Here is a 40,891-nt window from a genome sequence, read left to right on the forward strand (position 1 = left end):
CGCAACCCCGACGCGGTCGCGCTGGAGTTCGACGGCCAGTCGCTGAGCTACGGCGAGTTGAATGCCCAGGCCAACCAGTTGGCCCATCATTTGATCGCCCTCGGCGTGCAGCCTGACGACCGTGTGGCCATCGCCCTGGAGCGCGGTACCCGGATGATCGTGGCCCTGCTCGCGAGCCTGAAGGCCGGCGCCGCGTATGTACCGCTCGACCCGGCGTACCCACCGCAGCGCCTGGCGTTCATGCTGGCCGACAGCGCACCGCGGGTGTTGCTCAGCGAGTACGCCGTGCTGCCGTTGCTCGGTGCACTGCCGCAGGCCTTGCAGGTGGTGACCTTGAACAGCGCGCTGCAACCGTGGCGTGAGTTGGGCGAGCACAACCCGCTCGCGGCTGAGCTGGGGCTTGGCAGCGACCACCTGGCCTACGTGCTTTACACCTCCGGCTCCACGGGCACGCCCAAAGGCGTGATGATCGAGCATGCGGGCTTGTGCAACGAGATCCGCGCAATCAGCGGCTTGACCGGCCTGACGGCGGGGGACCGCGCGCTGCAATTTGCGACCATCAACTTTGACGCGTCCATCGAGGAGATCTTCGGCGCGCTGACCTGTGGCGCGACCCTGGTCGTGCGCAGTGCCGCGTGGTTGACCGATGCCGCCCGGTTCTGGGCACTGGCGGCGCAGGCGCGTTTGTCGGTGATCAGCCTGCCCACGCGCTTCTGGCAGGGCCTGGCGGACGATCAGGCGAGTGTCATTCCGACCTCGGTGCGGGTGATCGTGGTCGGTGGCGAAGAGCTGAGTCCGGAAGCGGTGCAGCACTGGTTCCTGCGCAGCGGGCACACGCCACGTTTGCTCAATACCTATGGCCCGACCGAAGCGACGATTATCGCGACCGCCAATGAAGTGTTCGCGGCCAACCCGCATCCTCGCGCAATCGGGCGCCCGATCGCCAACACCCGGGTGTATGTGTTGGATGCCCATGGGCATCCGACCGGGTTGGGGGTGCCCGGCGAGATCCATATTGCCGGTGCCGGTATCGCCCGGGGTTATCTCAACCAGCCGCAACTGAGCAGTGAGCGCTTCCTGGCCGACCCGTTCAGCGAAGTGCCGGGCCGCCTGTATAAAACCGGTGACCTGGGGCGCTGGCTGCCGGACGGCACCCTGGAGTACCTGGGCCGTAACGATGACCAGGTGAAAATCCGTGGCTTCCGCATCGAGCTGGGTGAAGTCGAGAGCGCGCTGCTGGCCTGCGAAGGTGTACGGGCGGCGGTGGTCATGGCACGCGACGACAGCGAAGGGCAGGTCAGCGGCAAACAGTTGGTCGCCTACCTGTGCGGTACGCCGGGTTCGGTCGAGCAACTGCGTGAAGAACTGCTGACCCACCTGCCGCAGTACATGCTGCCCAGTGCCTATGTACAGCTGGACAGCCTGCCGGTGACGCCAAACGGCAAGCTGGACCGCAAGGCCCTGCCTGCACCTGAGCAGGTGATGCTCAGCCGCGACTATGAGGCACCGGCGGATGCGCTGGAAGAACGCCTGGCGACCCAATGGGCCCTGGCGTTGAAACTGCCACGGGTCGGGCGTCACGACAGCTTCTTTGAAATGGGCGGGCACTCCCTGCTGGCGATCCGTCTGGTGAGCCTGTTGACCCAGGTCGATGTGCAGGTGACGTTGGCGGAGCTGTTCCAGCATGCCAGCGTCGCGTCGATGGCTGCGCTGTTACGGTTGCGCACCGACGCGCCGATGCCGGAGCAGTGCCTCGTCACCGTGCGTGCCGGTGGCACGCAGGCGCCGTTGTTCCTGGTGCATGAGTTCAGTGGCTTGAATGTGTATTTCCCGGCGCTGGGCCAGCATCTGGATGCCGATGTCCCGGTGTACGGGCTGGAAGGCGTGGCCTGGGGCGAGCCGCAACTGCAAACCATGGAGTGCCTGGCGGCGCGGCATATCGACCTGATGCGCAAGGTCCAGCCACACGGGCCGTACCGCCTGGCCGGCTGGTCGTTCGGCGGGATCCTGGCCTACGAAATCGCCGCGCAGTTGATCGGTATGGACGAGGAGGTCGCGTTCCTCGGCCTGCTCGATACCCACGTGCCGCGCCTGGTGGATCAGGGCACGGCGCGCTGGTCGACGGCCCATGCCCACGGTTTGCACCTGCTGGAACAATGCCGCGCGTTCTGTCAGGCCCAGGTGCCGGTGGACAGCCAGGCACTGGCGACAGTCGCGCAACTGGAGTCCGAAGCCGAGCACTTGGATTTTGATGACCTGTGGCAGCGTGTCCGCGCGGCGGGTGTGCTGCAACCGCAGCTGGCGGCGCTGTCACGTGATGCGTTGTGGGCGTACCTGGACCGTGAGGTTGCCCATGGCCATGCGCAGGCCCATTACAGCCTGTTCCCGTTGAACCTCCCGGTGCATCTGTTTACCGCTGAACAGCGCACGGACGAGAGCTCGCGTAGCAGTCAGACCCTGGGCTGGGACCAGATCGTGCCGGCCTCGTTGCTGCACCGCATCAATGTACCGGGCGATCACCAGAGCATGATGCAGGCGCCGCATATCGCGGCGTTGGGCAAGGCCATCGGCGTGGCGCTGAGCACCCCTGTGCCGGCGCCGACCAAGGCGCCGTATCAGCCGGTGCTGACGATCCAGAGCGGGCAGGTGGGGCATGCACCGATCTTCTGCATTCCGGGAGCCGGCGACAGCGTTACCGGGTTTATCGGCCTGACCGATGCGTTCGGACCGGCCTGGCCGATCCATGGCCTGCAGCCGCGTGGGCTGGACGCCAAGGCGGTGCCCCATAGCCGCGTGGAATCGGCGGCGCAGGCTTACCTGGTGGCGCTTGAGCAGCAATGCCCGAGCGGACCTGTGCACCTGCTGGGGCATTCCTTCGGTGGCTGGGTGGCGTTCGAGATGGCTCTGCGCCTGCAGGCCCAGGGGCGTGAAGTGCTGTCCCTGAGCCTGATCGACAGTGAGGCGCCCGGGGGCACCGGCGTGGCGGGCAAGCCCTACACGGCGACCGGTGTATTGCAGCGCTTGATCGAAACCATGCAACTGGCGGCCGGCAAGCCTTTCGGGATTGATCCGCAGGCATTTGCCGGTCTGGACGAAGCGGCTCAGTGGGTGGCGTTGCACCGCGCCATGGTGCAGGTCGGCATGCTCTCCGCACGCTCGACCCCTGACGTGATGTACGGGCCGGCGCGTGCTTTCGGTGCCGCGCTGCGTACCGTTTACCAGCCACGCCAGCGTTACCACGGCCAGGTCCGCCTGGTGCTGGCCGACGATCCGACCCTGGATGCACAGGGTAATCAGCGCGAGCAGGCCGGCATGATCGAGGGTTGGAGCCGGCTTACCGATCACCTGGAAACCTGGTACGGCCCAGGCAACCATTTCACCCTGCTCAAGGCGCCGCATGTTTACAGCCTGGCGTCCTGGTGGCACGACGGGCTGGTCGTACCGGTCGGCAAGGTGACCTCATGAAGTGTGGCAGAGGGGGAGTCGGCACGGGCGCTTGCGCCCTTACCTGAAGCGAACATTCACGCAACTTAATGCGAACCCGGCCACAGGTCGGGTCTACCTTTCAACGTATTAGTGGTCATCTATGGAAAAGTCGAAGTTTCGCAAGGTTTTCTGGGGCGTGGGTCTGGCTGTCGTGGCCGGGATGATTGTCTATTCGGTGCAATCACCTGCCGAGCCACCCGAATATTTGACCGCCAAGGTCGAGCGCGGCGAAATCGAGAACTCAGTGCTGGCCACCGGGATTTTGCAGGGGGTCAAGCAGGTGGACGTTGGTGCGCAAGTCTCCGGCCAATTGAAGTCACTGAAGGTCAAGCTCGGCGACAAGGTCAAGAAGGGCCAGTGGCTGGCCGAGATCGACCCGCTGGTGTTGCAGAACACCCTGCGCCAGGCCCAGGTCAATGAGGAAAATCTGGACGCCCAACGCAAGGCTACGGCGGCGCAGGTCGCCCAGACCAAAGCAGTATGGGAGCGTTACAACAAGCTGCAATCGGATGCGGCAATTTCCCGGCAGGATTTCGAGACCGCCGAATCCAACTACCTGGTGCAGAGCGCCAATCTGGTGGCCCTGGATGCCCAACTGAAAAATGCACGTATCCAGATCGACACCGCCAAGGTCAATCTGGGCTACACCCGTATCGTCGCGCCAATTGACGGGGATGTGGTCGGCATCGTCACCCAGGAAGGCCAGACCGTGATCGCCGAACAACTGGCGCCCGTGCTGCTGAAACTGGCGGACCTGGACACCATGACCATCAAGGCCCAGGTGTCGGAAGCGGATGTGATCCATATCCAGCCGGGCCAGGAGGTGTACTTCACCATCCTGGGTGAAGCCAACAAGCGCTACTACGCCAAGCTGCGCGGCACCGAACCGGCACCGCAAAACTACCTGGACACCCAGGCCGCGGGTACCGCCAAGCAGAACACGGCGGTGTTCTACAACGCCTTGTTCGATGTGCCCAACCCGGAGCACCGCCTGCGTATTTCGATGACCGCCCAGGTGCGGATTGTGCGTGACACCGCCAAAGATGTGCTGATGGTCCCGGTGGCGGCGCTGGGCAAGCGCAATGCCGACGGCTCCTACGTGGTGCGCGTGATTGACGAGACCGGCCACGCCCAGGAGCGCAACGTGCAGGTGGGGATCAATAACAACGTCAAGGCGCAGATCAAGGATGGCCTCGCGGAGGGCGACAAAGTTGTCATCGGCGATCCGGCGCCTGCCGTGGCGGGGGCCTGACAATGACTCAAGCCTTGTTGGAACTCAAAGGCATCAGCCGCAGCTTTGTGGCGGGAGAGAAGGCCTTCATGGCCCTCAAGAATGTCAGCCTGACCATCAACGCCGGAGAAATGGTGGCGATCACCGGCGCCTCGGGGTCGGGTAAGTCGACGCTGATGAATATCCTCGGTTGCCTGGACTACGCCACGGAGGGCAGTTACACCATCAACGGCCGTGAAACCCGCGACCTGGCGGACCACGAGCTGGCGGAACTGCGTCGTGACCATTTTGGTTTCATCTTCCAGCGCTATCACTTGCTGCCGCACTTGAGCGCCATGCACAACGTCGAGATGCCGTCGATCTACGCCGGTGTGACGGAAGCTCAGCGCCACAGCCGCGCGAAGGAACTGCTGGTGCGGCTCGGCCTGGCCAATCACCTGGTCAACCGTCCCAGCCAGTTGTCCGGGGGCCAGCAGCAACGGGTGAGTATCGCGCGGGCCTTGATGAACGGTGGCGAGGTGATTCTCGCCGACGAACCGACCGGTGCCCTCGACACCGCCAGCGGCAAGGAGGTGATGAATATCTTGCTGGAGCTGCACGCGGCGGGGCACACGGTGATCATCGTGACCCACGACGCCAAGGTTGCGGCGAATGCCGAACGGATCATCGAGATGCGCGACGGCGAGGTACTCAGTGACCGCGTTAACGAGCGCGTCGGCGTCGAGGTGGCGCCGCCCGCTGCTACCCAGCTCAAGGCCAACCCGGGGCGGCGTCTGGTGGCGAGCCTGGGGCTGTTCAAGGAAGCCTTTGTGATGGCCTGGATCGCGTTGATTTCGCACCGCATGCGCACATTGTTGACCATGCTCGGCATTGTGATCGGCATCACCTCGGTGGTGTCGATCGTGGCCATCGGCGAAGGCGCCAAGCGTTATGTCCTCAGTGATATCCAGGCGATCGGCAGCAACACCATCGATATCTATCCGGGCAACGACTTTGGCGACAGCCATGCCTCGGCCATCGAAACCCTGGTGTTGTCCGACGTGACCGCCCTCAGCCAGTTGCATTACATCGACAGCGCTACGCCCAATGCGGGGCGCAATCTGTTGCTGCGCTTTGGCAATATCGACGTGGATGCCACGGTCAACGGCGTGAGTGCAAGCTCGTTCCAGGTCCGCGGGATCAAGATCGCCGAGGGCATCGCCTTCAGCCAGGACGATGACACGCGCCAGGCCCAGGTCGTGGTGATTGACCACAATACCCGCAACCGCTTGTTCGGGCCGAATGTCGAGGCGCTGGGCCAGATCATCCTGGTGGGGAACCTGCCGTGCACGGTGATCGGCGTGGCGGCGGAGAATAAAAACATTTTCAACACCAGCAAGGCATTGAATGTCTGGGTGCCTTACGAAACGGCCGCCGGGCGCCTGCTGGGCCAGCGTTACCTGGATAGCATTACGGTGCGGATCAAGGATGGGCAGCCGAGCAAGGTGGTGGAGGCCAACGTGGTCAAACTGATGGAGCAGCGCCACGGTACCAAGGACTTCTTCACCTACAACCTCGACAGCATCATGCAGACGGTACAGAAGACCAGCCAGTCGCTGGCGTTGCTGCTGTCGCTGATCGCCTTGATTTCCTTGGTGGTGGGTGGCATCGGTGTGATGAACATCATGCTGGTGTCGGTGACCGAGCGGACGCGGGAAATCGGCATTCGCATGGCGGTGGGCGCGCGTCAGTCGGACATTCGGCAACAGTTCCTGGTGGAAGCGGTGATGGTCTGCCTGATCGGCGGGGTGATCGGTATCTCATTGTCGTTCGGTATCGGCTTTGTATTTTCCCTGGTGATCAAGGAATGGCAGATGGTGTTTTCCCTGGAGTCGATTGTCACCGCGTTCGTGTGTTCAAGCCTGATTGGCATCATCTTCGGCTTCGTACCTGCCCGCAACGCGGCGCGGCTGGATCCGATCGAAGCCCTCGCGCGGGACTGAGGTATTAAAAAGCCCGCCACCGGTGACGGTTGGCGGGCTTTTTTGCGGCCGGTGGTCAGGCGGACTGACCGACCCTCTGCAAGCGGTGCGCGGTGGCAGTGCTGACCGCGTCTTCAAAGCGATCGAGTACGTTGCCCACCTGGGCTTCGGTGATCGTCAGGGCGGGCAGGAAGCGCAGGACCGACCCGTGGCGACCGCCGGTTTCGATAATCAGGCCATTATCGAAGCAATTGAGCTTGATCGCCCGCGCCAGCGTGCCATCGCCCAGGCCCACCCGGCCGTCCGTTCGCGACTTGGTGACCTCGACGCCGATCATCAGACCGCGCCCCCGCACATCGGCGATCGGCTCATGACGCCCGGCGATCTGCTGCAGGCCAGCCAGCAGTTGCGCGCCACGTGCGGCCGCATTTTCAACCAGATTGGCCTGTTGGATGTGACGCATGGTGGCGCGCCCGGCGACCATGGCGATCTGATTACCGCGGAACGTGCCGGCATGCATGCCGGGGCCCCAGGTGTCGAGGTGTTCGGCATAGACAATTACCGACAGCGGGTAGCCGCCGCCGATTGCCTTGGACAGCACCAGGATGTCGGGGACGATACCGGCATGTTCGATGGCAAAGGTGCTGCCGGTACGGCCCAGGCCGGTCTGCACTTCATCGATGATCAGCACAATGCCCAGCTCGCGAGTGATCTCGCGCAATCCGCGCAGCCACTGAGCCGAGGCGGGAATGCAGCCACCTTCACCTTGCACCACTTCGACGAGCACGGCGGCGGGGCGGGTAACGCCACCTTCCGGGTCAGAGAGTACGGTGCGGATATAGTCGATTGACAGTTGATCCGTCTGCTCGCCGTCGGTGCCGAACGGGCAACGGAAGCGGTACGGGTAGGGCAGGAAGTGGGTGTTTTGTGCGGTGACGCTGGGGATGCTTTTCGGATTGAGATTGCCCATGGCCGACAGCGCGCCGGCCGTCATGCCGTGATAGCCGCCGTGAAAGGCCATCAGCGCCGAGCGCTTGGTGTAATGACGCGCCAGTTTGATCGCTGCTTCCACTGCGTCCGAGCCGCTGGGGCCGCAGAACAGAATCTTGCTGGTGTCGCGCATGGCGGCCGGCAACTGGGAAAACAGTTCCTGCACAAAGGCGTGCTTGGCCGGTGTGGCGAGGTCCAGGGCTTGTTGCAGTTGGTCGGTGCCGAGGAAGTCCAGCACCGCTTCTTTGACGACGGGCGGATTGTGACCCAGGGCCAGGGTGCCGGCATTGGCCAGACAGTCGAGGTACTCCTTGCCTTGGGCATCCTTGACCCATACGCCGTTGCCGCTGACGAACAGGCGCTGAAAAGTGGCTGCATAAGTGCGTGCATTCGACTCGACTTTCTTCAGATAACTCAGCTCTTCCATAATCATGTACTCATCGGCTGCGGCAAAGCGCAGCGCTGGATAGTTGATGGAACAAGAGACGGCGTGTCGTTGATAACGACAGTTCTTCAGGGCAGTAATCGGTGGGTCGGTTATATGACCGTATGACTGTCGGCCTGGCAAAGAAACTCAGCCGCAAAGTTAGCTGAACAGCCTGTTGAATGAGCACTGTAAAGTTAACTTATGACCCTGATTAGTTTGAAGGAAGGCAGCAGCGGCCGCTATCGGTTCAGGCGGGGGATGTCCCTGAAATCTATGTCAACCAAGTGCAAGTAAAAGCATAATTCTGCGTGTGTGCTTGAACTGTGAAAGTTGTACGTGAACGGCGCGCTCAGAACAAAATAATTCTGCTGGAATGACGCTCTTGAATAATTAAACAAGACAGTTTTATTGCAGGCGTGTAACGGCTGGACTGCCTGGGTTGGCATGCATCCAACGGATCAGCGAATGGCGCCCGCTGATGCCCATTTTGATCACCGCGCGTTTCAAATAGCTTTCCACCGTGTTGACTTTGAGTTCCAGCGCTTCAGCCAGCTCAGGCGCGGTACGTCCCGCCAGGAGGCCGGCGCAGATTTCCTTTTCGCGATTGGACAGCTTCAAGCCGGACTGCAGCAGGCGGGCCTCAAAACGCTGACGGAGGGAATCCATGTCCCGGTTTTGCGGGACAAGCCCTTCAGTGGCGATATTTTTGTCGGGAATGCCTTGAGAATTTATCGCGTTAATGTGCTTCTCTACCAACGCCAGCAACAGCAAGGAGAAGTCCTTGAGGATTATTTGCTCTTGCATCGAGAAGTTATCGGCCTGTGCGCGATAGAACGAAATTATATAAAAGTATTCTTTTTTACGGGATTTCAGATGCAACTGGGAGCTGAACGAGATGGGCGCCAGGTCGTGTTTTGCACCCGTGTCGGCCGACGCTGAAAAACCGGCCATGGGTTGAGCAATCAGCGGCTCTTGCACCAGAGGGGCGGTCGGTGACGCAGGTGTTGTTTGTTGATCGGCTTCAATCAGTGAGGACATGCGCTCCGGGCTCAGGATCTCTGCACCGTTACCGTTGGGTTCTGCACGTGTTCCATCGGCGCCCTTTATGCGGATGTGCGTAATGTGCGTGGCATCCACGGGCACCTTGGTCAGTACCAGGTCATGCAAAAACCGCGAGAAATGGCGGCTGCCAGTACTGGCGATGACTTTACCGATGAGAGGGAACAAGGTTTGAGAGTTCATTATTTCACCGTCATGTTTCGGTTGAGGATTGTCGCAGCGGTTGCGTCGGTTGAAGAGCAAGCCTCACGGGGGTAGAGCGGTATGAAAGCCCAAGCTTTGGTTGCATGTTTCTAAACGGTGCCCTAGCATGAATCTCAATGGTGGCACAGTGATATTGTCTACTTGCCCGGCCGTCCTATCGAACGTCACTGCCGGCTGTGTGCACATGTTTTATCCCTGCATCAGTCGCTGTGTGCCCATGACTCCGGACAACAGGCCGATGCCCAGCAGAAATACACTGGGCGCCTTGGCCATGATTTTCTGGGCCGCCGCGAAGGACAACAGCTGGCGTGAGATGGCGCCATAGATCAGCAGGATCGTGACGTCGATCACACCCCAGATCAGTGCGAGGATCAGGCCCTGTTTAATGAAGTCGCCATTGGGGTCAATGAACCCAGGTAGGAAAGCGAGGAAGAACAGGATGTCTTTCGGGTTGGACAAGCCCACTTTGAGGGCGCGCCAGAAAAAGTGACGCTGACCTTTTTGCACCGTCGCAACGCTGTCCGAGCTGGCCAGGAGGCTGGACACCCCCAACCAGGCCAAATAAAGTCCGCCGATCAGTTGACCCCAGTTCAGCAGCACCGGGCTGACATCCAGCGCGGTATAGATGAGCGCCAGGGTGATCAGTAGCAAGAGTTGGGCGGACAACACGCCGCCCGTGATCGTAGCGGCAGGCCAGGCTTGCCTGGCATCGGAGATGACCAGGGCCACCACCGGACCGGGCGAGGCGATCAGGAAAAACACAGCCAGGGCAAAGGTCAGGTGCAGCATGCTCATAGGGTGGTTACCAGGTCCAGTACGCGGTTGTTGTTGCCCAGGCGTTGCGCGTAGTAGCGATAGCCGGCCACCGCGAACGTGCGTTGGATCCAGCGATCACGGCCATCCAGGCCGGCTGAAAAAGCACTACGGGCATGCGCGGTTTTACGGTTGTCGATGATCAACAGGTCGCCGGCCTTGAGGTGTACCGGATGGGCGACTTCCCAGGCGGCCTTGCGCAAGTATTCAAGTTTGAGTTGCGCGTGTTTGCTGTGTGCGACCATGAATTGAGGATCGAATCGGAAATAGGGCGATTCGGGGTCACCGTATAGAACCGTCTGTTTTTGATTTATATCAATACGGCAGTTTTTTTCCGTCTCGCAGTAGTCCGACAGAAAGTTGTACTTTTCTTCATGGAAATAATTCAGGTCTTCCGGTGTAATGATGTCGCGAATGCCATCGATGGAACTAATGAAGGTTGCGGCTTGGGCGCCGGGGTCCTGGCGCAGGCAAAAGAGCACCAGGTAATCCGGAGACACAGCATGGAAGGCATTTTCGGTATGCAGTTCCAACTCGCAATCGTAGCTGTCGGAGTTGGCACCCTTGGAGTATTTTTTATGCGGGAAGAAGTTGTTGATGATAGCGCCGTTGGATTCCTGGATATAACCGATCGGGTCGCCCAGCATGGCCGTCGCTTTCAGGATGATCTGTTCACTGATAGTGCATTCTTTGTTCAGGCTGGCGCGATCGCTGGGTGTCGGCGGAACCCTGCCGATGGGCAGGTTTTTTAAATGCAGGAAGCCTTTTTTATTACCAAATAAACGAAAATTCAATATGTCGGATTCGGTCGTCTGGTCGAGCTTTGCTTGCTGGATACTGGAAGACAGGAGTTGATTGAAATTAGGCATGGTGAAGGATCTGCTGTGTGTTTAAAAAATATTAAAGGCCGCAGAGGTTAGGCGCATGCCAAGCATGATTGATTTTTTAGTTGGGTTCGGTTGCGCTTGAAATGACTAATAAGTCTGTCGCTTATTTGTACGGTTGATTATTCGTCAACCGCACTGTCTTTAAAAACGGAAAAAAATGATGGGTAAGGATGAGTATGAATCATGATGCGCTTGATCAAGGGACGCGCCGACTGCCACCGCTCTACGCATTGCGTGCCTTCGAATTGGCCGCGCGTTTCAGTTCTTTCACCCAGGCTGCCGACAACCTCTTCATTACCCAAAGTGCCGTGAGCCGGCACGTCAAGGCCTTGGAAGAGCATTTTGGCTGCGCGTTGTTCGAGCGCAAAGGGCCGAAAATTTTCCTCACCCAGGCCGGCCGATTGTTGGCTCAAGAGCTGAGAGTAGGCTTTCGCCTGATCGAGAATGCCTGCACCGTCACCCGCCGCAAGGAGAAAACCTTACGGGTCAAGGCGCCCTCGACCTTGACAATGCGCTGGTTGCTGCATGTGCTTGATGAGTTCAATGCAGGCAATGATATAGAGCAGGCGCAATTGTCCAGTGAGTGGATGGACGTCGATTTCGTCAACTTCGATGTCGAGCCGTTCGACTGCGCAGTGTTGTTGGGCAACGGGCGGTTCTCCAACGACCTTGAATTTATCAAGCTGTTTGACGAATGGCTGATACCGGTCTGCTCGCCAAGCCTGTTGGAGCAGCACAACCTGAGTGGTGAAGGGGTGTTCTCCGCGGAGTTGATCCACCCGTCCCGTGACCGGCGCGATTGGCAACGCTGGCTGGAACGAGTGGGCTTGATGTCGGCGGTGTCCTGGCAGAAAGGCAAAATTTTCGACACCCTGGAACTGGGCATCTCCGCAGCCATCCAGGGCCGCGGTATTTCCATCGGCGACCTGGCCCTGGTGGGCGACGAACTGGTCAAGGGGTCACTGGTACTGCCCTACAACAAGGCGGTCAGCACCGGCGACAGCTACTACCTGGTCTGGCCCGCGCGCAGCAATAACAACGCGGCGCTGGAGAGCTTCAAGCGTTATCTGCTGGAAACCGTTCCAGTGATCGACGAGCGCGGGTTGGAGTTCCTGAGTTGACGCCGCCAGCCCAGGCAACGCTGCAAAATCCGGCATGCGCTAAACGCTGAAGCACTCGTCGAGTCGGCACCCGTCCAGCACTGGTTTGGGAGCACAAAGCACCAGGCTGGAGCCATCCGGCGTCAGTGCTGGCACCTACGGATGGACGGGATAATCGGTGTAGCCGCGCTGATCGCCACCAAAGAAGGTGCTGGGGTCCGACGCATTGAGCGCCAGCCCGTCACGGATCCGCCGCGGCAAGTCAGGGTTGGCCAGGAACGGCCTTCCAAAGGCAATGATGTCGGCACGGTTGGCGGCCAATGCGCGTTCTGCCGTTTTCGGATCGTAACCACCGGCAATCATCAGCACGCCTTTCCATTGCGTACGAAGTTGACTGATGATTGCGTCCCAGCGGGGATCGAAATTCTCGTCCTTGACGGTGCCCACCACGGCAGGTTCCACCAAGTGAAGATAGGCCAGGGGCAAGCGGTTCAGCGCGCCCACGATGTGGCCGAACGTGGCTTCGGGGGTCGCATCGCCCATTCCCATGAACCGGCCCATGGGCGTAAGTCGTACACCTGTTCGCTCGGCTCCCACCTCATCGGCGACAGCCTCTACGACTTCCAACAGCAGGCGAGCGCGATTTTCCACACTGCCGCCGTAGTTGTCCTCACGCTGGTTGCTGTTGCTATTGATGAATTGGTCGAGCAGATAACCGTTGCCCGCGTGGATTTCAACGCCGTCCATGCCGGCTCTCAAGGCGTTGCGCGCGGCGCGACGATAGTCATCGATGATTTGCGCAATCTCCGAGGTTTCCAGGGCTCGCGGGACGGGGACATCACCCCAGACACCCTTGCCATCTTCATCGATGATAAACGTCTTGCCTGGCACCGGCAGTGCGCTGGGGGCAACCGGCAGGGCGTTATCGGGTTGGAAGCTGGGGTGCGAGACACGCCCCACATGCCACAGCTGCATGAAGATCAGCCCTCCGGCTTCGTGGACGTGTGTACTCACCTGGCGCCAGGCTTGCACCTGTTCCTCGCTGTAAATTCCCGGGGTCCAGGCATAGCCCTGACCTTGGCGGGAGATCTGCGTGGCTTCGGTGATGATCAAGGCCGCACTGGCGCGTTGTCGGTAATACTCGGCGTTCAGGGCGGTTGGAAGGTCGCCCGGCTGTCCGGCTCTGGACCGGGTCAAAGGGGCCATGGCCACGCGATGGGCCAGTGTGTAGGGGCCAACCGTAATGGGTTGAAACAGGTGCTGAGTCATGAACAGTTCCTTGGGAGGGCATCGAGCGGGATGCCGTGAGTGCTCAGGCGGACGGGGCCTGGTTGAAAAGCAGGTGATTGCCGATTTCCGTACCCTGGATCCGCAGTCGCCGCCCCAGCGCCACTTGAGCGTGCTCCCAGTTGCGCAGCGCCCGATCAATATCGTTGGGGAAAGCACGCAGGGCGGAGCCGAGAGCTAACGCATTGGTTGCAGCCTTCGAGGTACTCGCTGCGGTGTGTGGCCGTGGTATGGCGGCGGCATCACCGAGCAGCAATACCCGGCGGTCAACCATATGGTCGACGGCAAGGTCCCGGATTGCCTGGACAAAAGGATGCCGGGTCGCTTGTACGATGGCGCGGAACTGGGGAGGCAGCAGGGCGTCGGCCTGTTCGAACAAGTCATCGCGCCAGGCCGGGGCCAACCGGCCTTCCGGCACCGAAAAGCCACGTTCGTGGCCGTCCGCATCGGTCATGATGCGCGGGAGGATGTCGAGGGGCGCGACCCGATACCAGACCCAGTTGTAGAGTCGGTGGCCCGGCCGTAAATCGTTATCGGCACCTGGTACCAGATAACCGAGAATGTGTGAGCCCTGGTGGTTGGCAAAGCTGAAGGTGCCGAACATTTCTTCGCGCACTCCGGCGGGTACGGCGTGCTCGGGGACGAGACCTCGCCATGCCACGTAGCCTGCATAGGTTGGCTGGCTGTCCGGCCACAGCAGTCGACGTACCGTCGAGCTTCCGCCGTCGGCGCCAATCAATAGCTGCGCCTGTGCTGCATGCCCGCTATCGAAGACGGCACTGACAAGCCCGGGTTTGGTTTGATCGATGTTTGCCAGGGTCTGGCCCCGGTGATAGTGCTCAGGTCCGAAGGCATCGCGCAGTGTTGTGTAGATCAATGACCAGGACGTCTGGACCTGGGGCATGTGCGAATGACTGCGTATCGAGCCGTCCGGACGAAACACGGTTCGGTACTCTGATCGCACGCCCAGTTCGCTGAGAGAAAGCTCGCAACCGCTTTGGCGTAGAGCCTCGACCACCTCGGGCTGCAATACGATGCCGCCACCTCGGCTGTCGAGGTCCTGTGCCGAGCGTTCATACACGTCTACGTCCCACCCCGCGGTGCGCAGCAGATTGCCGGCGAACAAGCCGCCGAGTGAGCCGCCTATGACAAGGGCGCGGCGTTGATGATGCGATGGTGATGCAGTGCCGGACATGGGATTTTCCTCCTGTTGGGCACTAACTTAATCCGGTGGGCCGTGCGTGATAATCCAGACATGGCCCTATGCTGCATTGCGTGAAACGCAACGCTTCGACCGGGTGCCGACTTCAGGTCATGCCTGCTGCACCGAGCGCGTCAGGGGCAGGTTCAGCCAGCGCCGGCCGGTGGCGTTCGCTATGGCATTGCCGATGGCGGCGGCCATGGGGCCCTGGACGATCTCGGCTGCCCCGAGAAACGGTTGTCCGGGCTGATCGAGTAAATGTACGTCGACCTGCCTGGGCAACTGTGTGAAGCGCAGGATCGGATAACCGCTCCAGTCGTAGCTGCGCACACCGCCCGGGTCGTAGCCGACTTTTTCATACAAGGTCCAACTGGCGGACTGCACGATGCCGCCTTCCACCTGGTTGCGCAGGCCATCGGGGTTGACGATCTGGCCCACGTCCACGGCTGTTATCACGTGATCGAGCCGAATCTCGCCGGTTTGCGGATGTACCTGCAAACGTACGGCAATTGCGCAGTACCCCATGATGTTCTTGTAGCGGGCGAACGCGAAGCCAATGCCGGCGCCCGGCTCATTGCCTTTATGCGGCCAGCCGCTGGCGTCCCGGACGCGTTCGACCACCGCACGGGCTCGCGGGTCTGCCAGATGGGCGAGGCGTAAGGCAACCGGATCGGTGCCGGCCTGGATGGCCAGTTCATCGATGCAGGCTTCGATGGCGAAGATATTGATGTGCGCCCCCAGTGAACGCATGGCCGATGTGCGAAACGGCATGCTGGTCACGAAGTTCATGTCGATGCGGTTGGATGCCAGGGTGTACAGCGGCACCGCATTGCGATCGCCGTCCCCTTCGGGCTGCGCGATTGGAACCGACGGCGCGGAGACGAATGGCCGAGCCAACAGCCGTGCGGGAATCAGTCTGCCGGCATTCACGATGCGTTCGTTGTGCGGCGTCGTCCACAATTCATAGGCCCAGTCCTGCAATTTGCCCTGCGCATCGAGGTTGGCCCGGACCTCGGTGAGCATGGCACTGCTGTAGGGTTCCCAGAGGTTTTCCTGCTCGCGCATCCATTGCACACGCACCGGCGTGCCTGCAACACGCATCGCAATCAGCGCGGCATCGGCTGCCGCGTCGTCCGCTCCGTTGTGGCCGTAACACCCGGACCCCTCGATATGGATGCAGCGCACCTGCGCCGGGGCCAGCCCCACCATCTCGGCGATCCCTGTGCGCAAAGGGTAGACGCCTTGCGTGTGGGTCCACACGGTGAGCGTGCCATCCTTGAACCAGGCCACGGCACAGGACGGACCAATGGAACCGTGCATGAGGTACTGCTTGGTGACGCGCGCGTGATAACTCACGCCGGCTCCGGCCGCCGGGCTGCCTGCATGGCTGATCGGATAGCGGCGCGCCGGCAGGCGTGTCAACAGTGAGTGGATGTCATCCGGTTCGGGGATCGCCGCTGCGCCGCTCCAGCGGGCCAGCTCGTACCCGCTGCGCATCGCTTTAATGGCCTGCCATTCATCTCGCGCCACCACGGCCAGGTAGTTGCCGTCGCGCACCACCTGCACCACCCCGGGCAGCCCCTTTATCGACTCGCTATCGAACTCTTCAAGGACGCAACCAGGCCGTGGTGGGCGGATGACGCGGGCATGCAGCATGCCGGGCAGGCGCAGATCCTGGACGAACGCCGCGCCGCCACTGACTTTGGCCGGGATATCCAGGCGCGCAACGGAATGACCGATCAGCTTGAAAGCGGATGCCGGCATCGAGGGTGATCGCGCCTTCGCATAATGGTGCAGGTCGACGCCCTTGACGGCCTGGGCATATGTCATCCGTTGTCCGGCCAGGCCCTGGATGACGCCCTCATGGGTGGTCAGCAGGGCGGCTTCGACTCCCCAACTGCGCGCCGCCGACTCCAGCAGCAACTCGCGAACCTGAGCCGCCGCATTGAACAAGGCCGTGCCACTGTCGAAAATACTATGGCTGCCGGCCGTATAACCTTCGTCGGGTGTCAGGGCAGTATCCGCGGTGAGCAGATGGATCGCGCTCGGTGGGACATCCAGGCGTTCGGCGGCAATCTGCAGGAGGGCCGTTTTCACCCCCGTACCCAATTCGACCTTGCCGGTGTAGACGGTGATGCCTTCGGCGTCGACGCGGATCCAGGCATCGAGGTAGGGGTTGGTGCGCAGGCTGCCTGGGAGATCGGGTGCCAGCACGACAGTGCCGAGCGTATCGACTTCGCTGTCGGCCAGCGCATGGCGCGCTGCCGGCACCAGTGTGAATGTCAGCACCAACGCGCCAGCGCGCAGGAAAGCGCGGCGGCCCTGATCAACTTCATGCTGAAGAGTCATGGGGCGCTCCTGTCTTGCCTGGCGACACGGCTGATGGCGTCGATGATCCGCAAGTGGGTGCCGCAGCGGCACAGGTTGCTCGCCATATGCTCGCGAATGGTGTGTTCGTCCGGATGAGGCGTGCGCTCAAGCAACGCCTGGGCGCGCATCAGCATGCCGGCGATGCAGTATCCGCATTGAGCGGCCTGTGCCTCGATAAAGGCTTTTTGCAACGGGCCGGGACGCTCCGCCGTGCCCAGGCTCTCGACCGTACGGATGGCCTTGCCTTCCAGCCCTGTGCAGGGTGTCAGGCAGGAAAATACGGGCTGGTCGTCCACCAGCACGGTGCAGGCACCGCACTGTCCCAAACCGCAGCCATACTTGGCGCCGTTAAGCCCCAGATGATTGCGCAGCGCATACAGCAATGGCATGTCGGGCGCGAGCTCCAGCGAATGGGGCGAGCCGTTGACGTTGAGGGTCATTTGGGTCATTGCGCCTCCTGACGTAACTCGAGAAGAGTGGAAGAAAGGTCTGTCCAAGGCTGGCCTGGCTTGGCCTGCTCGCGAAGAAATGCAGCCAGCGCCGCGAGCTGGTCGTTGTCCAGGCTGGCAACGAAAGGCGGCATGACCGGCCCGGGTCGCCCAGGTGTGGCAGGCACGCCGTCGAGCACCGTCTTGAGAAAGTTGCGCGCACTGGCTGCCTGCAGGGCCGATGTGCGGTCCAGAGCGGGGCGCCCATCAATCTCTCGCATCGGCGCGGCGGGGCCATGGCAGCCCGCGCAGGCACCTTCGAACAACAGGGCGCCAGGCGTCTGCTCGGCTACCTCGGTGGGGCGTGTGGCCGCCGAGGCGGGTAGGGGCGGTGCGGGGTCAGTGAGGCTCAGCAGGTATTCGGCAACGGCTTGGGCATCGCTGGCGGGCAGGTTGGCCAGGCTGAGGCTGACCGGTCGCATCGGCCCGGCGGCGGTGCCATGGCCCTCCACAACTTCAGCACGCAGGTACCGTACCAACTGTTCGCTGCTCCAGGGCCGGGCACGGTTGGCCATACCCAGCAGAGAAGGCGCCTCCCATCCGTCGACCAGCCCTCCCGCCAGGTGCTGAGCGGTTTTCTCGGCGCCCAGCAGGTTAAGCGCAGAATGGCAGCCTGCGCAGTGGCCAGGGCCTTCGACCAGATAGCGTCCGCGGTTCCAGGTCGCAGATTGCTGCGCCACGGGCGTCAAGGGGTCTGTATGCAGGAACAGCAGATTCCAGAACGCCACCAATGGCCGGATGTTCATCGGGAATTTCATCTGGTTCGGCATGGCTGGCGAGTGCACGGCGGGGCCGCTCATCAAATAGGCATAGACGTCGCTGATATCCCCTTCCGTCAGGCGACGGTAGTGCACGTAAGGGAAGGCGGGGTACAGCAAGTGCCCGTCGCGCGAGACGCCGTCGCGCATTGCCCGTTCAAAGGCCGGCAATGACCATTGGCCAATGCCGGTCTCGGCGTCCGGTGTGATATTCGTGCTGTAGAGCGTGCCGAACGGGGTCACCAGCGCCAATCCACCGGCCAGGTGCTGGCCGCCGGGACGTGTATGGCAGACCGCGCAGTCGCCGGCTTCGGCTACCCGCGCACCCTGTGCTACCTGTGCGGAATCGAAACGCTGCGGCGGTTCGGCCGGTGCGATCGCCGGGCGCCACATCAGCAACACAGCGCCTATCCCGCCTGCCGCAGCGAGCACTGCAGCGCCTATCCATAGCTGCCTGGCTTTCATCACGTCACCCTTCATTCGTCCATGGAACCCGCGAGGGACTTGTATCGCCGAGGGTAGAGAAGAGAAGCGCGGGGCGGTATTGCCAAACCGCGCAATGGCGCTTTGCGCCATCGGCAACACTGAGATCGTTGCGTCATACGCATCGCTCAATTGCCCCGGCGCCGGATTCTCCTCGGCGAACGTCGCGCCTAGCCTTGCCGAAACTGTCCCAATCAAACGAGGTTCATCATGCCTATCGGCAACGTTGCAGCAACGGCAAGCACGACGGTGAAGGGGGAACACCCCGCGTCAATCTCAGGTGCCCTGGTGGTTTTGTTGGCCTTCTGTTGTGGTGCCGTCGTCGCCAATCTTTACTATGCCCAGCCGATAGTCGAGCTGATCGCGCCTCAAATTGGTCTATCCAACGCTCACGCCAGCCTGATTGTTTCGCTGACCCAGTTCGGTTATGCCGCGGGTTTGCTGTTGTTGGTGCCGCTGGCCGACCTGATGGAGAACCGCCGTCTGGTGGTGGGGTTCACGCTGGCTGTGAGCCTTTGCCTGGTTGGCGCCGGCTTTACTCAGTCGCCTTCGCTGTTCCTGGTGCTCTCATTGCTCATCGGCCTGACGTCCGTGGCCGTACAGATTCTTGTGCCGTTGGCTGCGCACATGGCACCTGAAGCAACCCGCGGGCGGGTGGTGGGCAATATCATGAGCGGCCTGCTGCTGGGCATTCTGTTGTCGCGCCCGCTGTCGAGCCTGTTGTCGGAGTCTCTCGGTTGGCGCGGCGTGTTCTTCAGCGCTGCGGGCCTGATGGCATTGATCGCCTGCATCATGGCCGTTGCCTTGCCACGGCGCATGCCGACACATCAGTCCTCTTATGGCGCGTTGATCCGCTCTGTATTTGCGCTCGCACGGCGCCATCCGAGCCTGCGTGAGCGTTCCTTGTATCAAGGGTTATTGTTCGCCAGCTTCAGCCTGTTCTGGACCATCGTGCCAATAGAGTTGATTCGCCAGCATGGCTTCAGCCAGGCACAGGTTGCCGTGTTTGCCCTGGTGGGCGCCGTTGGTGCGATTGCCGCCCCGATTGCCGGCCGGCTGGCTGATGCGGGGCATGGGCAGCGCGGCACGCTCGTTGCGTTGGTGTTGGCGCCTGTTTCCTTGCTGATAGGCGCCCTGCCGGGCAGTGGCTATGTTTGGCTGGTAGCGTGCGCGGTGCTGCTGGATTTTGCGGTGCAACTCAACATGGTGCTCGGGCAGCGTGAGGTCTACGCCATTGATCCGCATAGCCGGGCACGCCTGAATGCCGTGTACATGACCAGCATCTTCGTCGGCGGAGCCTTGGGTTCGCTGGTGGCCAGCCCCCTTTATGAGTGGGGTGGTTGGAGCCTGTCAGCCGTCTCGATTGCGACGGTGCCTGGTCTGGCACTGGTGTTGTTTCTCATGCGTCAGTACCGCCAGGCGTAAGCCCCGGCGCGAGCTGTTGAGGCCTATCGAAGAGCAAGCAGCCACGCCCGTGCCTGAGCACAGGCGTGCAAGACACCCCATGCGCGGTCAGGCATAGTAATCAGCTTGATTTTTCGCTTGGGATGGCCTGATGGACAAGCTGCTGGCGCTGAAGATGTTTGTTGAAACCGTACGCTGTGGCGGCTATTCATCAGCGGCGCGCAAGCTCGGTCTGTCTACGTCTTCGGTGACGCGGCAGGTGGCGGGCCTGGAAAGTGAATTGGGCGCCAGCCTGCTGAACCGCACCACGCGCAACACCAGTGTCACGGCGGCAGGGCAGGCTTATTTCGAGAAGGCCGTGCTGATTCTCGAGGCCGTCGACGAAGCCGATGCCACCGTCGCCGACCGTGGCACCGAGGTCCAGGGGCACCTGCGTGCCAGCGTTCCGGTGGAGTTCGGGCGGCGCATCATCGCGCCTCACCTGGGGCGCCTGTTGGAGCGCCATCCGGGCCTGGAGATCAGCCTGTCGTTGAGCGATCGGGTCAGTGACCTGATCAGCGAGCGAATCGATGTGTCTGTGCGCCTCGGCTCTTCGATCGTCAACGATGACATCGTCAGCAAGAAGGTCGGTGAGTTTCAGCGTTGGGTCTTGGCCAGTCCCGAGTACCTGGCACGGGCCGGTCTGCCGCGTCACCCGAGTGATCTGGTGGAGCATCAATGCCTGCGTTTCGACTATGGCGCGGTGCACCACGACTGGACCTTCCAGAACGATGAGGACACTTTGCGCCTGAGTGTCCAGGGGCGCTTGCAAAGCAACAACGCCGACATCCTGCGCGAAGCGGCACTGGCGGGTGGCGGAGTGGCACTGCTGGCCGACTGGCTGGTGCGTGACGATGTCGCCCGGGGCGGCCTGACCCGCGTGCTGGAACAGTATGAAGTCAATCCCGGCACCGCCAGCACCTGCATCAACGCGCTGTACCTGCCCAACCACCGTGGCTCCAGTCGCATCAATGTGTTTATTGCGTTCCTTGAGGAAATCCTCGCTTCCTGAAGACCCTTCAGGTCTTCGACAACGCGGCGCTGGGCACTGTGTGGCTCTTCCCGGTGGCCATACCAAACAGGGCGGGGGCGCCAGGCGCCGGGTTTGCGTTTGGCCTTCGATCGAAAGGCTGGAATCGACGTATTGTCCGACTAAGATTGACGGCAGTGTGCGCGGGTTCATATTTCCTTGTTGTTACAATTGGCCATAATGGTCGGCACTGACGCGCGTCTCCTATTTCTTTGATTTCAGTGACTTACAAACCATGAAAACCGTGGCAATGGTGCTGTTTCCAGACTTCCTCCTGCTTGATATGGCCGGGCCCATGGAAGTGTTTTCCATCGCCAATCGTTATCTGGCGCCGGGCGACCGTTATCAGCTGTCGACGATCGGCACCGGGCATGGCGCGCTGCGCGCATCCAACGGCATCAACGTTCAGGCCGATGTGCATATAGACCAGGCCCGCGACAGCTATGACCTGTTGCTGGTGCCGGGCGGTCCGGGGGCCTACGACGGTAAACATCAACCGTTGCTCGACTGGCTGCAAAGCGCCGTCAGTCGGTCGGCCAGGTATGGCTCGATCTGCACGGGGGCATTCATATTGGGGCATGCCGGTTTGCTGGACGGTTACCAGGTGACGACTCACTGGCATTACACCGAGCGGTTGATCCGGGCCTTCCCTAACGCTCTGGTGAAGACCGATCAGATTTACGTCCAGGATCGCAACCTGAACAGTTCCGGTGGGGTCACCGCCGGCATCGACCTGGCACTGGCGCTGGTCGCTCAGGATCACGGCAAGAAAATCGCCCAGGACGTGGCCAAGGTGCTGCTGGTGGTGATGAAGCGCCAGGGCGGACAAGCGCAGTTCAGCCCGTTGATGCCCGCAGTCGCCCCTCCGGAAACGCCGGTGGCCCGGGTGCAGAACTATGTGCTCGCTCACCTTGATGAAAGCTTCAGCGTCGAACGCATGGCCAGCCTGGCGAACATGAGTGCGCGGCATTTCGCCCGGTTGTTTGCCCGGGAAGTGACCATGACACCCATGGAGTTTTTGCAAAGCGCACGTATCGATTTTGCCAGGAGCCTGCTGGAAACCAGTGACCTGCCGCTCAAGACCGTTGCCTACAAGAGCGGCTTCGGCAGCGTGCGGCACATGCGGTTTCTGTTCAGTGAAAAACTGGGTTTGACCCCCGCGCAGTACCGCGAACTGTTCAGCTGAAACGTTATTGTCCGTACTGCGCACCGCTATGTCCGTGACGCTCCCTCCATGGCCGTTGTTCGGTCACCCCTGTCTGCCAAGATGTTTGTGAACTTTTGGCAATGGAGAGGCGGGAGCCTGGGCGAACGCGTGCAAGGGATGATGCAGTACCTTGAGTCGGGCCCGGTTTTCGGCACGTGAATGTGCATGAACAGACTCAGCGATTTAAATAGCAGTGCGGTGCTGCGGTTTGGCCCGTACGTGTTTCACACTCGTCAACGCCTGATTCTGGAGGGTGATCGGCCGCTGCGTATGGGCGGACGGGCACTGGATATTCTCCAGGTACTGGTCGAGCAAGCGGGTGATGTGGTCAGCAAGGAGGCATTGATTGCCCGCGTCTGGCCGACTTCGGTGGTCGAGGAAATCAACTTGCGCGTGCACATCGCCGCGCTGCGCCGGGCACTGCGCGATGGTCAGGACGGGTGTTGCTATATCGTCAATGTTCCCCAGCGCGGTTATTGCTTTGTCGCCCCGGTGCAATGCGAGCCGGAGGGGATGCCGGTTTCGATCGAGACCGTTGAGCAACCCCGCCACAACCTGCCTGTACGGATCACACCAGTGATCGGCCGGGATTCGATCGTGGGCAGTGTGGTCCGGCAGTTGCCGGTTTTCCGTTTCATGACGCTGGTCGGCCCTGCCGGCATTGGCAAGACCACGGTGGCCTTGCGCGTGGCCGAACTGCTGTTGCAGCACTATCGCGATGGCGTCTGGTTCGTTGATCTGGCGGCAATCGACGACCCCAAGCGGCTTGACGATTATCTGAGCCAGACGCTTTGGCTGGACGTTGGCGTGGAGACACTGGCGCAACGGCATGCATTGCTGGTGCTCGACAACTGTGAGCACCTGCTCGAATGTTGCCGAACGCGCGTGGAGAGCCTGTTGGCTTCGGCGCCACGGTTGTCGATCCTGGTCACCAGCCGCGAGCCGTTGCGGGCGACGCGGGAAACGGTGCAGTGCTTGGCGGCCCTGGCGGTGCCGCCGATGTCGGCGCTGCACAGTGTCGCCGAGGCTATGAGCTATTCGGCGGTGCAGCTGTTTGTCAGCCGTGCGCGTACCCGCCAGCAAGGGTTTGCGCTGCGTGAACAGGACCTCGAGGGCGTGCGGGAAATCTGTCGGCGTCTCGACGGGCTGCCCCTGGCCATCGAACTGGCAGCGGCGCAGATCGACGCGCTGGCGCTGGTTGGGCTGCGGGCACAACTGAATAATTGTTTTCAACTGCTGACCCAAGGCCGGCGCACTGCCGTGCCACGGCACCAGACGCTCAAGGCCGCCCTGGACTGGAGCTATCAGCGGCTGAGCCCGCTGGAGCAGACCGTCCTGCAAGGGCTGGCGGTGTTCAAAATAGCCTTTACGCTGGAAGCCGCCATCGGCGTCATCAGCTGTGCGGTACTGCGGCCCGCCAGCCTGGTCGAGGCGATAGAACGGCTGGTGCTGAAATCACTGTTGTCAGTTGAACCAAGCGAGGGCATGACCCGCTATCGCTTCCTCAACACCACCCGCACTTATGTACTGGAAAAGCTTGAACTGAGCGGGCTGCAGCGCATGTTTGAAGTGCGTTATGCCGGCTACATCAGTCGGGCACGCTGGGTTTCAGGAAGACCGGTGTTGTTGCAGCTCGTCAAGCAGACGGCGGACGTTGCTTAGGTCGGGTGTGGCAAAGCCTTCGGTGAAGCCGTTGTAGATGGGCGCCAGCAGATCATGGGCTTGTTGGAAACGACCCTGACGCTGCCAAAGCTCGGCCAGTGATGTAGCCGTGCGCAGCTCCCACGCCCGAGCACCCTGGGCCTGCGCCACGCCCAGCGCTTTGAGCAGCACCGTCTCAGCCGCAGGCTGGCGGTTTTGTGCAAGCAGAGCATTTGCGCTGGCCCGAAGGATTTCCGCGGTGCTCCAACCCGCCGCGCCGCTTTCGGCGCGTGCCAGCAATGCGTCGTCGACGAAACGGCCATCCAGCGTAACCATGATTTCATTGATCAGCCCGGCGCCGACTGGCGGGGTCGGATGCGTACTCTCGTCATCGATCACCTGCGCATAGTGCCGGGCCCAGTTGTAAAACAGCAGCACCGAATGTTTTTGGGCTTGTTCGAGCAGCAGGCGCAAGAGGTCGCGGGCCGTTTGAGTGTCGCCGTTGTAGTGGGCGATCAGGCAACCGGAGAGTGCCAGCGTGTAGCAGATGGACGTGCCGTGGTCGATCTCGAGCGCAATGTCCAACGCCTGGCGGGCGGCGCGCCAGGCCTTTTCGGGGTGGCCCTGCAACCAGAGGATCCGCGCCAGAATCGTCAGCGAGGCGACGCACTGATCGTACTGGACGCCAAAGCCATGGGTGAAGCGATTGAGGTGTCCACTCTGGGCCATGTGCTGGATGACCTGTTCAGCACGCTTGCGCGCCTGTGGCTGGTCCCCGGCAAAGTGCAGGGCCAGTACCTGCAAACGCTGGGTACTCAGGGACACGGCGGCATGACCTTGCACACCCAGTCGATCAAATTGCAGGCTCTGTTCCAGGGCCGTCTGATAGTTGCCGCAACTGAGGTTGACCGCCATGTGCCCGGACACGGCTCTGAGCTGGCCGGCGACATCGTTGCAGCGTTCGGCGAGGGTTCTGGCGCTCACAAAGGCTTCGACGGTTTCGGCGCTGCCGCCCTGGGTGTGGTAGCAGGAGCTGCCGAGGGCAAGCTTGAGGGCCATTTTCAGGCGAGGGCAGGGCTCGGGCGTCAATTCAAGCAGGGCCAGGGCCTTGCGCACGTACACGCCGTGCTCCTTGAGCAGCGACAGTTCCTGCCAGAGTGATGTCGACACCGAAGCCAGGCGGATCGCAATGGTCTGTGGCCCTTGAGCGTTCAGCCCCCAGTCCAGGGCCGAGCGGATGTCTTCGAGGCTGCGCGCGTAACGCTCGATCCATACATCGGTCTGGGTGTGCTCCCAGTCGTCCTGGGCTTGATGCATCAAGGCCAGGCAGCATTGGGCATGGCGCTCCAGGGTGTCCGGCAAATCATTTGCCTGGTCGAGTTTTTCCAGGGCATAGCTGCGGGTGGTGTCGAGCAGACGGTAGAACACCTGCTCGTCACCGACCTCCACGTTCAGCAGGGACTTGGCCACCAGTTGCGTAATCGCGCCAAGCACCGCACAGCTTTCGACGTGTTCGCCGACAATCACGGCCGCCGCCGATTCCAGCGTGAAACCACCCCTGAACACGCTCAGTCGGCGCAGGCAGATCTGTTCGCAGGCCGTCAGCAGCTCAAAGCTGCAGTCGAGGGTTGCACGCAGGGTCTGATGCCGCCCCAGCGTCGTCTGGGAGCCCTGTGCGAGCAAACGGAAACTGCCTTGCAGTTGCGTCAGCAAGCCACTCAGGCCGAGGCTGTTCACTTGCGCTGCGGCCAGTTCGATCGCTAGAGGAATACCGTCCAGGCGGCGGCAAATCTCGATCACCAGGGGCAGTTCGGCGTCGGTCAGTTCGAAACTGTCATGGCTGGCCATTGCCCGTTCGACAAACAATTGCACCGCCGAAAAGCCCAGGGCCTGGGCGCGCTCCAGCGCGGCGACGGGCGGTGGGCAGTCCAGTGACTCCAGGCGCTGCACGAATTCGCCGTCGGCCCGCAGGCTCTCGCGGCTGGTGGCCAGGATATGCACATCGGGCGCCCCGCACAGGATGCTTTCGCTGAGCACCGCGATGGCGTCGATCAGGTGCTCGCAGTTGTCGATGACCAGCAGCATTTGCCGCTCGCGCAGGAAGGTGGTGAGACAGCTCACCGGCTCTGCGTCGTGCAACGACAGGTCCAGCAGCATCGCCAGGTGGGTGGTGATCATCGCTGGCTCGCTGATCAAGGCAAGGTCCAGCAGGCGAATGCCGTCCCGGTAGCGACCGATCAGTTGCTCCGCGACGCGCAGTGCCACGGTGGTCTTGCCGATACCGCCAGGGCCGACCAGAGTGATGAACCGCTGGCGTGGCAATTGCGTCACAAGGCGGTCCACCAGGACCTGGCGACCAATCATGCGCGTGCGACGAATCGGCAGGTTATGACCGTTGTGCCCATGGCCGCTGCTCGGTGGACGTTGCTCGATGGGCTCCAGCGAGTACGGCGCGACAAAGCTGTAGCCACGCTGGGCCACGGTGACGATATAGCGCTGGCCGGCTTGACCGTCGCCAAGGGCTTTGCGCAGCGCCGCGATGTGCACTCGCACATTGATGTCTTCGACGACGCTGTTGGGCCAGACCCGTGCGATCAACTGCTGCTTGCTGACCAGATTTCCGGCGTGCTCCAGCAGGATCAACAGAATGTCCATGGCGCGCCGACTCAGGCGCAGGGGCTGATCGGCCTCCAGCACCAGGCGTTGTCCGGGATAGACCCGGTAAGGGCCGAAATGCACCGCCTGTTCGGGGGAAAGGGTCAACGGGTCACTCCTGCCTGCCTGCGTCTATCACGCGATATCCGAGCATGTTCCTCAGTTTTTTGCGCCAGCGCAACGCGGCATTCGGGCAACTCGCCCGCGTGTGCATTGACGGCCGTGTTGCGGCACCGTTCGCGAGCTGTGTATCGACTGGGCTGGCACTGACAAAAGGACGTGTCGTGGCTTTTGGCGCACCACTGAGAATTAACAACGTTTAACTCGTCCTGCGCCTGTCTTACACCCAAAAATCCAATGCCTGCAGTCTATCAACCGAAGGCACCGGTTTTTGTGCTCCGTGCAGTAAAAGGGATGAACACTTCAGGAGAAGGCTGGAATGAGTGATGTGGTGGTGGTCTATCACAGCGGTTATGGTCATACGCGGGTCATCGCCGAAGCTGTGGCCCAGGGTGTGGAGCGACACTTGGGCAGCACGTGCCAACTGATTCCGGTCGAGGAAGTGGACGCGCGCTGGGACTGCTTGCACCGCGCCGACGCGATCATCTTCGGCGCCCCGACTTACATGGGCAGTGCCTCGGGGTCCTTCAAGGCGTTCATGGAGGCCACCGCGTCGTTCTACCTGGCGCAGCCCTGGCGCGACAAGTTGGCTGCCGGGTTCACCAACTCCGGTTGCTTGTGTGGCGACAAGCTCAATACCTTGTTGCAGATGGCCGTATTTGCCGCTCAGCACTCGATGATCTGGGTCGGCCTCGACCTGCTGCCGGCGCGCTCCAGCGTCGGCCTGTTCGATGGGCAATTGAATCGCCTGGGCAGCTCCCTGGGGGTCATGGCCCAATCGAACGTCGAGCAATCCCCGGAGCATGCGCCACCTCCCGAAGATCGCTGCACCGCCGCTCACCTGGGGGAGCGGGTCGCGCGCCTGGCCGAACGTATGGGCCATTCAGCGGTTTGATGCACGGTTCCTCTACTCATCAGGCTCGGCTCAACGCCGAGCCGCCGGCGCAGCCGTGATCTTGAGAGAAGGCAGCGCATGTACTGCCTGACAGCGCCAGGCGAAAGGCGTGATGCCTTCGCTGCGGGTGAAAATGTGGCAGAAGTGCGCTTGATCACAGAAGCCGCATTCCAGGCTGATCTGCGTCAAGGTCAGGTCGGTATCCTGGATCAGTTGCTTGGCCCGCGTGATGCGCTGCCGACGAATCCAGTCCTGGGGCGACAGGCCGGTGCTGCACTTGAAGGCACGAGAGAAATGACTGCGGGACAGGGCACAGGCCCGAGCGAGCTCAGTGACCTCCAGCGTTTCACCCAGACCCTCGAGAATCAGTTTTTTGACCAGGCTTTCGCGCCACGCTGAGAGGCCTCCGGTGGCGGGCAGATGCGTTTCAGTGGCGGGTACGCGAGCGGCGTTGTGCTGAAAATAGGCCATGGCAAATATCCGTATCGAGGCGAATGCGCTGGCACACTGCGCGGTGGGTCAGCAGTTTCACGCGTTGGAAAACAGTTCGGTGCAGAGGGCTTTATTCTTGGTGGCGGGTCGGTGCTTTGCGAGTTAAACGTTGTTAATTCCACCCCGGTACATCGCCGGGCAACGGCCCTCGCTCAGCACATGGCTGCAATTTTTCGGCTGAGAACACCGGCATGATTGGCACATTTGGCCGGCCTGCGGACGGCCGCTTGCGGGTGCGGCCCACATCACTGGGATGGGCCGGCATTTTCAGTGGATGACTATGCAAAACGGGCCTTGCAAGCGGGCGGCAAAACTGCCGATTATCGAGCGATGGCCGAGTGACGAATACCTGGCTCACTACACAATGGGACTGTGCCTATGAACCGTAATGATCTGCGCCGCGTAGACATGAATCTGCTGGTGATTTTCGAGGCGCTGATGTTCGAAAAGAACCTGACCCGGGTGGCTGAAAAACTGTTCATGGGCCAGCCTGCGGTGAGTGCTGCGCTGGGACGCCTGCGGGATTTGTTCGACGACCCGCTGCTGTTGCGCAATGGGCGCGGCATGGAGCCGACGGCGCGAGCGTTGGCGATTCTCAAGGAGTTGCAACCGGCGATGGACATCATCTCGGGTGCCGTCAGCCGGGCCAAGGAGTTTGATCCGGCGACGAGCTGCGATGTGTTTCGCATAGGCCTTTCGGACGACGCCGAATTTGGTTTGTTCCCGCCGTTGTTGCGCCAGCTGCAACAGGAGGCCCCGGGCATTGTGGTGGTTGTGCGCCGGGCCAATTATCTGGTGATGCCGGCCTTGCTGGCATCGGGGGAGATTTCGGTGGGGGTCAGTTACACCACCGAATTGCCGGCCAACGCCAAGCGCAAGCGGCTACGTGATATTGCCTGCAAAGTGTTGCGCGGTGACAACCGGCCCGGTGAGCTGACACTCGATGAATACTGCCGGCGGCCCCACGCGATGGTGTCGTTCTCCGGCGACCTGAACGGCAACATTGACCTCGACCTGGCCAAGGTCGGCCGTACTCGGCGTGTGGTGCTGGGGGTTCCGCAATTCAGTGGTTTGCGCGCGATGCTCGCCGGTACCGAAATGATCGCCACCGTGCCCGACTATGCGGCGTGTGCGTTGGTCGAAGGGAGTGGCTTGAGGGCCGAAGACCCACCGTTTCCCATCGACGCGGCGCAACTGTCGATGGCCTGGAGCGGCGTTCACGACAACGATCCGGCAGAGCGCTGGCTACGCTCGCGGATCAGCCAGTACATGTCTGAACCTTTGAGCATCAAAGCCCCTTAGACGGCAGCGGCTTGGCGGGCACCAAAAAACTCGCCACACCGGGTGGTGTGGCGAGAGGTCGGGCATCAGTTCAGATGCGTCTTGAGCTCTGCGGCGGCCTGGCGTACCGCCGCTTGGACTTCCGGAATCCGGCTCAGCGGGTTGAGCAGGCCGAAGTCATGAATCATCCCGTTGTAGCGCACCGAGGTCACCGGTACGCCGGCCGCATCGAGGTGGCGGGCGTAGCTTTCGCCTTCGTCGCGCAGCACGTCGAATTCGGCGGTCTGCACCAGCGCGGCAGGCAGGCCCTTGAGCTGTTCGGCACTGGCATTCAGCGGTGAGGCGTGGATGTGCGCGCGTTCGGCCGGGTTGGTGGTGTAGCTGTCCCAGAACCACTGCATCATGCCTTTGGTCAGGAAGTGGCCTTCGGCGAATTGCTGGTACGAGGCGGTTTCGAATCCGGCGTTGGTCACCGGCCACATCAGCAACTGGAAGCGTAGGGCAGGGGTGTTCTGTTCCTTGGCCTTCAATGCCACCACCGCCGCCATGTTGCCGCCGACACTGTTGCCGGCCACCGCCAGGCGCTTGCCGTCGACACCGATTTCCTTACCGTGCTCGGCCACCCATTTCGTGGCGGCGTAGGCATGGTTGATCGCGGCCGGGTAATGAGCTTCCGGCGACCGGGTGTAATCGACATACACGGCCACTGCGCCGGAGCCCACCACCAGGTCACGAATCAAGCGTTGGTGCGTCGGGAAGTCGCCCAATACCCAACCACCGCCGTGGAAGAACATGAACACCGGCAACTCGCCCTTGACCTTGGCAGGACGCACCACTTTCAGGTTGATCACCTGGCCGTCGACCTTGATCGCCTTGTCGCTGACTTCAACGCCGGACAGATCGACCGGCACCGACGCCTGGGCACCGCTCAGCACGTCGCGGGCCTCTTTCGGGCTCAGTTGCTCCAGCGGTTTACCACCGCCGGCCGCGAGGGCGTCGAGGAACGCCTGGGTGTTGTGTTCGACGCCGGGGCTGCCGGCGGCGAATGCGTTGCCGATGGACAGGGCGAGGAGGGAAGCGGCGAGGGTTTTCTTGAGGCTCATGGTCAATTCCTTTTCAATCGTTCGAGTTTTCATGCCTTGGGATCGGGCTGCTGTGACGCTGGATTCAGGCCTCAGCAACACCGTGAGCACAGATTAATGAGGTGCCCGAAAGTGAAAAAGCGGCTGGGAACCGTTTAACTGTCAATCAGAAAGTGACAATGAGCGGGCTTGAAAGCGGGCGTGGCTTTATGAGGCCGTGGCCGCTGTGTTTTTGATCTTGATCTTGCTTTTGATCGTAAGCGCTCCGTTAAACCATGCTGGCCGAACGCAGGTTTGAATCCGCGTAACCCGGTATGACGGCGGCCCATGGATTCAAGTCTATGATCGAGCCTGGGCGGGCCCCCTCGCGGAGGGGCAGTTGGATAGTCGGCGGCTTCCAAGCCGTCACGGGAGCAAGCTCCCTCGCCACAGGGTCATGGCCACACCAGAGTTGTGTAGATACTCTGTGTAGCGCAGGCGAGCCGGCTTCCACAGGCAAGCAAAAGCTGCAATGCAGCATGGCTGTCTACACACATCACGATGCGAAGCGAGCCGCTTTTGATCTTGATCTCAGGCGGCCCCCCAAATCAATGTCGGATTACGGGCACACCGAGCCTGAGCGAGGTGCCGAGTGGTGGGGCAAGGGCCCTTTGGTTACTTTGGGGCTTTTCCAAAGTGACCCGCCGTAAGGGCGGAACCCTGAGCCGCCGTTACCGCAGCAATGGATATGTACTCATTGCACTCCGACAATCGGGGGCGCCCCCCTCGCGGAGGGCCAGTGGGATAGTCGCCGGCTTTCGGGCCGTCACGGGAGCAAGCTCCCTCGCCACAGGTTTATGGCCACATCAAAGTTGTGTAGCGCAGGCGAGCCGGCTTCCACAGGCAAGCAAAAGCTATAGCGCAGCATGGCTGTCTACACACATCACGATGCGAAGCGAGCCGCTTTTGATCTTGATCTCAGGCGCCCCGTTAAACCACGCTGGCCGGAATTCGATATTGATTTGGGGGGTAAACCGGCAGGGATGCCGGTTTAGCCGCCCCGCGCCATGGATGGCGCGTGGCGGCGGCCCCCCAAATCAATGTCGGATTGCGGGCACACCGAGCCTGAGCGAGGTGCCGAGTGGTGGGGCAAGAGCGTTTTGCTTACTTTTGCGCTTTTCAAAAGTGAGCCGCCGTAAGGGCGGAACCCTAAGCCGCCGTTACCGCAGCAATGGATATGTACTCATTGCACTCCAACAATCGGGGGCGAGGCCCCTCGCGGAGGGTCAGTTAGGTGGTCGCCGGCTTCCGGGCCGTCACGGGAGCAAGCTCCCTCGCCACCAGGTTTCAACCTGGCAACAGAGTTTTAGATCTGGCAACAGAGTGTTAGATAGGGAAAGAGCGTACTCAGACGAGTAATGGGCCTACAACGGCGTCAGCACATTCATCACCGTATCCAGCGCCACGCGAGTGTCATCCAACTGCACCAGCGAAGCATGCCGCGCTCCGAGGGCATCTCGGTTCTGGATCGCGGTGAGGATCGCCTTGTGTCGGGGCAGGCTGAGGCCCTGGATATCCGGGCGTCGGTTGGTGATATTGATCGACTCGCGCAGCGGCAGCGACAGCATGTTGCACATGTAGGCGAGCAGGTCGTTGCGGGTGGCATCGGCGATGGCCCGGTGAAAATCCAGGTCGGCCTGCAGCAACTGTTCGTGGGTCTGTGCGGTTTCCATGCCGCGGTAGGCTTTTTCGATCGTCGCGATGTCCTCAACGGTGGCGGTGGTCGCGGCCATCGCGGCGATTTCCGGTTCGAGGATGCGCCGCACACCGGCCAGGGTGTTGAAGAACTCACTATGAGGCGTGGACTGCATCAGCCAGGACAACACGTCCGGGTCGAGCAGGTGCCATTTCAAACGAGGCCTTACCACCGCGCCGACCCGTGGCTTGGAATACACCAGGCCCTTGGCGCTGAGTACTCGCGTGGCCTCCCGCAGCACCGAGCGGCTGACCTTGTATTCCTCGCAGAGCGTGGACTCCAAGGGCAGTTTTTCTTCGGGCTTGAAGCGGCCGGAAACGATGTGCATGCCCAAGTCCTGAACGATCTGGGCATGCATGCTCTTGCGCGGTTTGGGCGGCTGGTGATCCATAACGACAGGGATGCTCTGACTTAGATTCGCGGCATCATAGCATCCCAATTAGTGGGAATGACGTGGGACTTCAGCCCCACGGCAGCCCACGAGGAAGTCAAAGTCGCAGCCCTGGTCGGCCTGCAGCACATGGTCGATATACAACTGGCGGTAGCCACCGACGATCAGCTTCTGCGGTGGCTTGAGGTCGGCCATGCGCGCCGCCAGCTCTGCGTCGGGGATGTCCAGGTGCAAGCGGCCGTTGGCGCAGTCGAGTTCGATCCAGTCACCTTCCCGCACTGTGGCCAACGGCCCGCCGGCTGCGGCTTCCGGCGCGACGTGCAACACCACCGTGCCGTAGGCGGTGCCGCTCATGCGTGCGTCGGAGATGCGCACCATATCGGTCACACCCTGGGCCAGCAGCTTGGCCGGCAGGCCCATGTTGCCGACTTCCGCCATGCCTGGGTAACCCTTGGGGCCGCAGTTCTTCATGACCAGGATCGAGTTGGCATCCACTTCCAGTTCGGGGTCGTTGATGCGTGCCTTATACATGTCGAAGTCCTCGAACACCACGGCGCGGCCTCGGTGCTGCATCAGCTCGGGGCTTGCCGCCGAGGGCTTGAGGACCGCACCCAACGGTGCCAGGTTGCCGCGCAACACGCAGATACCGCCATCGGCGCGGATCGGGTTGTCGAGTGTGCGGATGACTTCGTCCTGGCCATAGATCGGCGAATCCTTGGTGTTCTCGCCGAGGGATTTGCCGTTGACCGTCAGGGCGTCCGGGTGGGGGATCAGGTTGGCCTCGCCGAGGCGCCGCAGCACGGCGGGCAAGCCCCCGGCGTAGTAGAACTCTTCCATCAGAAAACGCCCCGAGGGCTGCAGGTCGACGATGGTTGGCATGCCACGGCCGATGCGCGTCCAGTCGTCCAGGTCGAGTTCCACGCCAATACGCCCGGCGATGGCTTTCAGGTGGATCACGGCGTTGGTCGAGCCACCGATGGCCGCGTTCACGCGAATCGCGTTTTCAAAGGCTTCCTTAGTGAGGATCTTCGACAGTTTCAAGTCTTCGCGCACCATCTCCACCGCGCGCATGCCAGACATGTGCGCCAGCACATAGCGCCGCGCATCCACTGCCGGAATCGCCGCGTTGTGGGGCAGGGAGGTGCCGAGCGCCTCGGCCATGCATGCCATGGTCGACGCGGTACCCATCGTGTTGCAGGTGCCCGCCGAACGCGACATGCCGCCCTCGGCCGCGAGGAAATCATCCAGGGTAATGGTGCCGGCTTTGACCTGTTCACTGAGCTGCCATACCACGGTGCCCGAGCCGATGTCCTGGCCCTTGTGCTTGCCGTTGAGCATCGGCCCGCCCGTGACCACGATGGCCGGTACGTCGCAACTGGCCGCACCCATCAGCAGGGCCGGGGTGGTCTTGTCGCAGCCGGTCAGCAGCACCACGCCGTCAATGGGGTTGCCGCGAATGGCTTCCTCCACGTCCATGCTCGCCAGGTTGCGGGTGAGCATAGCGGTAGGGCGCAGGTTCGACTCGCCGTTGGAAAACACCGGGAACTCCACGGGGAAGCCGCCGGCCTCGATCACACCGCGTTTGACGTGCTCGGCGATCTGGCGGAAGTGCGCGTTGCACGGGGTCAGCTCCGACCAGGTATTGCAGATGCCGATGATCGGCTTGCCATGGAACTGATGGTCGGCAATGCCCTGGTTCTTCATCCAGCTGCGGTACATGAAGCCGTTTTTATCGGCAGTACCAAACCACTGGGCAGAGCGTAGGCCGGGCTTTTTATCAGGCATGATCGATTCTCTTATTGTATGACTATATGTTCTAACCTTGGCTAAACATAAGCGCAAAAACCCTGCTTTGGAAGAGTTGTTTTGTAAATAGTCCTACTATATAGTTTGTTGCAACTGAGGTATGACCCTGGCGGATGTTCGCGAGAGGTGTCCCCCGAGCTTCTATAAAAACAACAATCGGAGATCGACCCATGAGCCAGGAACTGCGGCTTGTTCGGCGCATCACGCTGAAACTGATTCCTTTCCTGATCCTGCTGTACTTGATTGCCTACGTGGACCGTTCCGCCGTGGGCTTCGCCAAATTGCACATGGGTGCCGACGTCGGCATCGGCGACGCTGCCTATGGCTTGGGCGCGGGGTTGTTCTTCATTGGCTACTTTCTGTTCGAGATCCCCAGCAACCTGATGCTCGACCGCTTCGGCGCGCGGCGCTGGTTTGCGCGCATCATGATTACCTGGGGCGCGATCACTATCGGCATGGCCTTCGTGCAAGGCCCCCACAGCTTCTATGTGATGCGCTTTCTGCTCGGCGCGGCGGAGGCGGGCTTCTTTCCGGGCGTGCTCTACTACATCACCCAATGGTTCCCGGTGCGCCATCGCGGCAAGATCCTTGGGCTGTTCATCCTGTCGCAACCCATCGCGATGATGATCACCGGCCCCGTCTCCGGCGGCCTGCTGGGCATGGATGGCCTGCTTGGCCTGCACGGCTGGCAGTGGCTGTTCATTGTGATCGGTACGCCGGCGATCCTGCTGACCTGGCCGGTGTTGCGCTACCTGCCGGACGGTCCCAAAAATGTCACCTGGATGAGCGACGACGAGAAGGCCTGGCTGACCGGCGAGCTGGCCAAAGACCTGCAAGCCTACGGCCAGACCCGTCACGGCAACCCGTTGCACGCCCTTAAAGACAAGCGCGTGCTGCTGCTGGCGCTGTTCTACCTGCCGGTCACCTTGAGCATCTACGGCCTGGGCCTGTGGCTGCCGACCCTGATCAAACAGTTCGGTGGCACAGACCTGGTCACCGGGTTCATCTCGGCCGTGCCGTATATGTTCGGCATCATCGGCCTGCTGATCATCCCGCGCAGCTCCGACCGCCTGAATGACCGCTACGGCCATCTCGCGGTGCTCTATGTGTTGGGGGCCATCGGTCTGTTCTTCAGTGCCTGGCTGAGTATGCCGGTGCTGCAAATGGCGGCGCTGTGCCTGGCGGCGTTCGCGCTGTTTTCCTGCACGGCAGTGTTCTGGACTTTGCCGGGGCGGTTCTTTGCCGGTGCCAGTGCGGCAGCGGGCATTGCCCTGATCAACTCGGTGGGCAATCTCGGCGGCTATATCGGCCCGTTCGTGATCGGCGCGCTCAAGGAGTACACCGGCAACCTGGCCTCGGGCTTGTACTTCCTGTCTGGCGTGATGGTCTTCGGGTTGCTGCTGACCGGTGTGGTCTACCGCCTGCTGGAACTCAAGCATGTGCTGCCCGCCGACCAATTCGCCGCCAGTGCGCGTGGCGCCACCCGTACTTAATTGAGGAGAAGCTTCATGCGTTTAGTTCAGTTCGAGTTGCACAACGGTGAGCGCCGCGTCGGCGTAGTGGACGGCGACACACTGCGCGAAGTGCGCACGGCCGGCAGCGTGCGAGAGCTGGCGTTGGCCGCCATCGAGGCGGGTGTCAAGTTGCCGCAGCAGGTGGAGAGCCTCGGCCTGGGTGACAGCCATGACTACGCAGCGTTGCTGGCCGGGCAGAAAATCCTGCCACCCCTGGACCACCCGGACCCGGCTCATATGCTCATCAGCGGCACCGGCCTGACCCACCTGGGCAGCGCGGCCGCACGCGACAAAATGCACCAGGCCGGTGACGACAGCGCATTGACCGACACCATGCGCATCTTCAAATGGGGCGTGGAGGGCGGGAAACCCGCCGCCGGCCAGGCCGGTGTGCAACCGGAGTGGTTCTACAAGGGCGACGGCAGCATCGTCGTGCGCCCAGGCCAGGCGTTCCCGGTGCCGCCGTTTGCCGAAGACGCCGGTGAAGAACCGGAAATCGGCGGCCTGTATGTGATCGGCCCTGACAGCAAGCCTTATCGCCTGGGCTTTGCGGTGGGCAATGAGTTCTCCGACCATGTGATGGAGCGCAAGAACTACCTGTACCTGGCGCATTCCAAACTGCGCAGTTGCAGCTATGGCCCGGAATTGCGCGTCGGTGAACTGCCCGAGCATCTGGCCGGCACCAGCCGCCTCCTGCGCAATGGCGAAGTGATCTGGGAGAACGAATTCCTCAGTGGCGAAGCGAATATGTGCCACAGCCTGGAAAACCTCGAATACCACCACTTCAAGTACCGCCAATTCCTCAAGCCGGGCGACGTGCATATTCATTTCTTCGGTACCGCCACGCTGTCATTTGCCGACGGTATACGTACCCAACCGGGCGATGTCTTCGAGATCAGCCAGGCCGAGTTCGGCGCACCGCTGGTCAACAGTGTCGGCAGCGTTGACGCGGCATTCGCACCCGGCCAAGTCACCCCTCTTTAAGGAGAGCAGCATGAACCAGTTCCTCGGCCACAATTACATCGGCGGCCAGCGCAGCGGCAACGGCAACGTCAAGCTGCAAAGCGTCGACGCCACCACCGGCGAAGCCTTGTCGCAGGATTTCTACCAGGCCACCCCGCAGGAAGTCGACGCCGCCGCCCAGGCTGCCGCGCAGGCTTATCCGGCCTACCGCGCCTTGAGTGCCGCGCGCCGCGCACAGTTCCTGGACGCTATCGCCGATGAGCTGGATGCGCTGAGCGACAACTTCGTCGAGCTGGTGTGCCGCGAAACCGCATTGCCCGCCGCACGTATCAAAGGCGAGCGCGCGCGCACCAGTGGCCAGATGCGTCTGTTCGCCACCGTGCTGCGTCGCGGTGATTTCTACGGTGCACGTATCGACAAGGCCTTGCCGGATCGCCAACCGTTGCCACGTCCGGACCTGCGCCAATACCGTATCGGCCTCGGCCCGGTCGCAGTATTCGGTGCGAGCAATTTCCCCCTGGCGTTTTCCACGGCCGGTGGTGACACCGCCGCCGCGTTGGCGGCCGGCTGCCCGGTGGTCTTCAAGGCGCACAGCGGGCATATGGCCACGGCCGAACAGGTCGCCAATGCGATCATCCGTGCGGCTGAAGCCACAGAAATGCCGGCGGGCGTGTTCAACATGATCTTCGGTGGCGGTGTCGGTGAGGCGCTGGTCAAGCACCCGGCCATCCAGGCAGTAGGGTTTACCGGTTCGCTAAAAGGCGGTCGTGCCCTGTGCGATATGGCAGCGGCACGCCCGCAGCCGATCCCGGTGTTCGCCGAAATGTCGAGCATCAACCCGGTGATCGTGTTGCCCGAGGCCCTGCAAGCCCGTGCCGACACTGTCGCGCGCGACCTGACCGCCTCGGTGGTGCAAGGCTGCGGCCAGTTCTGTACCAACCCTGGCCTGGTGATCGGCATCGCTTCGCCGGCGTTTACCGCGTTCACCCAGCAAGTGGCACAGCTGATCGGCGAGCAACCGGCGCAGACCATGCTCAACGCCGGCACGCTCGACAGCTACGGCAAAGGCCTGCAAAAGCTGCTGGCGCACCCAGGTATTCGACATTTGGCGGGGAATACCCAAGTCGGCAACCAGGCGCAGCCGCAATTGTTCAAGGCCGATGCCCGTCTGCTGATTGACGGCGATGAAGTGTTGCAGGAAGAAGTGTTCGGCCCCACCACGGTGTTTGTCGAAGTCGCCGACCCGGCCCAGCTCAGCGCCGCCTTGCAGGGCCTGCACGGTCAGCTCACGGCGACGATCATTGGCGAGCCGGCCGACCTGCAACAGTTCGCCGCACTTACGCCGCTGCTGGAGCAGAAGGTCGGGCGCATCCTGCTCAACGGCTACCCGACTGGCGTGGAAGTGTGCGATTCGATGGTGCACGGCGGCCCGTACCCGGCGACGTCGGATGCTCGTGGCACCTCGGTCGGGACCCTGGCCATCGACCGTTTCCTGCGCCCGGTGTGCTTCCAGAATTACCCTGATAGCCTGCTGCCCGACGCGTTGAAAAACGCGAACCCGTTGCGTATCCAGCGCCTGGTGAATGGCACGCCATCGCGCGATCCGCTGTAAGCAAACCGGAGGTTTCATGTCGTGTAATGCGGTCACCGCACACCGTGCGCAACTGGGCGAAGGCCCGTTCTGGGACGTGTCGAGCCAGGCACTGTATTGGGTCGATATCGCCGGCAAACAGGCACTGCGCCTGATGGACGGGCAATTGCGGGTCTGGCAGTTGCCCGAACATGTCTCGGCGTTTATCCCGTGTGAAAGCGGCGATGCGCTGGTGACCTTGAGCAGCGGTGTGTATCGCCTGGACCTGAGCACCGAAGCCCTGACGCTGCTGTGCGTCGCCGACCCGCAACCCGGCAACCGTGGCAATGAAGCGCGCTGCGATGCCCAGGGACGCCTGTGGCTGGGCACCATGCAGAACAATATCGGCGAACACGGCGAAGACCTGCCGATTACCCGGCGTTCCGGTGGCTTGTTCCGTATCGATGCCGATGCGCAGGTCACGCCGTTGCTGCAGGGGCTGGGTATTCCCAACACCTTGCTGTGGAACGAGGACGGTAGTCAGGTGCACTTCGGCGACAGTCTGGACGGCAAGCTGTATCAGTACTCGGTCCGCCCCGACGGCCAGCTTGCACCGCCACAGGTGTGGTTCGGGCCGCACCCGCGCGGCGGCCCGGACGGCTCGGCCATGGATGCCGAGGGCTACATCTGGAATGCGCGCTGGGATGGCGGTTGCCTGTTGCGCCTGACGCCCACGGGCGAGGTGGACCGCATCATCGAGCTGCCCGTCAGCCGGCCCACCAGTTGTGTATTCGGTGGGCCGGACCTGACCACCCTCTACATCACCAGTGCCGCCAGCCCTTTGGATCACCCCCTGGATGGCGCGGTGCTGGCCATCGAGGTCGACGTGCCAGGCACACCCTGTCACCGCTTTGCCGGCTAAAAAACCAAGACTTAAAAACAACAACAAGGAGTCACCCGTATGAACCTTCGTCGTGGTATCCGTTCTCTGTGCTGCACCGCCGTGGCGGTCTCGACTTTGAGCCTGAGCGGGCTGTTGCTGGCCGCTGAAGAAGTGAAGATCGGTTTTCTGGTCAAACAGGCTGAAGAACCGTGGTTCCAGACCGAATGGGCCTTTGCCGAAAAAGCCGGCAAGGAACATGGTTTCACCGTGATCAAGATCGCCGTGCCCGACGGCGAGAAAACCCTCTCGGCCATCGACAGCCTGGCCGCCAATGGCGCCAAGGGCTTTGTGATTTGCCCGCCGGATGTGTCCCTCGGCCCAGCCATCGTCGCCAAAGCCAAGGCCAATGGTTTGAAAGTGATTGCGGTGGACGATCGCTTTGTCGATGCCAAGGGCAACTTCATGGAAGACGTGCCGTACCTGGGCATGGCCGCCTTCGAGGTGGGTCAGAAGCAGGGCGCCGCGATGGCCGCCGAAGCGAAAAAACGCGGCTGGGACTGGAAAGACACCTATGCGGTGATCAACACCTTCAACGAACTCGACACCGGCAAAAAACGCACTGACGGTTCGATCAAATCCCTGGAAGAAGCGGGCATTCCCAAGGACCACATTCTCACTGCCGCGCTCAAGACGCTCGACGTACCCGGCAGCATGGACGCCACCAACTCGGCCCTGGTCAAGCTGCCCGGCGGCGCGAAAAACCTGATCATCGGTGGCATGAACGACAACACGGTGCTCGGCGGTGTGCGCGCCACCGAAAGCGCAGGTTTTGCCGCCACTAACGTGATCGGTATCGGCATCAACGGCACCGACGCCATCGGCGAATTGAAGAAGGCCAACAGCGGCTTCTTCGGCTCCATGCTGCCTAGCCCGCACATCGAAGGCTACAACACCGCGCTGATGATGTACGAGTGGGTCACCAAAGGTACCGAGCCGGCGAAGTACACCGCCATGGACGAAGTGACCCTGATCACCCGCGAGAACTTCAAGGAAGAACTGACCAAGATCGGACTGTGGAAATGACGGCTGCGGCTCTGCGGTTTGACGGTATCGGCAAAACCTTTCCCGGGGTCAAGGCGCTGGACGGCATCTGCTTCACCGCTCACCCGGGGCAGGTGCACGCCTTGATGGGCGAGAACGGCGCGGGCAAGTCGACGCTGCTGAAGATATTGGGCGGCGCCTACATCCCGTCCAGCGGCACGGTGCAGATCGGCGCGCAGGTCATGGCTTTCAAGAATGCCGCCGACAGCATCGCCAGCGGTGTGGCGGTGATCCACCAGGAGCTGCACCTGGTGCCGGAAATGAGTGTGGCCGAGAACCTGTTCCTCGGGCATTTGCCGACGCGTTTCGGCGTGGTCAACCGGGGCCTGCTGCGCAG

General features: G+C 61.8%; 30 protein-coding genes (1 of these 30 only partly in view). 16 read left to right on the forward strand and 14 right to left on the reverse strand.

Going from position 1 to position 40,891, the window contains the following annotated elements; translation table 11 throughout:
• From M5B97_RS23185 to M5B97_RS23200, 3 genes are all read left to right on the forward strand, one after another.
• On the forward strand, positions 1-3,465 hold the 3' end of the coding sequence (locus M5B97_RS23185; protein WP_283101087.1) for a non-ribosomal peptide synthase/polyketide synthase. It extends 17,694 nt beyond the left edge of the window; the window shows 3,465 of its 21,159 coding nt (coding positions 17,695-21,159); its start codon lies off the left edge, out of view; its stop codon occupies positions 3,463-3,465.
• 121 nt (positions 3,466-3,586) lie between these two features.
• Positions 3,587-4,738 carry a macrolide transporter subunit MacA gene (gene macA / locus M5B97_RS23195; protein ID WP_134661254.1) on the forward strand — a complete coding sequence of 384 codons (1,152 nt, stop codon included), beginning with the start codon at positions 3,587-3,589 and terminating at the stop codon, positions 4,736-4,738.
• Positions 4,739-4,740: 2 nt separating this feature from the next.
• On the forward strand, positions 4,741-6,699 hold the full coding sequence (locus M5B97_RS23200; RefSeq protein ID WP_248732764.1) for a MacB family efflux pump subunit: 1,959 nt from the start codon (positions 4,741-4,743) through the stop codon (positions 6,697-6,699).
• 55 nt (positions 6,700-6,754) lie between these two features.
• Here the strand turns inward: M5B97_RS23200 and M5B97_RS23205 are convergent, their stop codons facing one another.
• From M5B97_RS23205 to M5B97_RS23220, 4 genes are all read right to left on the reverse strand, one after another.
• The gene (locus M5B97_RS23205; protein WP_248732765.1) at positions 6,755-8,095 is read right to left on the reverse strand and encodes a diaminobutyrate--2-oxoglutarate transaminase family protein; all 1,341 of its coding nucleotides are present in this window, start codon (positions 8,093-8,095) and stop codon (positions 6,755-6,757) included.
• Positions 8,096-8,500: 405 nt separating this feature from the next.
• Positions 8,501-9,337, reverse strand: coding sequence for a LuxR C-terminal-related transcriptional regulator (locus tag M5B97_RS23210; protein WP_248732787.1), 837 nt, complete (start codon positions 9,335-9,337; stop codon positions 8,501-8,503).
• A gap of 210 nt (positions 9,338-9,547) precedes the next feature.
• Positions 9,548-10,153 carry a LysE family translocator gene (locus M5B97_RS23215; RefSeq protein ID WP_123717926.1) on the reverse strand — a complete coding sequence of 202 codons (606 nt, stop codon included), beginning with the start codon at positions 10,151-10,153 and terminating at the stop codon, positions 9,548-9,550.
• On the reverse strand, positions 10,150-11,040 hold the full coding sequence (locus tag M5B97_RS23220) for a TauD/TfdA family dioxygenase (RefSeq protein WP_123717927.1): 891 nt from the start codon (positions 11,038-11,040) through the stop codon (positions 10,150-10,152). Before M5B97_RS23220 ends, M5B97_RS23215 begins: the two co-directional genes overlap by 4 nt.
• Before the next feature lie 188 nt (positions 11,041-11,228).
• Here M5B97_RS23220 and M5B97_RS23225 point away from each other — a divergent pair, with 188 nt between their 5' ends.
• Positions 11,229-12,179 (forward strand): LysR substrate-binding domain-containing protein, encoded by a 951-nt coding sequence (locus tag M5B97_RS23225; protein ID WP_248732766.1) that lies wholly within the window; start codon positions 11,229-11,231, stop codon positions 12,177-12,179.
• A 135-nt stretch (positions 12,180-12,314) separates the two neighbouring features.
• Here M5B97_RS23225 and M5B97_RS23230 read toward each other — a convergent pair whose 3' ends face one another.
• The 5 genes from M5B97_RS23230 to M5B97_RS23250 form a co-directional block, all read right to left on the reverse strand.
• Positions 12,315-13,427 (reverse strand): alkene reductase, encoded by a 1,113-nt coding sequence (locus M5B97_RS23230; RefSeq protein ID WP_248732767.1) that lies wholly within the window; start codon positions 13,425-13,427, stop codon positions 12,315-12,317.
• 43 nt (positions 13,428-13,470) lie between these two features.
• Positions 13,471-14,640: an FAD binding domain-containing protein gene (locus tag M5B97_RS23235; protein ID WP_248732768.1), complete on the reverse strand. Its 1,170-nt coding sequence runs from the start codon at positions 14,638-14,640 to the stop codon at positions 13,471-13,473.
• A 117-nt stretch (positions 14,641-14,757) separates the two neighbouring features.
• A complete protein-coding gene (locus M5B97_RS23240) occupies positions 14,758-16,995 on the reverse strand; it encodes a molybdopterin cofactor-binding domain-containing protein (RefSeq protein WP_248732769.1) in 2,238 nt (745 codons plus the stop codon).
• Positions 16,992-17,465: a (2Fe-2S)-binding protein gene (locus tag M5B97_RS23245; RefSeq protein WP_123717932.1), complete on the reverse strand. Its 474-nt coding sequence runs from the start codon at positions 17,463-17,465 to the stop codon at positions 16,992-16,994. The genes M5B97_RS23240 and M5B97_RS23245 overlap by 4 nt, the downstream gene beginning before the upstream one ends.
• A complete protein-coding gene (locus M5B97_RS23250; protein WP_248732770.1) occupies positions 17,462-18,727 on the reverse strand; it encodes a c-type cytochrome in 1,266 nt (421 codons plus the stop codon). Before M5B97_RS23250 ends, M5B97_RS23245 begins: the two co-directional genes overlap by 4 nt.
• Positions 18,728-18,955: 228 nt before the next feature.
• Between M5B97_RS23250 and M5B97_RS23255 the strand changes: the two genes are divergently transcribed.
• The 4 genes from M5B97_RS23255 to M5B97_RS23270 all read left to right on the forward strand — a co-directional run bounded on the left by M5B97_RS23255 (position 18,956) and on the right by M5B97_RS23270 (position 24,087).
• On the forward strand, positions 18,956-20,170 hold the full coding sequence (locus M5B97_RS23255; protein WP_248732771.1) for an MFS transporter: 1,215 nt from the start codon (positions 18,956-18,958) through the stop codon (positions 20,168-20,170).
• A 130-nt stretch (positions 20,171-20,300) separates the two neighbouring features.
• The gene (locus tag M5B97_RS23260; protein WP_248732772.1) at positions 20,301-21,200 is read left to right on the forward strand and encodes a LysR family transcriptional regulator; all 900 of its coding nucleotides are present in this window, start codon (positions 20,301-20,303) and stop codon (positions 21,198-21,200) included.
• Between the two features lie 253 nt (positions 21,201-21,453).
• The gene (locus tag M5B97_RS23265) at positions 21,454-22,404 is read left to right on the forward strand and encodes a GlxA family transcriptional regulator (RefSeq protein WP_248732773.1); all 951 of its coding nucleotides are present in this window, start codon (positions 21,454-21,456) and stop codon (positions 22,402-22,404) included.
• Between the two features lie 186 nt (positions 22,405-22,590).
• Complete coding sequence (locus M5B97_RS23270) at positions 22,591-24,087, forward strand: winged helix-turn-helix domain-containing protein (protein WP_248732774.1); 1,497 nt, start codon at positions 22,591-22,593, stop codon at positions 24,085-24,087.
• Here M5B97_RS23270 and M5B97_RS23275 read toward each other — a convergent pair.
• Entirely contained in the window at positions 24,034-26,829 is a 2,796-nt protein-coding gene (locus M5B97_RS23275; RefSeq protein WP_248732775.1) for a winged helix-turn-helix domain-containing protein, read from the reverse strand. The genes M5B97_RS23270 and M5B97_RS23275 overlap by 54 nt on opposite strands.
• 331 nt (positions 26,830-27,160) lie before the next feature.
• Here M5B97_RS23275 and M5B97_RS23280 point away from each other — a divergent pair, with 331 nt between their 5' ends.
• Positions 27,161-27,736 carry a flavodoxin family protein gene (locus M5B97_RS23280; protein ID WP_123717939.1) on the forward strand — a complete coding sequence of 192 codons (576 nt, stop codon included), beginning with the start codon at positions 27,161-27,163 and terminating at the stop codon, positions 27,734-27,736.
• Positions 27,737-27,766: 30 nt separating this feature from the next.
• On the opposite strand, the gene M5B97_RS23285 is transcribed toward M5B97_RS23280, so the two are convergent.
• The gene (locus M5B97_RS23285) at positions 27,767-28,207 is read right to left on the reverse strand and encodes an AraC family transcriptional regulator (RefSeq protein WP_134661268.1); all 441 of its coding nucleotides are present in this window, start codon (positions 28,205-28,207) and stop codon (positions 27,767-27,769) included.
• Between the two features lie 399 nt (positions 28,208-28,606).
• Here M5B97_RS23285 and M5B97_RS23290 point away from each other — a divergent pair, with 399 nt between their 5' ends.
• The gene (locus M5B97_RS23290; RefSeq protein ID WP_248732776.1) at positions 28,607-29,530 is read left to right on the forward strand and encodes a LysR family transcriptional regulator; all 924 of its coding nucleotides are present in this window, start codon (positions 28,607-28,609) and stop codon (positions 29,528-29,530) included.
• A gap of 65 nt (positions 29,531-29,595) precedes the next feature.
• On the opposite strand, the gene M5B97_RS23295 is transcribed toward M5B97_RS23290, so the two are convergent.
• The 3 genes from M5B97_RS23295 to M5B97_RS23305 form a co-directional block, all read right to left on the reverse strand.
• Positions 29,596-30,612, reverse strand: coding sequence for an alpha/beta hydrolase (locus tag M5B97_RS23295; protein ID WP_248732777.1), 1,017 nt, complete (start codon positions 30,610-30,612; stop codon positions 29,596-29,598).
• Between the two features lie 1,382 nt (positions 30,613-31,994).
• Complete coding sequence (locus tag M5B97_RS23300) at positions 31,995-32,717, reverse strand: FadR/GntR family transcriptional regulator (RefSeq protein WP_123717944.1); 723 nt, start codon at positions 32,715-32,717, stop codon at positions 31,995-31,997.
• A 48-nt stretch (positions 32,718-32,765) separates the two neighbouring features.
• Positions 32,766-34,502 carry an IlvD/Edd family dehydratase gene (locus M5B97_RS23305; protein ID WP_123717945.1) on the reverse strand — a complete coding sequence of 579 codons (1,737 nt, stop codon included), beginning with the start codon at positions 34,500-34,502 and terminating at the stop codon, positions 32,766-32,768.
• 191 nt (positions 34,503-34,693) lie between these two features.
• Here M5B97_RS23305 and M5B97_RS23310 point away from each other — a divergent pair, with 191 nt between their 5' ends.
• From M5B97_RS23310 to M5B97_RS23335, 6 genes are all read left to right on the forward strand, one after another.
• Positions 34,694-36,016: an MFS transporter gene (locus M5B97_RS23310; protein WP_134661347.1), complete on the forward strand. Its 1,323-nt coding sequence runs from the start codon at positions 34,694-34,696 to the stop codon at positions 36,014-36,016.
• A gap of 15 nt (positions 36,017-36,031) precedes the next feature.
• Positions 36,032-37,021 carry an AraD1 family protein gene (araD1, locus tag M5B97_RS23315; RefSeq protein WP_248732778.1) on the forward strand — a complete coding sequence of 330 codons (990 nt, stop codon included), beginning with the start codon at positions 36,032-36,034 and terminating at the stop codon, positions 37,019-37,021.
• Positions 37,022-37,031: 10 nt separating this feature from the next.
• Positions 37,032-38,612 (forward strand): aldehyde dehydrogenase (NADP(+)), encoded by a 1,581-nt coding sequence (locus M5B97_RS23320; RefSeq protein ID WP_248732779.1) that lies wholly within the window; start codon positions 37,032-37,034, stop codon positions 38,610-38,612.
• A 16-nt stretch (positions 38,613-38,628) separates the two neighbouring features.
• A complete protein-coding gene (locus tag M5B97_RS23325) occupies positions 38,629-39,492 on the forward strand; it encodes an SMP-30/gluconolactonase/LRE family protein (protein WP_248732780.1) in 864 nt (287 codons plus the stop codon).
• Positions 39,493-39,531: 39 nt separating this feature from the next.
• Positions 39,532-40,536 (forward strand): substrate-binding domain-containing protein, encoded by a 1,005-nt coding sequence (locus M5B97_RS23330; RefSeq protein ID WP_248732781.1) that lies wholly within the window; start codon positions 39,532-39,534, stop codon positions 40,534-40,536.
• Positions 40,533-40,891: ATP-binding cassette domain-containing protein (locus tag M5B97_RS23335; RefSeq protein ID WP_248732782.1), on the forward strand; the 359-nt coding region annotated here is incomplete at its 3' end. The genes M5B97_RS23330 and M5B97_RS23335, both read left to right, overlap by 4 nt.

Source organism: Pseudomonas sp. MWU13-2517, assembly GCF_023242545.1.
GTDB lineage: Bacteria > Pseudomonadota > Gammaproteobacteria > Pseudomonadales > Pseudomonadaceae > Aquipseudomonas.

Coding starts and splice junctions, on each gene's coding strand:
- M5B97_RS23240 (WP_248732769.1), bottom strand. CDS start 16,995: ATGACTCTTCAGCATGAAGTTGATCAGGGCCGCCGCGCTTTCCTGCGC.
- M5B97_RS23205 (WP_248732765.1), bottom strand. CDS start 8,095: ATGGAAGAGCTGAGTTATCTGAAGAAAGTCGAGTCGAATGCACGCACT.
- M5B97_RS23330 (WP_248732781.1), top strand. CDS start 39,532: ATGAACCTTCGTCGTGGTATCCGTTCTCTGTGCTGCACCGCCGTGGCG.
- M5B97_RS23200 (WP_248732764.1), top strand. CDS start 4,741: ATGACTCAAGCCTTGTTGGAACTCAAAGGCATCAGCCGCAGCTTTGTG.
- M5B97_RS23265 (WP_248732773.1), top strand. CDS start 21,454: ATGAAAACCGTGGCAATGGTGCTGTTTCCAGACTTCCTCCTGCTTGAT.
- M5B97_RS23230 (WP_248732767.1), bottom strand. CDS start 13,427: ATGACTCAGCACCTGTTTCAACCCATTACGGTTGGCCCCTACACACTG.
- M5B97_RS23245 (WP_123717932.1), bottom strand. CDS start 17,465: ATGACCCAAATGACCCTCAACGTCAACGGCTCGCCCCATTCGCTGGAG.
- macA (WP_134661254.1), top strand. CDS start 3,587: ATGGAAAAGTCGAAGTTTCGCAAGGTTTTCTGGGGCGTGGGTCTGGCT.
- M5B97_RS23325 (WP_248732780.1), top strand. CDS start 38,629: ATGTCGTGTAATGCGGTCACCGCACACCGTGCGCAACTGGGCGAAGGC.
- M5B97_RS23280 (WP_123717939.1), top strand. CDS start 27,161: ATGAGTGATGTGGTGGTGGTCTATCACAGCGGTTATGGTCATACGCGG.
- M5B97_RS23210 (WP_248732787.1), bottom strand. CDS start 9,337: ATGAACTCTCAAACCTTGTTCCCTCTCATCGGTAAAGTCATCGCCAGT.
- M5B97_RS23220 (WP_123717927.1), bottom strand. CDS start 11,040: ATGCCTAATTTCAATCAACTCCTGTCTTCCAGTATCCAGCAAGCAAAG.
- M5B97_RS23285 (WP_134661268.1), bottom strand. CDS start 28,207: ATGGCCTATTTTCAGCACAACGCCGCTCGCGTACCCGCCACTGAAACG.
- M5B97_RS23255 (WP_248732771.1), top strand. CDS start 18,956: ATGCCTATCGGCAACGTTGCAGCAACGGCAAGCACGACGGTGAAGGGG.
- M5B97_RS23235 (WP_248732768.1), bottom strand. CDS start 14,640: ATGTCCGGCACTGCATCACCATCGCATCATCAACGCCGCGCCCTTGTC.
- araD1 (WP_248732778.1), top strand. CDS start 36,032: ATGCGTTTAGTTCAGTTCGAGTTGCACAACGGTGAGCGCCGCGTCGGC.
- M5B97_RS23215 (WP_123717926.1), bottom strand. CDS start 10,153: ATGAGCATGCTGCACCTGACCTTTGCCCTGGCTGTGTTTTTCCTGATC.
- M5B97_RS23225 (WP_248732766.1), top strand. CDS start 11,229: ATGAGTATGAATCATGATGCGCTTGATCAAGGGACGCGCCGACTGCCA.
- M5B97_RS23305 (WP_123717945.1), bottom strand. CDS start 34,502: ATGCCTGATAAAAAGCCCGGCCTACGCTCTGCCCAGTGGTTTGGTACT.
- M5B97_RS23295 (WP_248732777.1), bottom strand. CDS start 30,612: ATGAGCCTCAAGAAAACCCTCGCCGCTTCCCTCCTCGCCCTGTCCATC.
- M5B97_RS23260 (WP_248732772.1), top strand. CDS start 20,301: ATGGACAAGCTGCTGGCGCTGAAGATGTTTGTTGAAACCGTACGCTGT.
- M5B97_RS23320 (WP_248732779.1), top strand. CDS start 37,032: ATGAACCAGTTCCTCGGCCACAATTACATCGGCGGCCAGCGCAGCGGC.
- M5B97_RS23310 (WP_134661347.1), top strand. CDS start 34,694: ATGAGCCAGGAACTGCGGCTTGTTCGGCGCATCACGCTGAAACTGATT.
- M5B97_RS23290 (WP_248732776.1), top strand. CDS start 28,607: ATGAACCGTAATGATCTGCGCCGCGTAGACATGAATCTGCTGGTGATT.
- M5B97_RS23270 (WP_248732774.1), top strand. CDS start 22,591: ATGAACAGACTCAGCGATTTAAATAGCAGTGCGGTGCTGCGGTTTGGC.
- M5B97_RS23250 (WP_248732770.1), bottom strand. CDS start 18,727: ATGAAAGCCAGGCAGCTATGGATAGGCGCTGCAGTGCTCGCTGCGGCA.
- M5B97_RS23300 (WP_123717944.1), bottom strand. CDS start 32,717: ATGGATCACCAGCCGCCCAAACCGCGCAAGAGCATGCATGCCCAGATC.